This window comes from Brevibacillus sp. SKDU10, assembly GCF_001645205.1.
In the GTDB taxonomy this organism is placed as follows: Bacteria; Bacillota; Bacilli; order Brevibacillales; family Brevibacillaceae; genus Brevibacillus_B; species Brevibacillus_B halotolerans.
Map to the genome: position 1 here is coordinate 1 of NZ_LSSO01000146.1, position 57,671 is coordinate 57,671.

Here is a 57,671-nt window from a genome sequence, read left to right on the forward strand (position 1 = left end):
ACTTTAACCATATCAAGAACTGGGATATGCTCCGTGATGCAAATAACCAAATCTAATTCAGCGTCAACCGCTTCTAGGATCGCATCTGCCGCAAAGCGAGCTGGTACATAAATAACGGAAGCTGTTGCACCAGTGCTCTCAACTGCTTCTGACAAGGTGTTGAATACAGGTACGCCTTCTACCTCTGTACCACCTTTACCAGGAGTTACCCCACCTACGATTTTTGTTCCGTATTCCAACATTTGTTTTGTATGGAACAACGCTGTTGAACCCGTAATACCTTGGACGATAACCTTTGTATCTTTATTAATAAATACGCTCACTTATTTTTCCCCCTAACCATTAACCCACGAGTGATACAATCTTTTGAGCGCCGTCTGCCATTGAATCAGCAGAGGTAATGTTTAAACCAGAGTCTTTTAGGATCTGTTTGCCCAATTCAACATTTGTACCTTCTAGACGAACAACCAATGGCACTTCAAGGCTTAATTGTTTCGCCGCTTCAACTACACCAGTAGCAATAATGTCACACTTCATGATTCCGCCAAAGATATTAACGAAGATTCCTTTTACATTTTTATCAGACAAAATGATTTTAAAGGCTTCCGTTACTTTCTCAGCAGTAGCACCGCCCCCTACATCTAGGAAGTTGGCAGGATCTCCACCAAAGTGTTTGATAATATCCATCGTAGCCATTGCTAGACCTGCACCATTTACCATGCAACCGATATTACCATCTAGGGAAATATAGCTTAAATCATATTTGGATGCTTCGATCTCTTTTGGATCTTCTTCTTCTAAATCTCTATAATCCATGATGTCTTTATGGCGGTATAGTGCATTGGAGTCAAAATTCAATTTTGCATCCAATGCCATTACGTTGCCGTCACCTGTGACAACTAGTGGATTGATTTCAGCGATAGAGCAATCTTTTTCAACAAAGGCAGTATATAAAGCAGTCATGAACGCTGCAGCTTTATTGATCAGCTCTGTAGGGATATTGATGTTAAATGCTAGGCGTCTAGCTTGGAATGGTGTTAAACCAACTACCGGATCAATATATTCCTTAAAGATTTTTTCAGGCGTTGCAGCTGCTACCTCTTCGATCTCTGTGCCGCCTTCCTCGGAGCCCATCAAAACCACACGAGAAGTAGCTCTATCTAAAACTAGACCTAAATAATATTCTTTTTTAATATCGCAGCCTTCTTCAATTAAAAGGCGCTTTACTTCTTTACCCTCTGGACCTGTTTGATGAGTTACCAACGTTTTGCCCAGAATTTCGCTTGCGTAAGCTTTTACTTCATCTAGAGACTTCGCTACTTTTACGCCACCAGCTTTACCGCGTCCACCTGCGTGGATTTGAGCTTTTACTACACATACTTTTGTACCTAGTTCTTTTGCTGCTGCTACGGCCTCTTCAACTGTGAAAGCTACTTTCCCGTTTGGAACAGTAACCCCATATTGTCGCAGAACCTCTTTTCCTTGATACTCATGAATGTTCATCGATTATCCTCCTGTTACCTGGTAGGAACCATTGTAATTCAACTATCTTGTACTACTTCTTTATAATAAGGGGCTGCCCCTTCCTCTCACTTGCTTCACCGCGCTCAGGCAAAGAAGAGGCAGACCGTGTTCACACCTGGATATTAGCCTTCAAGCAATAGAGACTCTGGATCTTCCAATAGATTTTTCACTGTTACTAAGAAGCCTACTGCTTCCCGACCGTCAACAATTCTGTGATCGTAGGAAAGTGCGATATACATCATCGGTCTGTTTTCCATACGGTCTTGATCAATCGCTACTGGACGAGTCTGGATTGTATGCATCCCCAGAATACCTACCTGTGGAGCATTTAGAATTGGGGTAGACAATAGTGAACCGAATACGCCACCGTTTGTAATCGTAAACGTTCCGCCTTGCAAGTCAGACAAGGCTAGTTTGTTTTCTCTTGCTTTAACAGCTAGATCGCCAATTCCTTTTTCAATTTCAGCAAAGCTCATACGATCTGCATCGCGAACGACTGGAACTACCAAGCCTTCTGGAGCAGAAACAGCGATACCGATATCATAGAATTTTTTCACTACGATTTCATCGCCTTGAATCTCAGCGTTTAGGAGTGGGTATTTTTTCAACGCACCAATAACAGCTTTTGTAAAGAAGGACATAAAGCCAAGCTTTACATTATTTTTCTTTTCAAACGCATCTTTACGTTTGTTGCGTAGTGCCATGATCGCTGTCATATCTACTTCGTTAAAAGTAGTTAGCATCGCTGCAGTTTGTTGTACCTCTACTAAGCGTTTTGCGATCGTCTGACGGCGGCGAGACATTCTTTGACGCTCAACTGGTTTAGCAGGGTTAACCTCTTCGGCCTGCGGTGCTGCTTTTGGAGCAGGAGCTGCTTGTTTTGGTGTAACTACCTGCTGACTTGGGTCAAAAGTAGAAACATCTTGTTTGCGAACGCGACCTAACGGGTCCATTGTAGCCACTTCATTAAGATCAATGCCACGTTCTCTAGCATGCTTTCTAGCTGCTGGAGAAGCTACTACAGATTGTTTACTTTCTTCTTGAGTAACAGCCGGTTGTGCTTTTACTTCTGGCGCAGGTTGTGAAGTTGGCTTTGGTTTGCTTTCCGCTTTTGGTGTTGATGCTGCCCCAGCTTCATCAATAACTGCGATGGTTTCACCCACTTTAACGGTGTCACCCTCTTCTTTTAATACTTGCGTTAACACACCTTCATTTTCAGCGATAATTTCAACGTTTACTTTATCGGTTTCCAATTCAAGTAGGATATCCCCCATGGCTACTGCTTCACCTTGCTGTTTCAGCCATTTACCTACTGTTCCCTCTGAAATGGATTCTGCTAATTCTGGTACTTTTACCTCTGCCATCTCTATCACACCCTTACCAAGTTTCTAGTAACACTTTGTGCAAGAATACGTTGTTGTTCTTTTTTATGAGCAACCGGATCTCCTTCTGACGGACTTGAGCGTCTCATGCGTCCGTTGTAGGATACATTTACTCCTTTTGGTGCTAGTGCTTTTAAACGTGGTTCAACAAAAGTCCATGCTCCCATGTTTCTTGGTTCTTCCTGTGTCCAAACAATTTCACGCAGGTTTTTGTATTTGCCAATAATCTCGTTGATTTTTTCTGTTGGGAACGGATATAGTTCCTCAACTCGAACAATTTGCAACCAATCAAATTTTCCGACGTCCGCTACCTGATCGGACAAATCAACAGCCATTCTTCCTGTGCAGAATACTAGGCGCTCTACTGCTTCAGGTTTTTGTCCCAAACCTGGCTGCTCGATAACCGTTTTAAACTCTCCGTTGGTGAATTCATCAATAGCTGATCCCGCAGAAGGATTACGTAGCAAGCTCTTCGGTGACATAATCACCAATGGTCTTACTTCGTCTTTGCTTAACATGGCAGCCTGTCTTCTTAAGATATGGAAATACTGAGCAGAAGAAGAAAGATTAGCTACTGTCCAGTTGTTTTCCGCAGAAAGCTGTAAGAAACGTTCCAGTCTCGCACTGGAGTGTTCTGGTCCCTGACCTTCATATCCATGTGGCAGCAGCATCACAAGACCTGATTTCTGACCCCATTTAGCACGACCTGCTGAAATATATTGATCAAAAATTACTTGAGCCGTATTGGCAAAATCCCCGAACTGTGCTTCCCAAAGGACAAGCGTTTCAGGAGCAAAAACATTATAACCATATTCGAATCCGAGTACGGCGTATTCAGACAATGGACTGTTGCGCACCTCAAAAGAAGCTTTTGCTCCTGGCAATCTGTGCAATGGAGAATACGTTTCACCCGTCTTAGAATCATGTAGCACTAGGTTGCGGTGAGAGAATGTACCACGCTCAGAATCTTGACCGCTTAAACGGATAGGTGTTCCGTCTTCTAATATAGTGGAGAATGCCAGAACTTCTGCATGTGCCCAATCAATCTTCCCTTTATCTGCGAAGACCTGCTGACGACGGGATAAGATTTTTTCTAGTTTATCAAAGACATGGAAACCCTCCGGCCATTTTAATAAATCCGCGTTAATCTCTGTCAGCTTTTTCAAATCAACAGAGGTTTTAACCTTTGGATAACCAATTTTGACCGCATCTGGTAGATCTGGAATCAAGCCAGAGTCGTCATGTGCTTTGTTTACCTTCTCATAAGCTTTTGCAAATGCTTGTTTAACCGTTTCTTCGATCGCTTCAATTTGTTCTTTAGACAGCTCGTTTCTTTCGGTTAAGCGATCTTTGTAAATTTGAGTAATCGTTGGATGTTTACGAACCACGATGTAGGTCATCGGATTTGTCGCCATTGGTTCATCCATTTCGTTATGGCCAAGACGTCTATAACCTATTAGGTCAATTAGTACATCCTTGTAGAATTTACTACGATATTCGAAGGCTAATTTTGCGGCGGCAATGCATGCTTCAGGATCATCTGCATTCACATGAATAATGGGAATCCCGTACCCTTTGGCAAGGTCGCTCGCATATCTGGTGGATCTGGAATCTTCACTTTCCGTGGTGAAACCGACACGGTTGTTAGCGATGATGTGTACGGTTCCTCCTGTTTTATAGCCTTTGATACCGGAGTAGTTTAGAGTCTCTGCGACTACACCTTGCCCTGGGAAGGCAGCGTCACCGTGAACAAGAATAGACATCGCTTTGTTTTCATCCTGTCTTGGATAGCCCGCTTGAGAGCGATCATCCTGAGCTGCTCTTGTGTAGCCCTGTACGATAGAACCTGACACTTCCAAGTGACTTGGATTGTGCGCCATCGTGATGCGTGTGGTTTTATCGCCATTCTTAATCTCTTTAACTGCTCCAAAGTGATACTTAACATCACCTGTCCAGCCGACATGAGCTTCTTGGGCCTTGTCCAGCTTTTCTTTTGGTGAATGCTGGAATTGACTAAAAATATCTTCGTAAGGTTTACCCAGCACGTGAGTTAGTACGTTTAAACGACCACGATGTGCCATTGAGATGGTTACATCGCTTGTTCCCGCTTGAACGGAGTGCTCCACTAGCTCATCAATGACAGGTACTAGGACATCCAAACCTTCTACGGAGAAGCGTTTGGCTCCTACAAACTGCTTGTGTAGAAATTTTTCGAAACCTTCTACCTCATTCAATCTTTTTAAAAGATCAGTCTTTTTCTGTAAAGAGAGTTCCTTAGTTACTTCGCCAGACTCAATCATACTTTGAATCCAAGCTTTTTCTTCTGCCTCATCCACATGTTGAAATTCAAAGGCAAGATTGCTAGTGTACGTTTCTTTCAAATACTGAATCGCTTCCCAGCCATTAGCGAAACGTTCCGGCTGATGCTTGCAAATGAATTCAGCTGGAATATCTCGAAGATCAGCCTCGGTCAAACCATATTGATCCAGATTTAACAAATCCGCTTGTGGAGCTTGAGCTTCCAAAGGATAAAGGTTAGCACCTAAGTGTCCAAACCCACGGATGGTATCTGCCAACTGAAGAGCAGCAACGAATTTCTTCATTTTTGCAAATGGTAACGTTCTTGGTGCGGAGCTTTCAGGTGTCATTTCCTGACCATGAAGACCATTTTCTGGAAGGACCGGCGATCCCCAATTATCAAATAATTTTCGTAAGTCTGCAGGTACTTCTTCCGGATTTTCCATATAGATCTCATACTGCTCAAACACATAACCAAGATTCGGTCCATAAAATTCTGCCCAAGGGCTAGCTGGCAGTTTGTTATTCATACTCATTTGTAACCCTCCTACAGTCTTGTTGTGATCATGACCTGCACGAAATTGAGGTTTGTTGATCTCCTTTTATTTCAATTAAACTCCCATTTGGATGAAAATACCTAATCGAAGCGGTTTCAAATAGAAGGAGATCAATCCCATTAAACAATTTAAACCTTTTGCGTCCTAAAGTAAACCCATCCACTGCCAATAAGTCATACTAAATGCAATTATGAGAATAAAGCCCGCTATTGTAAGAGGTACACCCGACTTCACAAAGTCGCTGGTCGTAAAGGAACCTGTACCGTAAGCAAGCATATTTTGCGGTGCACTTACTGGTAAAAGGAAACCAAAACTAATGACAAATTGCTGGATTAAGACCATACCAGGCTTGTTAAACGTAGGCTCCATTGCGGTTACCAATGCAATAACAATTGGAATAAACGCAGATGCCAAGCTTGTTGCACTAGCAAATCCTAAGTGAATTAAAATGTTAAATAATGTTAATATGATAATAACAGTAATTACTGGCATAGCAGTTAAACCCATTGATTCAAACAATCCTTTGGAAATCCACTGAGCTCCCTCTGTTTTTAATAAGAGGTTCCCTAGAGACATTCCGACCGCAAATACAATTAGCGTTCCCCATCCTACTTTTTGCTCTACCTGCTTCCAAGTATACACCCCAATGCCAGGGCATAAAAGGATGGCAACTGCCGCAAGTGTAATTGTAGTGGAATCCAATGCATGCAAGACTCCCTCTGTAGACCAAAGGAACAATAGAAGCAAGGAAACTATCATTAAACGCCACTCTTTTGGAGTTAGCTTTCCTAGCTCAGCCAATTGTTTTTTGATTAACTCTCGGCCGTTTGGTATTTCACTAAGCTCTGGTTTGATTAATTTTGTCATCACAAAGTATAGAATGACAGACATGATAACAGCCCATGGAGCTGCATAAATGAACCATTCTCCCCAGGAAATATGGTAATTGAAAGCGGTTTCCATGAATCCCAAGGCAACCATATTCTGCGCAGCAGCCGTTTTAATCCCAATGTTCCATATTGAAATGGATTGGACTGTTGTAATCATCAGCAAGGCAGAAAGACGGCTATTCTTTTCTAGACCAAAAGCAGCTACCATTCCCATTAGGATTGGAATAATAGCACCTGCTCTAGCTGTTGCACTAGGCACAAACAAAGCAAGTACAATGCTTACAAGAATGGTTCCGAGTACGATATTGTTTGATTTGGACCCTACTTTTGATAGTACCAATAGAGCAATACGCTTATGCAATCCAGTAATCTCCATCGCTACAGCAAGGAACAACGCACCGGCCACTAACGCAACTGCTGAATTACTAAAACCTCCCAGCGCCAAAGAAAGCGCTTTCTTTGTTGTGTACACGACATTTGGGTCTTCAACTGTTGGCGAAAATCCGATTAAAACAGCAATAAGCCCAACGATTAAAGCCGCACTAACCGGATATGTAACCGCTTCCGTAACCCATAAGATAACGGCGAATGCAAGGATAGCTAATGTTCTTTGACCAGCAAGTGGTAAGCTTTCTGGTGTTGGGAGTAACAGAATAATAACCAGTACAGCTAGTGCGATGCTTAACGAGATGATATTCTTTCGACTAAAGCTCACTATAATACCCCCCTTGTCTAGTTATAGTGTAACCAAGTTGTTACACTATAAATTATAACGAATAAAAGAATAGACAGGATGGTTTTATAATTTACTTTATTGTTTTATTATTTACCAAATTTAATTATATATGAATTATACGGTATTTCCATACCTGGAAACAAATAAAAGGCCGTCGATTTCACTCGACAACCTAATTATCAACTCAAATTTATTTTTGTAATGTTATTAATGTGCATTTCACACATATTTGTTTATTTTTGAGTTGCCCAATCTGCTGGATAAGTTACATACATAAAGCGAGCAAACTCAGGCACAGAGAATTGGATTTTGGTTCCTTTTGGAATTAAAATGATTTCTCCGGCTTTTGCACTAACTTTGCGGCCATCAATGATGATTTCCAAGTAGCCTTCTATTACATAATCAATTTCATCATAATTAAGGGTCCAATCAAAGGTTGTCTCTTTCATTTCCATAATTCCACAACCTAAGCGCGGGCTTTCTTCTAATGAAAATAGATCCTTGCAATATACGATATCTTCTTTGTTGCCAGTATCCAAACGATCTTTTTCTGCTACACGTACAACTTGTAAAGGTATAGAGGTAACACCACTACTATCCCGGTGTTTTGGGAATTCTTCAGGAGCTGATGCTGTGCTAGCTCCTACTTTTTCAGTAATGATTTTACGGACAATTTCTTCAATGGCTTTAATATCCAAATTTTCCATTTTACGCAACCTCCGTTTTCTTATCTTTATCTTTTTTTCCCTCAATCATCTTTTTCGAAATGAAGATCGCTACAAAAATTGCTGTAATACCACCGACTAGTTTACCTACAATCATCGGGAAGATCATATCTTTTGCAACACCTGCTGTGAATCCTAAATGGTCACCAAGAACGAATCCTGCTGATACAGCGAAGGCAACGTTAATAATTTTACCTCTATCATCCATATCTTTCATCATTCCAAACATCGGAATGTTATTAGCAAGAGTAGCAACCATACCTGCTGCAGCAACTTCGTTCATTCCAAGTACTTTACCCAATTTAAGCAATGGCTTCTTAAACACCTTTGTAATAACAAATACCATACAGAACGCTCCTGCTAAGACAATGGAAATGTCTCCAACAATCTTAATACCTTCTGAGATAGGAGCTAGTCCTGGAATAATAGTCAGACCCACTAGTTGTTCAATGATGCCAGCTGCTAATGCAAGCGTTGCCACAATAACGATGAATTGGCCAAAGATCGTAAAGCCTTTGATCATTCCATTCGGGAATTTCACTAATCCTAGTACAATAAGAGCCGCAAAAATGATAATTGGCACTAGATTGGTTAAAATCATGCCAATTGAATAACCAGCAACTAGTCCACCAGCAATACAACCAATCGGAATTGTAATAATTCCTGATAGAACACCTGTTGCTAAGAACTTGTGATCTTCTTTACGAATAATACCTAGAGCAACTGGAATCGTAAATACGATTGTTGGTCCTAACATAGCACCTAAAATAACCCCTGCAAACATTCCTGCTTCGGGATCTTTCGCTAGTTCCTGCGCTAATGCAAAGCCACCCATATCATTTGCTAAAATCGTAGTAGCAAACATTGCTGGGTCTGCTCCTAGTGCATCAAATAAAGGTACAACAATAGGACTAAGCACTTTGGCTAATACAGGAGACAAAGAGATAATACCTACCATGGCTAGCGTTAAGGAACCCATTGCCATAATACCCTCTTCGAATTGTTGACTTAAGCCAAATTTATTCCCAATACACTTATCAATCGCACCCAGAACCATAAAAATGACCATTAAGTAAATAATGATTTCATTTATTCCCATACATGACTTCCTCCGCTCTTACCGAAACTGTTTTTTGATCTCTTCACTTGGTGATGGCATAACGGTATAATGAACGATTCGCTTCTGATCGATGGATGAAACAGCTATTTCCATCGCTTGTTCAACATCGCTTACACTTCCAGTAATGACAGCAAGCAGCTTGCCTCCGATACCCATACCTAGGTTGATTCTTTTCAAGAAGGTATGGGCACCTTTTAAGGCAAGGTTTATCGCGTAAATACCAGATGAGACGTTGGATGTTTCGAAAATTCCAATGGCATTTATAGGCTCAGTTGAGTAGCTTTTTTTCAAACCATTAACGATGTCGTTATGAACACCATTTAGAATAAATTCACTCACAAGAAAATCCTTTGAGACCTTTTTGGCAATCTCCATGGACTCTTGTACATTTGCTGTATCACCACTAACAATGATCAGAAATTTACCCGGGCAAATGGAACGCATATGATGGATATCCACAGTGGATTTTTTTAGCATGAAGTCAGCCGTCTCATATCCCTTACTTATACTTCTTAATTCCAGAATGCCAATAGAACTACTCATCGTTCATCTCCAGAGAATCTACAATACCCACGATAACTGCATCAATAGGTACGTTTTGATCTTTCATGGAGCTTCTTGCTGCGCTGCCTTTCGTTACGAGAACGGTGTCGCCTATACCCGCACCGGCATGATCCGCCGCAACAAAGCATTCCTTTGAAGTATTTTCATCATATGAATGTGGTTTAACTACTAGAAACGTTAAACCATTTAGCTTTTCATCTTTTCGCGTAGCCCAAAGACTGCCGACAACTTCTCCAACAATCATACGTTCACCCCGTTATTTTCTCCGTACTTGTATCTGCTGCATTTTGATATAATCTTTTGCAAGTGGTGTAATAATGCTGTTTTTGTTCACGATGATTTGATTCACGCGGCGCAGATGAAATTTCTTCAAATCAGATTCTGTAATCAGCTTCTTGGAAATAACTTCCTGAATCACTTCTTCTCGTTCAATCTCGCTCTCTTGCTTAGCACTTACAACCTCTGGATTATGTTCTTTGTCATCCATTTTGAGTAAGTCAGATACTTGAACCATTTGAATGCCAAAACTTTTGATTTTCTCTTCAAACGCCTCGTATTGCTTAAACAACACCGGGTTTGCCGTCTGTTTATATTTTTTATAAACCATGGAATTTTCTAAAGCGACTACTTTTTTACCTTTTAAAAGCATGGTTAAAATAAAACGTTCACGACTTCCCGCACTGATGCCATTTGCCAAATTTCCCAGTAGCTGTATGCAAATAGTCGGGATGATAACGAGATCGCAATCCCTCGTCTGCTCATCGTAATATTGAAAATCGTAGTGTGATCCGATTTGTGCTTCAATTTCAGGGTGTGCTTGGTTGTCCATAATGATTGCTTTTTGCCGCTTGATTGGCTGTTCCTGCAAAGGCTTCATACCTTGAAGCTTTTTATATACCTCTTTTGTAACCGCTTCAACTAAAGCTTCTATGTTCATTTTTTCACACTCCTAGGTACTTTTCTTCAGAATTTTCCCCATAGTACCTTTCGTAAATCCACACGCATTCGCTTCATCATAGTCAATATGCATGAATGTTGCATAAGAAGGACTTACACGAATCATTACATCATCGAAAATCAATGGTCGATTGCTGAATACCTTAACTTGAACCGTTTCGCCATTGACAACATTATGTTTTTTCGCATCCTCAGGAGTCATATGAATATGGCGTTTTGCTACGATTAACCCTCTTTGCAATTGAACCATATTTGTAGCTGAGGCGATTACAATTCCTGGGGTTCCTTCTAGCTGTCCGCTCTCTTTGATAATCCCTTTTACACCTAGTGCAACAGCATCTGTTAAAGCAATCTCTACTTGCGTCTCTTTACGTTCAGGTCCAAGTACAACTACATTATGCAAAGCACCTTTAGGACCAATTAGCGTAACACGTTCCTTGCAAGCATATTGTCCAGGCTGAGACAAATCTCTCATCTTTGTCAGCTCATAGCCTGGGCCAAACAAAGTGTCAATGTCAGCTCTGCTCAAGTGAACATGTTTCCCAGATGCTTCAATAGGAACACACATTTCTTCATTAACACGTTTTACTACTTCATCTACAATGCTTTCAATCAGATCGTTTTTCATAGTTCTCTCCTCAAGCTTTGTATTTATCTAGACGAACGCGGAACATCAATATCCAAAATAAGGAGGAAAGGCGATTCAACGCTTGAATGATGTCTTCACGTTCCACACTTCCATGCTCTTGTTTAAATGCTTGATAAGCCAACAATTCCGTTTCTCTAGTGAAAGTACGCAATGAATTTAAGGCAATGACCATCTCACCCATTTCATAGCTCGGTTTAAAATGATCTAATCCGAAGTATTTCTTGGGATGATGCGATTGCTCTCTTATTTCATCAGATGTCATATCTAGCAATTGGATATTCGTTAGCCTCTCACCAAGAACTTCACAGCGCACAATATTTCGTACAAATAGAAGCACTTCTTCCAAGTCAACTGCCAGCTTTGGCAAACCTGCTTTTACTCCAGTGATTTGAGCTTCGAGAATTTTAGCTTCTAATGAATCTAGTTTTCCACGAAAAATGATGCGAGGATGGTCTTTATAGACAAGGAGATTTCCATATAAATGAGTCATATGCTCTGGCTTACTTTCAAGATATCCACCATAGATCGTTTCATAACGAATAGATGGCTTATTTGAAATTTCTGTTGGTGGCACAGGAGCATTCTGTTGTTGGGTTGCATTCTCATCATAGTAGCGAAGCTCTATCTGATGATCTGTTAAAAAACTTTTAGCAGAAGGCGTGAGAATGACGCCTTTTTTCACTTCATAAATCTTGCTATCTTTAGCTTCTTGATTTTTAAAGTGTTTTCGCAAATCGCTTTCTGTGATAAGAGCCATATGTTCACATCCCTCGTCGGAAAAACTTCTTACAATGACTAGCCAAGAAGCTTACCTGACCCCAATATGGTAGATAGGGAGATGGATGCAAAAAGTTCTGCATCCATCCGACTATAATTATTCAGCTGTTTTAGGCAAGATTGCATCTACTTCAGTATGTGGTCTTGGAATTACATGTACAGATAGTAATTCACCAACGCGTTCTGCTGCTGCTGCTCCAGCGTCTGTAGCCGCTTTAACTGCACCTACGTCTCCACGTACCATAACTGTTACTAGACCTGCACCGATTTGTTCTTTACCAATCAATGTAACGTTTGCTGCTTTTACCATTGCATCTGCTGCTTCAATAGCTCCAACTAGTCCTTTAGTTTCTACCATTCCCAATGCGTTTGCGTTTGCCATAATAAAATTCCTCCTAGAATCTTTATAGATTTATGATTTTTAGAAAAGTACATATGATGTGCAACATGTTTATAAGTAAACTTGAACTAGTCAAGTTTATAGCGTAACAAGGTCTTACATTTCAGCTAAGATGCGTTTCACAATTAAGCTGATCAATTCTTCTTTATTAGTAGCTTCAAGAGTAGGTTCTTTTACTTCAGTTGCTCTTGTTCCTACAATATCTTCTAATTCCTTCAAGCCATAACCTACACGACGAATGTTAAGTAGGTTTAATGGACCAACGTTATCGGAAGTTGAGCTTCCTCCAACCGCTCCACAACCCAATGTTAATGCTGGGAATAGAGCTGTGCTTGCACCGATACCGCCTAGAGTACCTGGTGTATTAACAAGGATGCGGGATACAGGCTGTTTCAAAGCGAATTCACGAACGATAGCTTCATTGTTTGTATGAACCATCATTGTGTGTCCAGCACCTTCGTTATTTAAGATCTCAACGCAACGCTCTAATGCTGTTCTCCAGTTGTCTTCTGTGTAGAAAGCAAGGATTGGAGCCAATTTTTCACGAGAGTATGGAACTTTGCTTCCAACTTCTGTTTCTTCAGCGATTAGAACTCGAGTTGATTCTGGCACTTGTAGGTCAGCTAATTTCGCGATGTGCTGAACGCTTTTTCCTACGATTTGAGGATTCATTGTGCCATTTGCACGCATGATGAATTTTCCAAGTTTTTGGCTCTCTTCTTTGGACAAGAAGTAAGCTCCTTGTTTTTTGAACTCTGCTACAATTGTCTCTTTGTTATCTCTTTCTACAACAACGGATTGTTCAGAAGCGCAAATCGTTCCGTTATCAAACGTTTTAGAATCCATGATACGTTTTACTGCTAAAGGAATGTTAGCACTTCTTTCAATGAATGCTGGTCCATTACCAGGTCCAACACCGATTGCTGGTGTACCAGAAGAGTAAGCTGCTTTTACCATAGCTGTACCACCAGTGGCAAGGATCATAGCTGTATCATTGTGTTTCATCAATTGATCTGTTCCTTGGATAGTTGGTACAGTCATGCAGCTAATCGCGCCATCTGGGCAACCTGCTTTTTTAGCAGCTTCACTAATGATTTTTACTGTTTCCAAGATACAACGCAGTGCATTTGGATGTGGGGAAAATACGATACTATTTCCCGCTTTAAGAGCGATCATTGCTTTATAGATAACGGTAGAAGTAGGATTTGTTGATGGAATAAGACCAGCTACAACACCTACAGGCACACCGATCTCCATTGTTTTCTTTTCTTTATCTTCATTCAAGATACCTACAGTTTTTAGGTCTTTAATCTCTTCATAAACATGCTTGGAAGCAAATGCGTTTTTAACAACTTTATCTTGCCAACGACCAAAGCCTGTTTCTTCGTTTGCCATTTTAGCTAACTTCTCACGATTCTCATAAGCAGCATCCGCAATTGCTTTTACAATGGAATCAATTTGTGCTTGTGTCATGGAAGCTAGTTTTGCTTGAGCTTCTTTTGCTTTTTTGATTAAAGTACGTACCTCTTGAATGGACATTAGGTCTTTATCTAGAACTTCCATTTTCTACTCCTTCTCTCCCTCATGTTGTTGGATCGCTTTGATTAGCTGATCCTTTTTGGCATACTTTACTTGCACTTTTGAAATGCTTGTTAATTTTAACTTGTAAGCTATTTTTCTTAACTCCGCTAGTTTCATATCTTCTAGTCGTTTATCTTTCTTTTTGCTAGAAGAAACAAGGGAGGCAGCTTCTTCTAGTGGTTGCTCTTGAATTACCGCATGATGTAGATCTTGTTCTTCCTCTTGGGCATGATCCTTTGGTTTAACAGAGACTTCTTCAAGGCGATCAACAACAGGTGCTGTCTCTGGCATTTTTTCTTCAGGAATCACTTTAAGAGGAGTACTTTTGATGTCTTTTTCAGGTAATTCCTTAGGCGTAACCTTTGGTGCTTGTTTTGGTGTTTGTATTGGCAAATCAACAGTTACGATTTTTGCTGTTTCTTCATGTGGCCTTGCGATGACAAGACTATTAAAGAGACAGTTTAGTTGTCTGGCAGCAGCACTTCCCGCATCAACAGCAGCTTGTACCGCTCCGACATCGCCTTTGACTTTAACTGTGATCAAACCATCTTTTTTTAATCTTTCAAGACCAATCAATGTTACGTTTGCGGCTTTGAGAGCAGCGTCAGCAGCTTCCATTGCTCCCAAGAGCCCTTTTGTCTCTACAAGTCCTAATGCTTGATTTTTCATGGATTATTCCTTAGTAACTGGTAGGGTTGTCAGCCACAAATTGAACGGCTGCTGCAAATGCATCACATGCTGCTCTGCATGCAGATTGACTACCCGTTAGTAAGGCACCACCAAAGTTGGTTTCAGATGGAGGTCCAAAGAAAGCTCCAATGCTCACATCGGCTGCTTTGAGCGCTGCATCAAGTGCGTACATTGCTTCGAGAGGAGGTGCAATCAAATAGGCAATCGCTTCGCCCTCATTTATATTAGCTACTTGAGACAAATAGCTACCTGTACGGGAAACACAATGTGCGAAATACGTAATGGAGTTATCGTCATTAGCACCTACGAAATGTGCTGAGTCTTCGATATAGCTGATAGCAGCGCTAAGTCCACTTTTCACTTCCGCTGGGCTTGGACCTGCAATGATTCCAATTACCTCACCAGCTAGTTTGGTTGATGCATTAGCTGATCCTGCATACATACTTTTTGCATAAACAACATCTACCTCGGCTGCTTTGGTTGCTTCGTCTAATGCTGTATATGTCACATCATCAATATCAACTGTGATGATTCCCAAGCTTTTGTGATGCGGTTTTAATTCTAGCTTCTCAGCCATATCAGGACTCACGTTGGAGATCAACTTGGTTCCTAATACTTTTGCATAGATAGGCTCGTTTCTCATCAGACTTCCTCCCTTTCCTACAATTTCAAATCAATACCAGAAGCTTTTTTCTCAATCATGGTTTTGATTAGCTCTGCAATATGAGCCCCAGCTTCTACGGCTGGTGTACCACCTTGGTGAATATTAGAGATAACTGTTCTTTTTGCTTCTGGCATACCAACTGTTGGCTTATAAGCAACATAAGCACTCATTGATTCTGCTGTAACTAGACCAGGTCTCTCCCCTACTAGCAGACATACAACATCTGCTCCGGTAATATCACCGATGACATCCATGGACGGTACACGGCAATGTTTTACGAATAAAATATTGCCCAATTCGATTCCATACATTTTTAAACCTTGAGTAATGGATGGTAAAATGTCTCGAAGATTAGCTTCAATTGCAGCAGAGCTTAATCCATCCCCTACAACCAATTGAACCTTCGCAAATTGTGTTGTGTTCTGTTTTACATATTGAATGGTTTCTGGAGATAGCTGACGGCCTAAATCTGGTCGAGTGATATATTCGTCTTTGTCTTTGCAAAGCGTTTCAATCGATACCAAATTCATTTCTTTTACAAATTCTTCAGGAACATAGGAGAAAACTGCATCCTGTGCCGCTGCATGGTCCGCACGAAAACGTAAGGAGGTAGATGTTTTGTAACGCGGGCCTGCTCTCCAAATCCCTAAACGAGCAGGAGTTCTTTCTTTCATTTTCAGATACCCTTCTCTATCCTCAGGGTCTGGAATTAAAAGCTGCCCTTTAATGTCAATCTCTGTGATGTCGTCTAGGCATTCATCACTGATCATAGATTCCTCTTGATGTTGTTGAGCACTTGCTGCAATTGCTTGAGTAACCATTTCCTGTGATACTACATCCTGTGTAGCTGCTGCCTCTTTCGGGCTGTCCATCATTTGAGATAGAATGCTTTCAATCATGGATTTTAGTTCTTTTTCGTTCACTGTTGTTTCCTCCTTTCTCTACTTTAAGAACACAGAAGCGTCTCCGGCTTTTTTCGTAAGTTTTCCATTTTCAATGAAGCCCATTTTTTCCATCCATTGTTCGAATTCTTTAATTGGAGTCAAGCCTAACAGCTCACGCAATGTAGCTGTATCGTGGTATCCAGTCGTTTGATAGTTCAACATTACGTCGTCACCATGAGGGATACCCATGAAGAAGTTACATCCAGCAGCCGACAATAATACTGCTAGGTTTTCAATATCATTTTGGTCCGCTTTCATATGGTTGGTGTAACAAGCATCGCATCCCATTGGAATACCTGTTAATTTACCCATGAAGTGATCCTCAAGACCTGCACGAATAACCTGTTTTGAGTTGTAGAGATATTCAGGTCCGATGAAGCCAACAACTGTATTTACAAGGAATGGACTAAACTTCTTAGCAAAACCATAGCAACGCGCTTCCATTGTTACTTGGTCCACTCCATGATGAGCTTCAGAAGACAATTCGGAACCTTGTCCAGTTTCAAAATACATTACGTTTGGACCAGTAGCTGTACCTTCATGCAAAGCTAAGTGTTGTGCTTCTGCAATTGTTGCAGCATTAAAACCAAATGCTTCGTTTCCTTTTTCAGAACCTGCGATTGATTGGAAAATCAAATCTGTAGGAGCACCCTGACGAATAGCATCCATTTGTGTCGTTACGTGAGCTAATACGCAAGTTTGGGTAGGAATTTCCCATTTTTGCTTGAACTCTTCAAATCTTTTTAAGACACGAGCAACGCTTTCAGTGGAGTCATCTACCGGGTTCAAACCAAGTACCGCATCACCAATACCGTAGGTTAAGCCTTCCATTAAGGATGCTGTAATACCGTCTGGATCATCAGTTGGATGGTTAGGCTGTAGACGAGCAGATAGCGTTCCTGCGCGACCAATTGTTGTATTCGCATGAGCAGTAATGCGGATCTTTTTTGCTCCGTAAATCAAGTCAAGGTTGGACATGATTTTTGCTACTGCTGCGATCATCTCAGAAGTCAAACCTCTGGAAATGCGTTTGATGTCAGACTCTTTTGTGTTCTCATTTAGAATCCACTCGCGCAATTCTTCAACTGTCCAGTTTTTAATTTCAGCGTAAATTTTTTCGTTCACTTGATCCTGAATGATGCGTGTTACTTCATCCTTTTCATAAGGAACAACTGGGTTGTTACGCAAATCGGCTAATGTCAGTTGGGCTAGAACAACCTTAGCAGCAACGCGTTCTTCAGCAGAAGTAGCAGCAACACCGGCTAATGTATCCCCAGATTTTACTTCATTCGCTTTTGCTAGAACTTCGATGATGGATGAAAATTGATACATCCGACCAAATAATTTCGTCTTTAAGATCACAAAAGCTCCTCCTCTCATTTGTACATCTCTTAGTTGAATACGAGTGTTTTGATCACTACAGGTAATACCTTTCCATCGGCAATTGGTTTCCCAATGTCAATGTAATCGCCATTGTCTACCTGAATACTATCGATGCACACAACATCTTTTTTGTAGTCGAGTAGGGCATACAGGGTTTGTCCTAGTACCTTCGCCATGTCATGGTGAACAATCACTATGAATGGATACTCTCTTTCAAGTAGCTCTGCCATCCCCTTTTGTATTCCTTTAGCGTATATCTGAATTTCGGGGAAGCTAGGATTCTTTTTCCCTTCAATGGCAATCGCTACTTTTTGTAGATCATTATCTACTTTGAACCACTCTAATTTTTCACGAATGGCCTGTGCTAGCTTCTCTTCGTCTCCCGATTCGTCCGCGATCGAAACTTTTAGAATCGGTACGTTTTTAATCGGAAACGATTCATCTGTATAAGTGATCGTACTACCACTTATTTCAGTCGTATGAGAACCAGCACCAACAACTGTTGCGCGAATTGTCTCTACAGAATGAAAGACTTTCATCTGTGTCATCAGTGGAGAAGCAGCAATCGCTCTTCCTAGCAGGATGCCGATATCTCCGTAATGGAACACATCCTTCTCTTCATGCTGGTAGATATAATCGGCTACGCCACCTGAAAAGGAAATGCATGAAATCGGTTTGTCTAGTTTTAAACCTCTATGAGTGAGAATCGTTTCATAGAAATCACTTTTTTCTTTTAGACCCACACTTTCTTCTAGTAGCCAAACCATTTCTTGGATGATTGGTTGCAACTTCTCTGGTGTAGCGGTTTGTCCTAGCTGTATGTCGTATCCTCTTCTTTGAATCAACATATTGATTTTAGGTGCGATATAGATGATTTCATGAGTCACGGGATTTACCTTGATCAATCGTCCACCAATATCTAAACAACCCGTATCCTGTGATTCTCCGTGGCTAAATACCGCTAAATTACTAGTACCGCCACCAATGTCAATGTTAACAATTGAAGTAGAATGCTCCTTCGAATACGTATGTGCCCCTGCTCCTTTAGCAGCAATAAGGCTTTCAAGATCAGGACCAGCTGTTGCAACAACGAAATCACCAGCAAAGCCGCTTAAGGTAAGTAATACCTCGTTTGCATTCTCTTTTCGTGCCGTCTCGCCGGTTATAATCACGGCGCCAGTTTGAATCTCTTCTTTTTTAATGCCAGCTTTTTCATACTGCTCCTGTACAAACAGCTTAATTTGTTGAACATCAATTCTGTTTGCAGAGAGCAACGGTGTGAAGCAAATATCACTTCGGTATATCACTTCTTTATTGGTGATGACGATACGTGGAACAGAAAACGTTGAGGCCAAGTTTTGAATATATAGCTTAGAAAACACTATTTGGGTTGTTGATGTTCCCATATCGATACCTACGCTTAGCAATTCCTCTTTCATTTTGTCACCCCCTTATAGCTAGTAGAAAAAAGAAAAGAGGCTTAAAGTTACATACATCCCCATCTACCAGGAATATATAACCTTAAGCCTCTTTGCTTATTTCATACTACGTCTTTGTAGTATCATTATTAAATTTTGAAAGAAAAAGTAACAGATGTTCCATTTTCGCTAGAAGCAATTTTCATGCTCCCTTTTAGTTTATCTTTAACATAGCTTGTTACAATAGATAAACCTAGGCTTTCTTGTGAACATTTATCAACCTTGAAACCTTTTCCATTATCCACCACTTCAAGGGTAGCATACTTCCCTTCGACACAAAGGGAAACCCTTACAATTCCCTCCTCACAATCGGAGAAGGCATGCTCGTAGCAATTCTGTAGTAGCTCATTGATAATAAGAGCTATAGCAACTGTACGATTACTATCTATACAAATTTTTTGATTGGCTTCAATGCGTATATCAATCTTCTTACAATTAACAAAGCAACGTTGAATATTCGCTGCGATTAGCTCAATAACCTCAAGCAAATCTACGTTAGCTTCTATTTGTGTAGAAAGCAGTTCATGCGTGGCAGCGATAGCTAATACTCTGCTAACGCTCTCATTCAGACATTTCTTTGCTTCTTCACTCTCACATTGTCTAGATTGAATACGCAGTAAGGAAGCTACGGTTTGCAAATTATTTTTAACACGATGGTGAATCTCACGAATAGCCACGGATTTTGAGATAATTTCAGCTTCTTTATCTTTAATTTCCGTTACGTCATGCAAAATAACGACTAAACGTAAATCACGCTCATCAATCAACAATCTTTTTACCTGAAAGAAATACTTAGCAACATGTACATCTTTCTGGAATTGAGTCAGTTGGGTTTCATCAAATTCTCTCATTACCTCGACAAACAAGGTTTGATCTAGCGAGAGATTATCGTAATGTAAACCCTGTATATCTTCTAAATACCCCAGATTTTTATATTGTCTATCCGCTTTGCTATTCTTGAGTTTTAAAAAACCATCTTTATCAAAGATTAAAATAGCGTCATCTAGCTGATTGATAACGGATTCATTAAAACGGATCATAGCTGTTACGGTAGATGCTATATCTTCGTACTGGGAATCATTTTTCGTTACTTTAAAGTTCGCATTGACGTCTTCGCTTACATCTTTTTCATAGATAAGCACGGCGATGACTTTTCCATCTAAATGAATGGGATATACCGTTTGTCGAACCAATTGGTTCTCTTGGGTTTTTGCAACAAGACCCACTGACATAACCCCAGTCTCTAGCGTCCGGAGTACACCAGGCTCATTTTCTCTTAAAGCAACCTCCCCAACCACTGGACATTGATATAGAGACTGTGCAATCCCATGAGTTTGATGGTAGACAACGATCGCTTCGTTCGTCACTTTCGAAAGGACATCGATAAAAAGATCCCTTCCCTCTTGCAAATCAAATAATTCGTTAGAATGAGCTACTTCAATGATTTTCTGAATTTCAGCATCAGATAAATGAGTATGTTTTTTACACAATTGTGTAATTGTCTCTTTAATCATAGGAAATCACGATTGTGGTAGCGATTTCAATCATAGGACATCGTTTATCCATACTCAATTTACGAATGGTCTGATATGCTTCTTCTTCAGAAAACCCATTTTCTTTCATCAAAATACCTTTTGCCTTCTCAATTGCAATTCGTTCTTCTAGCTTTTGAGAGACTTTTGTATAGTTTTTTTCGAGCTTGCGAAATTCTTTTCCCTTGGCGATGGTTACTTCCACCATCGGAATGAAAGACTTTTCATCAAGGGGTTTTACTAGATAACCCAAAGCACCAATACTAGAAGCCTTTTCGACACTTTCTTTATCACTAAAGGCTGTCAGCAAAACGACGCCACCAGCTAATTGCTCTGAAAGGATTCTTTTTCCCGCTTTTAATCCATCTAGGATAGGCATCTGAATGTCCATAATCACTAGATCAGGCAAATGCTTTTTACATAACTCAATGGCTTCAAAACCGTCTGAAGCTTCCCCTACCACATTGTAGTTCGCTTCTTTTAAAATCTCACGAATATCCATTCTTGTAATAGGCTCATCATCGACTACTACAATTTTTCCATTCATGGGTACCACACCTCATTGTCTAAGCAAAATAAATACTTCCCAAATCTTATTCATCAGCACTTAGATAGCTTTGCAGCTCTTCTATACCGATGTTTTCAGTAGAAGAAATCTCGAAAATTGTCGATGCTCCAGCCGCTAGCAAATATTCTCGGGCTTTTTTCACATCCTCCGCATTTTTGGCAATGTCTACTTTTGTAATGATACCAATAACAGGCTTTGCAAATACAGAGCCAAAAGAAGGTGGAAAATAACAATCTTCATTTGTGCAATCTTGCACAAGGCCAATGACATCCGCATCGACACTTGTCACAAGCAACATTCTATATAAACCTCTATTTTCTATACATTCCCCAGGTGTATCAATGGCTTGATCGAAGGTTTCTATGGCTTGTGTTTTCTTATAGGCGATCACATGTCCGTGAAGTCGCTGGCATAAAGTGGTCTTCCCACATCCTGTATTACCGGTCAGAATAATTTTTTTCATAACTACGTTCTCGTTATCTTCGTAGCTGAAAATCCTAAAATATCCTGCAAGCCAAGCAACACTTCATTTAGCGCGGATTCCACAGAGGATACATCACCTGTAATTACCACTGATCCACTAAAACGATCTACAAAGCCGATTAGCACTCCAGCAGCTTTCGTTGCTATGTCAGCAGCGATAATCGAGGCTTCACTTGGGGTAATGGTCAAAATACCAATTGCATCCTTCGTATCACTACCTAATCCTAGCTTTTTATAAATATCTGCATTCGGATTAGCTATGATATGAGCTAGTGTGACTTGTTTACCTGGTACATACTCCTGTATGACACGTTGTTTCTCATTGTTTTGGCTCATAAATCTCATCCCATCTGCTTTAAAAAACATTAAAAACACATAAAGGCCCCTTAAAAAATACGCATGGCAATTTTTAAGGAGCCTCTTCGCTCTCAACTGAAATTCGTAACACGTCGTTGTGTTAATTTCACTATATTTGAACTTGTAAACGATGTCAATACTTCATTAGACTAATTTCGACAAAATATTCGCTACTGAAACATTTTGTTCAAAATTCCAATAACATCTTCTTCCGTTGGTACACGTGGATTTGTTTTGGTACATCCATCCTTAAGCGCGCCTTCTGCGATCGCATTTCGCATTTCTTCTAGCTGCTTATATTCTATGCCGCAATCCCGCAAATTCGTTGGCATTTTCAATTGTTTTTGCAATTGCTTGATTGCATTAATTAAACTGCGCACTCCACTTCTTGTATTGCTTGCTGGAAGACCCAAGGTTTTAGCAATAGCTGCGTATCTTTTAGCGGTCGCCTGATTTTCTCTCCCACCATATCCTGTTCCACAATTCGCATTGAATTCGATGACATGTGGAAGCAGCAAGGAATTCATGCGACCATGAGGAATGTGGAACTTAGCTCCAGCTACATGGGCAATTCCGTGATTTAGACCCAGTGATGTAACATTAAAGGCCATCCCTGCAAGGCATGAAGCATTGTGCATTTTTTCACGTGCCTCTAAATCATTACCATCCTTGTATGCTCTTACTAAATATTCAAAGACAAGCTTCATCGCCTTTTCCGCAAGAGCATCAGAAATATCATTTGCTTTGGTAGACACAAACGCCTCGATGGCATGCGTCAAAACATCCATTCCCGTATCGGCTGTAATAAAATCAGGAACACTTTTTACCAGCTCTGGGTCTAAAATAGCTTCTTCTGGCGTCATATCATTCGACACTAGAGGATACTTAATATTTTTTTGCTGATCACTAATAACAGAAAATGCGGTTACCTCTGATCCTGTTCCACTTGTTGTCGGAATCGCAATGAAAGGAAGGTCTTTTTGGTTCGACACTTGTTTCGCAAAATATTTCATTGCTTTCGCTGCATCGATAGCTGAGCCTCCTCCTAGTGCAACAATCGTATCCGTTTCAAACTCACTGAGGGCTTTCATTCCACTTACAACAACCTCGATTGGCGGGTCTGGAACGATATCACTAAAAACCATGTGCTTATTACTTTCGTCAATTTGGTCAATGACATGCTGAATCATTCCCGATTGAACCATAAAAGGGTCTGTGACAATAAAAATTCGTTTTTCTTTCAGATCCTGCAGACGATTTAAAGCGCCTTGTCCCATGTAAATATCTGTTTTAAAACTAACCTTATCCATGCTGACACCTCCATTTGGAATAAAAAAAGAGGCTTTTTAGAAGGGAGCATACCCTTTAAAAGCCTCTTTGCTATCTACATAAGTAACACGTCTTTGTGTAACCTGTATTCTGTTTTCTACCAATACTGTACTACTATATTTACCATATAGTCAACTATGTATTGATTGTTATTTTTAAAAACACTATACACGTCTTTGTGTATAAAAACCTTTTACGTCAAAGGTTTGATATGATTCGGCAAGCACTACTTTGTGCCTGTTCAGATTGTCAAGACTTAGCAAAATGTTGATTTATCAATTTGTTCAACAAAGGAAGTAAAAGAGGTGCGAGTACGAAATAAAAAACAAAATTCCCAATTGCATGCATCGTATCATAGGAGACTCCTGCTAGATAATAAGCAAGAAAATAAGATGAACCGTAAAGCGGTATCTGACAAAGAGAGTTAATAAACCCGTAAAGCATTCCTGTAAATCCGGCGTATATGGCCATCACGAACAAGGAAAGCTTTGGAAACACAGGACGTATAAATATGCCGGTTACCACGACAATTACACAGTACGCAACGATCTGCGGGATAATCCAAATCCCGATTCCCAGAACCATATTTGACAAAATCATCACAATTATCGCAAGCAACAAACCATATCGAAGTCCCATGAGAATTGTCATAAGAATGACAAATGTTGTCACGGGCTGTACGTTAGGTATGGACGACAGTGCAATCCGGCCAGCAACAGACAAGGCAGCTAAGATAGCTAGCAGCGTTATGCCTCTTACACTGGATAGGGGTGCTTTGTGTATTTGGTAGTTAGGAGGCATGTAAATCCCACTTAATGACATCGCCATCTTTGACTTTAAGATCCTTGGCTCCTGTAACCGCTGGTGCTCCGTTCACTTCGTATAGCCAATACTTTTTCTCTGCTGGATTTTGCTTCACATTCTCAATTGACGTGATAAATCCATTATCGTCTTCCACTTTAAAATTGGTTTTCATCAACTCATACAAGGTTTGATCCCCTTTGAATTGAATTGTTTTTTCAGCAATTTTGGTTTTGCCCTGATCGCTTGAAACTTCCACAACGATCTTGTTTTCAACCTTTTCTTCTGCTGCTGTGTTTTGTGCTGCATCATTATTTGAACAACCCACTACACTTACCATCGCAAGTGCAATAAGTAAGGCGATTTGACAAACTCTTCTTACCATATTCGCTCCTTTCTCCATTAAAAAAGTCTAGTGAGGCGGGAACATCACTAGACATGGACTAACCACTTTCGCCTCGAAATGGTTAGCCTTTCAGTAGTTTTTAGGCAAAAGACCTGACTTAAGACCGGAAAACAGTCTATCACAGTGGCGGGACCGCGTTGGATTTGCACCAAACTTCCATTGCCTAAAACTATTATTATTTACGTTAATGAGGTGTGACCCATTTGAAAATATTATAGCATAAGAAATGGACTTGACAATCATACTGTTGTGACAAAATATAGTTGTATTCTTCCATATTTTAAGACAGTTGACGTAAAATTCCCCGAGCAATATGAACGCCGCATGCTCCTGCTTGCGCAAGCCCTCGCGTTAACCCTGCTCCATCACCGCCTGCATATAAACCAATAATTTCTGTTTCAAAATGGGGATTCAAATATGGACGTGCTGAATAGAATTTCGCTTCTACTCCATAAAACATCGTGTGTTCACTTGCAATGCCCGGCGTAACATGATCGAGTGCCTCCACCATTTCAATTAAGCTTTTCATTGTATTATATGGTAATACTAAGCCGAGATCACCTGGTACGGCTTCTTTTAACGTTGGCTCAATAAATCCCTCTTTCAGTCGTTTTTCTGTAGATCGCCGACCACGTTTTATATCGCCAAAGCGCTGTACAATCACGGAGCCGTTAGAAAGATCATTCGCTCGCCTTGACACCTCTTTAGCGTATTCGTTTGGCTTATCAAATGGTTCTGTAAAGACATGAGACACAAGCAGAGCAAAGTTCGTGTTAGGGGACCCCAGCTTCTCATCCTTGTATGCATGCCCGTTAGCCGCCATCACGCCGCTGTGATTTTCTACAACTACATGACCGCTTGGGTTGGAACAAAAGCTTCGCACAATTTGATCCGTAGAAGATTTGAACAAGAACTTCCCTTCATATAGATGCTTATTGATTTCTTCCATGACTACATTGGTCGTTTCTACACGAACCCCCACATCTACTTGATTGTTACTCAATCGCAGACCCTGTTTTTTCAAAATCTCGCCGAACCATTGCGAGCCGTCTCGGCCAGGAGCAATAACGATTTTGTTCGCTCGGTACTCCTGACCCTTTTTACAGGTAATTCCGCGAATTTCTTTACCATTTTCCGTTTTCTCAACAATGATATCTTCCACTTCCTGCTTAAACATCATTGTGATTTTTGGTTCTAGCTCTTCGCAGATACTTTTCAAAATCTCTAAGTTTTGTTCCGTACCTAAATGGCGGACATTTGCACGCAGTAGTTTCAGTCCAACGGCTTGCCCCTTACGTTCTATATCACGGACTGCCTCCGTAGTTGGATCGGTTATATTGGAGGTTGCTCCGTGTTTTAAATTAATATCATCAACATATTTAATCAGTTCAAGCACTTCAGAAGGTGCTAAATAATCGGTCATCCAGCCACCGAATTCTGTCGTGATGTTAAATTTTCCATCTGAATAAGCTCCTGCTCCACCAAATCCGTTGGTAATTGAGCAGGCTGGCAAGCAACCACTAAAATCCTTTCGACCTGCTGGAGGCGGACATTTACTGATTTTTTTCTCAAGGATGGGACAGCGACGCGAGTAAATATTATGTCCTTTCTCAATCAACAGGATCTGTAAATCAGGTTTTTTATGGATTAATTCATATGCCGTAAAAATTCCTGCTGGACCAGCTCCGACAATGATAACATCATAATTCATAGATGTTGCCCCCTTGAAAATGTTAGGAAATTACAAGCCTTATTGATTATAACATTGCTTCTTAAATAATCAAGAAATAATCCGAACATTTTTATATAATATTTATTTTTTGTTCGTATTATTGATTTGTAATTGTTGTTGAGAAAAAATATAATTAAACGATATTTCCTTCTTAATCCTTTCATTTCTAGATTGATATATAAGACAGAAAATTAGTACAATGATTAAAAAGACGAAAAAGGAGAGAACCTACTCGTGCATGCTGAACCAATTCTTACTTTAAACAAGGTAAGCTGGAAACGCGGTGATACACCTATTCTTAAAGAAATAAGCTGGAACATTCATTCTCAAGAGCATTGGTGTCTACTCGGTCTAAATGGATCAGGTAAATCAACCATCCTACAGCTTCTAAACGGTTATATTTGGCCTACTTCTGGAGAAATTGAGGTTCTTGGGAAAAAATTCGGTACCTATGACTTGCGACAGTTACGCAAAGAAATCGGCCTTGTCAGTAGTTCTCTGCAACAACAGCTTCGAGGCGGCGATACCGCGCTAGATATTGTATTATCTGGTAAACACGCTTCTTTAAGCCTTTACGAGCCAAAGATTCAAGAAGAGATAGAGCAGGCAAAAGCTCTATTAGAACAATTTGGTTGCACTCATTTAGAGCATCGTCCCTATCAGGTTTTGTCACAAGGGGAACGTCAGCGTATTTTATTAGCCCGTGCCCTAATGGCATCCCCACGATTGTTGATTTTAGATGAGCCTACAACGGGTCTTGATTTTATAGCTCGTGAACAATTATTACTGTACGTTGAAACAATGGCGAAACAGCCTAATTCTCCCACCATTATCTACGTCACCCATCATATAGAAGAAATTTTGCCTTGCTTTACTCATACGCTCTTACTCAAGGATGGCAGCATTTTTGATTCTGGTCAGACACAAGACATGCTTGTTCCAGAGCTTTTATCCCGTTTCTTTGGGATCGAGATTCAGCTTGAACACGTTATGGGCCGACATTGGTTGTTTTGTAAAGAACCTGTCGGCTAGCGTCCTTGATGAGTTGTATCTATTCAAATAGAAAATTTTATAGAAAAAAAGAAAAAGATATCCATATAAGTAAGCAGATTTATAATAGAATTACAAAAACAAAGGATTGATTTTATGATGTGTAGGAATTAAAACAAAACGTAAACAAAGAGACTGAATGTAAGAAGATCCTCAAGCAGCTATATCGAAAATATTATATAGCTGAGAATTCGGAGTGGGTCGATGAGATTTTACATCTGATTCTTTAAGCATATTCCATATAGGGCAGCTATTTGCTGCTCTTTTTTGCATTGGGAGAAAGAGAATTCTTTTTACTTGGCTTGTTTTTTCTAAAAAATTTTTTTGATTGCTGGTTAAATGATCCTCCTCCATCAAAGAATAACTATTGATGTGGAAAAAAGCATTGAACCACAGGGTGAAGCTTGTTACAATGAGTCCTTGTAACAACTTCATACACTCTTCGCGGTTCGAGATCTCCCGCGTTATCAAAACTAGGAGGATACATGTTTAATTTATGGTTTGGGATCGGCTTTGTGCTGGTCAATTTTGTCTTATTCTTATTATGCTATCGTTTTTTTGGCAAAGTAGGCTTGTATGCTTGGATTGGATTTGCTACCGTGCTGGCCAACATTCAAGTAGTGAAAATCGTTGAGCTGTTTGGTTTTGCCATGACGCTTGGAAATACGATGTATGCAACCATCTATCTATGCAGTGACCTGCTCAATGAAAAATATGGGCAAGAGCAAGCGAAAAAAGCTGTCTGGTTTGGCTTCTTCACGCTAATTACCACAACCATTATCATGAAGATGGCCCTTACATTTGTACCTCATCCTGATGAGCTGGCGAAGCAGGATGCCTTAGCCATGATTTTTGGCTTTATGCCTAGATTGGTAGTTGCTAGTTTAACGTCATATTTTATTAGTCAGTTTTTAGATGTCCGTATTTATACTTTCTTAAAGAAGGTATGTCCGAAACCAAATCAATTATGGATTCGAAATAACGGAAGCACTTTAATTAGCCAATTAGTTGATACCGTACTCTTCTGCACCATTGCTTTTTTAGGGGTACTGCCTATGGATACTTGGTTTGACATTTTACTCACAACCTATCTGATTAAATTCGTGGTTTCGGCTGCTTCTACACCGATTTTATATATTGCACGTAACTTTACGTTTACCAAAGAAAGCTAAGTATTCATTACTAGCTATCCTCTGAAAATCAAAAGTCCGTTTGTACATGAAAATTCGTGTGGCAAGCGGACTTTTGATTTAACCAATGAAATGTTATAATTTTCTGATAAGAGGAGGCAGTATTAGTATGCTTGGCTTTTATAACCGTTTATCTTCAGAAGTATATGATTTGGATAAACCAATTGGACATTCATTTGGTGATGTAGAATTTTATAAACAACGATTACTCCTATATAAAGGAAAAATCCTTGAACCTGCTGTAGGTACAGGTCGGATACTTATTCCACTCTTGGAAAGTGGTTTACAGGTAGAAGGATATGACAGCTCCCCAGAAATGCTTCGAATCTGCCAGAATAACTGCCAAAAAAAGGGGGTTTCTCCAGCCCTGATTGAAGCAACGATGGAAACTTATTTATCACCTACCCTGTATCAGGCCATTATCATACCTGCTGGAACATTTTTACTGATTCATGAGAGAGAAGCATCCATCAAAGCCTTACAAAATTTTTATCACAGTCTGGAAAACGGCGGAAAATTAATCATTGATCTATTTTTACAAAAAGAGTTCAGCTTTGGTACAACCTCAACAAGAACATGGACATGTGATAACGCTGATGTGATCACATATCAAGATACTTTAGTTGAAGTAGATTATATTAATCAATATAGTATTTCTTACGGCAGATATGAAAAATGGCGTAATGGAACTCTAGTTGAAACTGAGTTAGAACGTTTTCCCCTACGTTGGTACGGCGTAGAGGAATTTAGAATGATTCTTGAAAAAATTGGATTTCAGCAGATTATCATTTCCGCTGATTATCAGTTCCAGGCATATCCAACCAACACAACAAAAATCATTACCTTTGAAGCGATTGCTAACAAGACGGGAAAAGCTGACAAGAATGACAAAACTGGTGAGTGAAGCTAGGCTGAATAAACACAAGCATTACGTGCAGGATTTATTCGCGGCCCTATGAACGGAAGGGTGGTTCTAAGGTTTATTAAAGTAGATAAATATTCGTTGTGTTCCTATTTCATTGCTTTGGGTATAGTCGTTTATTTTGATCGTTTACTACGAAACTCGTTCGATAGCATTTATATTCTCTTGCTTATCGAATTAGCTCTGTTATATGTATTATTTCAATTAGCGGATGCATTCATCGCCCCGTTGATTCAAAAAATTTGTACTAGATATCATATTCATGTGCTAGTGATTTATATCGTTTATTTTCTGTTTTTCACATTTGCTATCAGCTATGACATGTAACATTTCGTTATTAGGAAAGCGACCGTTCGAATCCTCCATATCGGACGGTTCTTTGCCTTTACCGTTTCGGCCAGAGGATATGAATCGACCTCATATTTTTCACAATTGATACTATCCTTTTTGTGTAATCCGTATCCTGAATGATCGTTGTATATCCAAGCAACCAAACTATGATAATAACTAAAAAACCCCACTTCTTCATCCACAGCTTCCCCTTTCATCCTATAGGATAGGGACCACTGTTTAAAAAATAAGCAGGGTAAATCTAAAATAATTCTTAATTAATTCGGTTAGTCTTTAAAATCTTGGGTCTTTTGATGAAAATTCTGCGGTAAACGCACTTTAAAACATGTTTGGATCACATTACTTTCCACAGAAATAACACCATGATGCTGCTCTACAAGATTCTTCGCAATGAATAACCCCAGACCTGTGCTTCCTCCCTGATGAGTTCGTGCCTGGTCACCTGTATAGAACATTTCAAAAATGTGCGGCAGCTCTTCTGGAGGAATGCAATTTCCATAATTGACTATCTCTACTACCACATCCTCGACATCCAGATAACAACTAATATCTACAAACTGACCATCATTTCCATAACGAATGGCATTGGTCAAGAGATTTTCAAACACCCGCGCCAGCAGTTCCCCATCTCCCAAAATATTTAGCTGAGGCGTTACGTTCAGTCTTGCTACCAGTTGGTTTTTCTCAAAGGCAGGGTATAGTTCTTCTTTTAATTGCACGAGCAGTTCACTTAAATCGATTGGCTTCTTCTCAATGGGAAGCATTCCATAATTCATTCTCGTGATTTCAAATAATTCATCGATCAGCTTTTCTAAACGTTGAGACTTGGTAAAAGCAACGGCCATATAATGCCTGACTTGTTCTGGGGTCAAATGATCATCTTGTAGAATGAAATCTAAATACCCTATAACAGAAGTCAGCGGGGTGCGCAAATCATGGGCTAAATTCAATACTAGCTGGTCCTTGCTATTTTCTGCGAAATCTCCTCTTTCGACCGCTTTTTGCAACTTCTCACTCGCCAAATTAATATCTTTTGCAATATCGCCAAACTCATCATTCGAGGGAATATGAACCCTATTTGTGAAATTACCATTGGCAAGATGATGAATGCCATTGGAGATCTGTTGAAAGTAAGTGGCATAAGGCTTGGTCAGAAGAAAGAAAAACAAAATAGCAAGAGGGATAAAAATAAGCAGAAAAAAGTTGATATCCCCTATATCTCTGATGAAATAGCGAATCGTAGTTAGTGGGTTTTCGAACTTGACCTGAAAACGATAGTAAAGCTGAAGAGCTTTATAGAGTATGTAGGTAATCGTACCAGACAAGAGCATACTTAGACCTAATAACAGAATCATTTTAGAACGAAAGCTTCGTATCACTTTATCCATTGAACGAATATCCTACTCCCCAGACGGTTTTTATAAGTTTGTTTCGGTTTTTATCTTCTCCAAGTTTTTTCCGTAAGGTACGAATATGGACCATGACGGTATTCCCTCCCTCAAAGTATGCCTCGCCCCATACCTGTTGAAAAATATTTTCGGCACTATACACCTTCTTGGGATGACGAGCTAGCAAATACAAAATATCAAATTCCTTTGGCGTTAGCTCAATGGTTTTGCCGTAAAGGCTGACGGTTCGTTCCTCCGGATAAATGACTAAGCCCCCCGCCTCCACAACAGGTTTGTTCGCCGCTGCCAGTTGATTTAACTGCATGGAGCGCCTAAGCTGAGCATTTATTCGAGCAACCAGTTCCATAGGGTTAAATGGTTTGGTCATATAATCATCTGCACCCATTACTAATCCTGAGATTTTATCTAAGTCGGAATTTTTTGCACTTAAGAAAATAATCGGCATTGGATATTGTTCTCGAATAATTCTGGTTACTTCATACCCATTCAGCTTTGGCATCATAATATCCAAAATCGCCAGATCTATAGAATGGTTCTGAACCGCATGAATTGCTTCTTGCCCATCAGACACTTTAATGTAATGGTATCCCTCTTTTTTTACATGTAACGCTATCAGCTCTGCAATCTCCGCTTCATCATCAGCTATCAAAATAGTGATACGCTTCATTGTATCCACCCTCTACATAAAGTTAAAAACACTGTCATTATAGCAGGTTTCCCCTCATCAATGCTGCCTAGCTTATAGGAGCAAAAAGAGACTGAATGGGATATACCCAATCAGTCTATCATTCATTATTTTATACGACTAACGAAGCCGAATCAAAGGGATCATTCGGAAAAAATTTCGCGCCGAAATCAAATATAACCTATAACCACTCAGCCAATGCAGCTTTTAAAGCCTGCACATCTTCTATTCTTGTCAAACCAGTCGCTTTATCCACGATAGACGTATAGATATGGGGAATCACTTCTCTAGCACCATTTTCGATACAAACGCGCACCGTTTCTGCCATATTTTGAATCGTAATTCCGCCTGTAGGCTCAAAAATCGTAATACCTGCTTCCACAGCAGCCTTTACCATGGCAGTTAGCTCGTCTAATCGGTTATTCAATGGATAAAATTTGACAGAAGGGATACCCATGTCCGCGATTAATGCCGCCGCCGCTTCACATGAGATGGCTTCCTCATGCCTCTGACTCTTTGGCCCTGTGGTTACATACACCTTCCCTACGGTTCCGCTTGGGGTAATCACCGCATTGACAATGGTATTTGCCCCACCTTCAGCCTCCAATAGTCCAATCGTGTAGCCGGCTGCTGGAAATACTTGATTCACGTGCGGTGGGATCGTTTGCTTGGCTACCTCAGCTACTTTTTTCCACTGAGTGGGGTCAGCCGCTCCTAAGCCTACTGACACTGGAATCCTTGCTTTTTGATACTCCCTTACCTTTTCAACTGCCAATTCCACACTTGAAAATGACTTGACCATAAGACCAATTAATACCTGTCCATTCAATATTTCCATGATATCCTTTGCATTCTCAGGGTCTCTGGCTAATAAATTGACGCGTACTTTTACATGGCTACTCATCATTTTCCTCCTCTTATGCTTGCTAGTATCTCACGTAAACGCTGAGCAATCAGATTTTCTTGTTGGGGAAGCAAGGGTCTCGGGTCAATATAGATGATTCCTACATTGGCATAATGATCCCTTGTATAAATAGAGGGATTCCCTTCTTTCAATTTTTGCGCTAGCTCGATAGCCGTCATACCAGCTATGGCTGGATCAATCGTTAGTTGTGCCCGGTAAATTTCGCGTCCAGCCTCATCCTGAACAATGCGTCCTGTGATTCCTGACAAATCCTTTATTTGCTCCAAGAATGATTGCATGCGCCCCTTTTGCTCCTCACCCGTATCACGCTTATTGGCGTAGCGCTCCAGTGCCACTGTTAAACCAATCAACGCTTCCTTCCCGACCTTCATTGCACGACCTATACCTTTGTACTGAGCATGGCACGCTTCAATTAAGTGCTGTTTGCCACAAATAAGACCCGAGGTTGGTCCCTCGATGGCTTTACCACCACTATAAATAACCAAGTCTGCTCCCATTTGAACATACTTGCGCAAATCTTCTTCAGCCGCTGCATCCACAACCACAGGGAGCTGATGACGATGCCCGATCTTTAGCATGGTCTGAAGAGATTGCATCCCCTTCTGTACGGCATGGTGGGATTTGATATAAAAGAGCCCAACCGTTTTCTCGCTAATCGCACCCTCTATATGCTCGGCCTCCACAAAATTGGCATGACCTACCTCAATTGCTTGTGCTCCTCCCAAAGCCATCATTTGTGGGACAGCTCCACCAAAATGTACAGAATGCCCCTTCTGTATAATCACTTCATTCGGAACACCTTGTAAAAATGGAATTTTCTCCAGTTTCGAAAGATTGCTTCCTGCAATAATGGCCGCAGTAGCAATTGCTATTCCTGCCGAGGCTCCAAGTGTTGGACAGCCTCCTTCTGCACCGGTTGCTTTTGCGATACGTTTCCCAACCCAAGTTAACAGCTCCTGCATATCCACATAATCCATCGAAGCTTCTGAAATAGCACGAGCCACTTCGGTATGAACAGCACTTGCACCTAGCGCCGTCATCTTTCCACTCGCATTAATGACGGCTTGAAGACCTAGCTGTTGATAGATTGACATGTTTTTCTCAGCCTTTCTGTTTCTAGCGTATGTGTAAAAAGATACAGTAACCTAAGTGCACGCAAGACAGATTTCAAAAAGCACCTCTTTTATGCTGGAATCGGAAAAATTCCTCCCATAATCATAGCTCCAATGATTGCCCCTCCTGCAATGGACTTTTTAAACGCATAGAACAGAGCCGCACCAACTGTCGCACCAATGCCCACTGGTATCGAGGCCATAATCGCTGTGATAACAATTAAGGGTCCTAAATACCGACCAGCAGCATTTCCCGCCCCCATCATGACATCTGCCCCAAAGGTTGAGGTAGAACCAGCTACCGTATAGCGCCGAATGAAAATAATAATGATCCCAATCAATAAACCTAGACCGGCACCTACTAGCAACGCGAGCGGAAACGATTCTATAGGAGCCACGATTCCGGCTCCTAGCAACAGGGCAGGTACTCCAATCCCGATTCCCGTTTGTAGAGCACCGCCGATATCCAAAATCCCTACTAGGGGGCCTTCTAAGACACGGGCAAACAAGAAGCTAGCGCCAAATGCCGCTGCAGCACCATAGCTTCCGCCTTTGATCCCTGCCTCTAACATCGCTACAATAGCAATATCATTAAATGCCCCTACATGATGCACATAATACATATGTGTACCAGCAAAAATCCCCGAGCATAAGCAAGCGACAAAGATAGGAAAAGCCCATTCAGACATCCAAAAGCCTTGTTTTTCTAACGATTGGTCCATATCATTTCACCTCTGATCCAAATAATTTGTGTAAATCAATGAGCCATTGGGGAATATCCACCTGAATACTATGCAGAAACGCTACATCGAAACCACGGAAGAAACCACTTAATGTGTATAAAAGCACTACTGCAAACACCAAGGTTTTCGTAATACGGTTCCAGCCGCTATCGTCCACACCTTTACCGATGAGAATACCAAGAACAATACCAGGGACAGCATTCCCCATGATTAAGTGAGCCAATCCACCTAGTACCGTCCCCCATAAACCAGTACGCTTACCAGCATCCATCGCAGCCATCCAGAAAACGATTGGCATGATTGGGTTAATCAGCCAGTTTGCAGCCGGGACCAATACCTTGGTTGCTACTAACTGCATGGAAGATGGTATGGACGAGGCGGTAGAATTTAATAAAGTCACCACGACAACCCCTACAAGCGCTCCTACAAATGCCATTTTTTTCGGATCATGTAACGTTTCAGAAACATTCCGATTTTTCCATAACAGACCAGCCGCTGCCCAGTTTGGGATAATCCGATGATCAACGTCCTGAGTCAACGCACCTGCACCTACAACAGACGCCCATGCATTAAATAAAAATCCCAAACCGAATGAAAAGTGAGATATTGGATCTCCTTCACATGCATTTAATTCACCAAAGGTACGAAAAGCACCCATCCCTTGCACATTGGGAGCGTGAAACATACGAGCTGCACCTGCTCCAACTCCAAACCCAACGAGTGCACCAATAATGATTGATTTCACAATAATGACCAAGGTGATCCCCATCCGCTACTCCCTCTTTTCTGTGCTTACGTGTTAGGATTCTTCGCTAGATTTATTTGCCTGCTAGAAGTTGATTGTATTTCTTCCGTAAACGGTATTTTGGAAAGCTCAATTACACGTAAACGGACCAAAATACGCACTTCAATCGTGTATTTCGTTCTAGTACGCGGAAACAAAATCCCTAGAAAGCGCTCTTTATAGGAAAATTGCGTTGCCTTCAAAACCTCAACATCCATCGGTTCAATTCGTAAAATGAGATCAGGAATTTCGCGAGCCATCTTGCTTTTAATTTGACTAAACACAAATTGAAAGGCAGCTTCTTTAGAATCACCGCTTCCGCTTAACGTCAACGTGTAATCAAGCTCTTTATACATTCCCTGCTTCCTCCTATCCTTTCATTTTTTTAAACTCTTCTGTCATCCGTCTCCCCAATTCCTCCGTATCCATAAACCCAAAGCCAATCACTTTTTTCCCTTCACGCAAGGCCGTAATGCCAGCATCTATGGAGCGTAAGCCAAATTCAATCTCATAGCCATATTTCGTTTTAGCTGTAACAGCGCCAGCTCCACCGCTTCCACAAAAAGATAGTCCAAAATCGGCATGCTCCTTATGCATGTAATCTCCGACCTTCATATCTGCTCCGACTCCCGGAATAAGGATAGGTAACCCTCCAGCCGCTTTAATCCCTTTCGCAATATTCTGTCCTTTCCCCAGACGATCTCCAATAACCACCTTAATTTCACCCATTACAATTCCCTCCTAATTCGTCTCTTCTAATAAAGCCTTTGCTGTTTCTAAATGAACTTGCAGCAAAAAGATTTCAATTGGTTCGACCGAAAAACCATATTGCACCCCATAAGCACCCAAAACCTTTTGCGAGATTTGCTGTAACCTTACATCTCCTTCTTCCATTAAAGATAAATCCATTGCAGCTAGTCTCTCCTTATTTTGCACTCGTCTCATAAAGGCCAGCAGGTGAACTCCCATCGCAATCCAGCGTTCCTTGTTAATCGTCAGCGGAATCTGGCTCGTCAACTCCTGTATGTCTTCAAGCAGCTTGGTTAGCTCAGACGCTTCTGTATCTTGGATGGGAGATAATTTAGCTACTTCCTCCACGATGCTTATCTTCATACGCATTTCAATACCTTTCCTGATTTAATAGTGAGCTCTGGCTGCAAATAACTTGATGTGGTGAGGGTAGCTTGCTTTGAATCAGTTAGTTCCAAAGGCCCTTTTTTCATTCTCAACAGGCTAATATCAGCTCGTGTCCCTTCTGTTAAGGTGCCGATTTCATGCTCTTTTCGTAAAATCCTAGCTGGATTACATGTGCTCATCTCTACCACTTCATCGAGAGAAACACCTAACGCTAGTAATTTGTTCATTGTCATTGCTAAGCTGTGTACAGGCCCATCTATGTTCTGCCGATAAATGTCTGTACTAATGGTGTATGGCTTAATCCCGCATTCCAGCGCACGTCTCATCGTGGCAAAGCTAAAGCTAGAGGTACCATGACCGACATCAAAGATTACACCGCGCTTCAATGCCCGTTCTGCTTCAGGAAGCAAGCTACCCTCCTCTGTAAAAATACCGCCTTTTTTCCCATGAAACGCATGTGTAACAACATCCCCAGCTTCTAGTAATTCCAATACTTCATGTAGAGCTGGAGGTGCATTTCCTATGTGAACCATCACTGGTACCTCTAGTTCTCTTGCCACCTGTTTAGCTACATACAGGGGCTTACTTCCGTTTTCTTGTACCACAGAAGCGCTCATTCTTGCTTTAATACCACGGATACGCGAATCACTTTTCATTAGATGAGCTGTTTCTACTGGTGCCAATTGAGATAAATCAGCTAACTCTGAAAGCCCTCCACAGAGCCCTAATCGTGAAATATTGATCCAAGCAAGTACTTCCGTCTCACTGCTCGTAACAGCTTTTTCCAGAAAAATAGGATAGCTTTCCACGCCGGCACTCCCAGCATCCACCACTGTTGTCACACCCTGCTGTACACCAATCCGATCAGTTTGAATGCCCAGCGGTGTATAATCTGTGAATATATGCACATGCAAGTCTATTAATCCAGGCGTCACTATCAATTCTTTCGCATCAATCACCATTTTAGAGGTTGGAAGAGGCATACGATCATCTGCTTCCCAAACCCTTTGAATTATGTCCTCTCGAATCCCAATATGAAAGCGACCGTTTCGGCTGTTAGCTGGATCTATCACAAGACCATTACAAAGAAGTACATCGTAGTCCATTTTTATTTTAGCCCCTCTCTTCAGTGAAATATCGCATGATGGCAGTAAGCTCGCTGGTTGGCACTGTAAGACGCTCCTGCTCAAAAAATTGGATTAACTCCTGACGATAGGCCTTCATGTGACGAGATTCTTGTAATCCGCTTGTCTCATAGTTTAGATAAGAACTGCCATGCGACAGGCGATTCACCATTAGCAGAACGTGTAGAAGCAAGCCTTGCTGCCTCTTTTCAGGTAACAGATCAGCAAATCGACTCGTTAATTTCATTCCAATCTCAAAACCTTGCAGGATAATGTCCTGTGTCATATGTTCCATTTCCTGAGCCATGGCAGATGAAATATTCTTCACAAGCAGACTAGAATTTGTTCGCTCTCTGCTTGGGAACGGATCATTACAGGAATCTACTGCACTTGATAGTTGCTTAGCTGTATGTGACTTCTCTTTTATTGCCTGCCATTCTCCTGCTTGGGAGGCTTCCTCCAGTTGCTTTGCTTTTACCACGTTTAAAACAGATTGTAGCTTTTCTCGATCCTGTTTTGTGGGCAGAGCATTTATTTGCACAACAGGTACTTTCGCCTGTAGAGGGATTACACTAACGATAAGGTCAACAGAGCGGCTTTGTAGAAAGCTATCAACCTCCAAGCTAGAGCATAGGCCTACCACTTGTAATGTTTTGATTTCTTTTTCTAAATGGGTCTGTAGAAATCTTGCTACTCCTCGTCCCGTTCCACAAACAATTAAGGTCCGCACTTGCCTATGACCTGCCAATCTTTCTTGAGCAGCCTGAAAATGAAGGACAATGTAAGCGATATCAGAATTAGAAAGTAGAATCTGATACTTTGCAAACTTTTCTAAGCAAATTTGCTTCAATACTGTAAACAAAGAAGGATATGTCCGGATGATATCATCAGTCAGTGGATTCGGATCCAAAACACCATTTCTGTATTTCACAATTCGATCTGACAGATGCGCAAATAAATGCTCCATTAAGCCTGGATCTTCTCGAAATCTAATCCCATATTTGTCGGTTACTGCTTGAATAAGTTCATCAGTCAGTGCATAAATCTCTGCTTGCTCGTAGGAATCGACCGTATACTCATAGGCATGCGGGTCCACGATCATCCCGATGGTCGGCATACAAATAAAGGCTATTTCCTTCTCAGTGATCGGAAGCGACAGTTGTTCAGACAAGACTTGCAGTTCATTTTGGAAATAGGCAAAAATAGAAAACTGATGAATAGCTGAAATCTCTAACGTATCTAGCTGGTTGCTATATCCGCTACGCAAGCGTTGCACGACTATCCCCATCCGTATCAATAGGCTTATAAGAACTCGGTCTGACAAATGAATCCGTAGTTCTTTCCCTATACGAAGAACGACACGGTTTAATGCTTCTTTTAATCGGTATGCCTCCTCTTCTCTTATTTTCAATCTCTGAAAAATTGGCATGATGAGCGCCATGCTATCCTGTTCTTGTGAAATGCTCTGTACTAGCTGAAACATTTGAGCACCGTCAAGTAAATCCAGCATTAATTGCTCTAGTGCTAGCCTACGCTGAAGTTCAGTACCAACAATTCGTAAGCCAACACGTAGCTTTCGTTCAAGATGTAATTGCCAATAGCTACAGAAGCGCTCTACCTTTTCAAGGTCTGATATGATCGTATTGCGACTTACCAATAAGCTCTCAGTAAAATCCTTGATCCGCAAATATCGGACTTCACATAATAGCTCCAAGGCGATATAGCGAGCTCTTTCGTTTTGATGTAAAAAAATTTCATTTGCCCTGTGATTTTGTAACCAGTCTATTATTTGATTTTTGATCTGTCCCTCACATTCCAGCCAGATTCCCTTATTGGGTTGAGATAGCAAAGGAATATGTCGTTCTTTCAGCCAAGCGCGGATATGCTCTAAATCATATTTGACGGTTCGTTCACTAACTTGAAAGACTTGCGCTACTTCTTTTATTCGGAGTGGTTCTGGTGCTAGCACCAATGTTTTAATAATTTCACGCGATCGCGAAGACAGCATGCCTTCCTCTCCTTCCCGTCTCACCAATGTTGTAAGCGCATCCATCACTTGTTGATTTCATTATAAGTCTGTCTCCTCTTTTCTTAAAGTTCGATTCCTTTCCCTATCAGATGGTGCAAAATTCGATACTTCATAGACGAAACGATAAACGATTTGAACTTGCTGTATTTATAAAAATATCAATAAATAGCAAAATACATTACAAAAAATTATTATTCATTAACAAAATATTTTTTTGCAATTTCAGATTAAAAAAAGTATTGAAAAAAATCCACAAACAGGAAATAATAGGAATATAGTTGATATAAATATTAAAAAGGAGGCTGAAAAATGAAAAGATTTTTCTCATGGCTATCTACGCTTCTCGTTTTGGTAGCAATGCTTGTACCCAACACATCCTTTGCCGAGAACAGGAGCAACTCCTCAACCTCAGATTCAAAGACGGCTGCTTCTCCGTATAACAAACGGATTGTAGCGTATTATCCAGAATGGGGGATTTATGCAGGACACAACAATTATACGCCTGCGAAAATTCCCTGGAGTAAAATTACCCATCTCAACTATGCATTCGCAGACATTAACATGACAACGGGAACCATCGATTATTTTGACAAATATGCAGCGACAGAGGCCTTAATGGATGGAGCAACATGGGGTTCTCCTGATGCAGGTACTCTAGGTTCTATTCGCAAGCATAAGAAGCAATATCCACATGTTAAAACGATGATTTCCATCGGTGGCTGGTCTAGGTCTGCCGGATTCCATGACGTTGCCAAAACGCCAGAGGCAAGAGCCAAATTTTCCAAAAGTGTGGTCGATTTTATTCGTCAATGGCAATTCGATGGAGCAGATATCGACTGGGAATACCCCGGCTTTAAACGCGACCCTGATAAAGTAGACAATCCTAATGATCTTGGTACACCAAAAGCAGATGATACCGAAAAAGAAACCTTTACTCTCCTTTTAAAAGATCTTAGGGAAGCGCTTACTAAAGCTGGACAAGAAGATGGAAAATACTACGAGCTGACAGCAGCAGTAGGTTGCGGATTAGACAAAATCGCCAAGACCGAGCCTGATAAATATGCCCAATACCTCGATTTCATCAATGTCATGACCTATGACATCCACGGCGCGTGGGAAAATAAAACAGGTCATCACTCCCCTCTTTTCCCAAATCCGAAAGAACCCTATGAAGAATTCGTCAAAGTGAATTACAATACGGCTCAAGCAATGAAAAACTTCGAAAAATTTGGTATCTCAAAGGACAAGCTAATTGTCGGCTCTCCTTTCTACTCCCGTGGATGGGGACAGGTGAAAAATGATGGTCCAATTCCTGAACTGCCTGGTTTGTTTGCTTCCACTGTTCCTGAAAGTGTAAAGGGAATTTGGGATGGTGGTCGAAACGCAGGCAACAATCCTTACTACCATATCAAAGAGGTGCTAGAAAAAGATCCTGCCTTTAAAAAGTATTACGACCCTGTTGCCAAAGCTCCTTATCTTTACAGCGAAAGCAAACAACAAATGTTTACTTATGAGGATCCAACTTCCCTACAAGAAAAGGTGAATTTTGTTAACCAAAATGGATATGGCGGAATCATTGTCTGGGAAGTGACAGGGGATCCAAAAGAGGAATTAATTCGTGTCATCGCAAATGGCTTCAAATCTGGCACCACCCCTACAGAATATGGAGCTATTTCCTTAGAGGTTGCCAAGCAGTCCTACTCCTTCACACCTGAAATTACCTTTAATGGCGCTACCTATAACGTTGCTTTTGGGCAGAAAAAGCTAGTGGAGCAAGTGCCAACAGGTACTTACGCGATCACGGCAAAACCATATGAGGATACCACCTACAAATACTCTCCAATCGTTAAACCAGCTACCGTTCATATTGCCAAAGGGCAGACACATCCCGTCACAATCGAATACAAACAGGAGCCTAAAGGCCCTACCGATCCTGATCCAAGCAAAGTTCAAGCTAAGGTGGATTTTCAGATAACCTCACAGTGGGATAATGGGTACAATTTTAACCTAGTAATAACCAACACAGGGAAAACACCTATTATAAATTGGACCTTACAATTTGACTATACAGGTCAGCTCACTTCTGTTTGGGATGCCACACTCACACCAGGTCAAAACAACTACACGGTTAAGCCTCCAAGCTGGGCAACGGAAATTGCCCCCGGGAAATCCTATACAATCGGCGGCGCTGGTTCCGGGAAAGCCTCTGTTCCTACCAACTACAAAATAAATGGTTCACCAATTACAGGAACCTCATAGTATCTTCTTAAAAACTTATGAAAGAACCTCAGTAGTAAACAGCATGATTGAAATACGATTTACATTCGGTTTACTACTAACACTGATTAATATTTGTCCACAATAAAAAGAAGAGCCTGCGCTGTTCGTTTGCAGGCTCTTCTTTTTGCCGATCAAAAAACCTCCCGTCCACTTTAAAGGCAATTGGGAGGTATCGTTGACGATAACTGATTAAGAAATTATATGTAAGACCTCGTAAATGACATTGAAAAAATCCATTCATGATGATAGAATGGAAGATGCCTCTGTAATTCACTTTTAACAATCACAATTATCTACTTAGATTTTATCATGTGAAGATTCAATTGTCAATCCCCTTCTGCACATTTAATTCAAGTAAAAGGAGTGACTTATCTCGTTATGACAGATCAAAATTGGAAACAAGAGCAAATACGTGTTAATCAAGTCATTCATGAAATTGATCGCCGGTTAAAGCAATACGAGGCTGATGTACATGTGCTTCAATCTGATGTGGTTGAAATGCGCAAAACCTTTTGGGACGATGTGACCGTGAATTTAGACGATCCTCATGAGGCCGCCGAAACCTATGCTAGCGTCAAGCAGCAAGCAGAAATATTATCCGAGCGGGAACGTACACATGTGCATACCCAAAACCAATTGCGTACCTTAAAACGCTTACGCGAATCTCCTTACTTTGGTCGAATTGACTTTGTTGATTATGCTTTGCAGAAAAAAGAGGCAGAGCGCATCTATATTGGTCTCGCATCTCTTCTTACCCAAACAGACGATGATCTATTAATCTATGACTGGCGTGCCCCTATTGCCAGCCTCTACTACGATTATCCACCTGGAGAAGCCCAATATGATACACCAGACGGCATTGTGGTTGGATCACTTGAATTAAAGCGACAATTTATCATTAAAAATGGTACGATCGAGGGGTTATTTGATACGGGTGTCACTATTGGAGATGAGCTGTTACAAGAGGTACTTGGCAAACAAGGAACCAATCAGATGAAGACTATCGTTTCCACCATTCAGCGTGAACAAAATCAGATCATCCGTAATGAAAAAAGCCAAATATTAGTCGTACAAGGAGCGGCTGGGAGCGGAAAGACCTCCGCTGCTCTCCAACGTATCGCATACTTACTCTACCGCTATCGAGATCGTCTATGTGCAGATCAAATCGTTTTATTTTCACCAAATCAGATGTTTAATAGCTACATTTCTACCGTGCTGCCAGAGCTTGGCGAAGAGAATATGCAGCAAACAACCTTTCAGGATTATTTGAGCAAGCATATTGGAAAAGCTTTTACAATAGAAGACCCCTTTTCTCAATTAGAATATGTTCAGACAGCTTCCAAGGAGTCAGATTATCAAGCAAGAGTAGAGGCCATTCGCTTCAAGGCTACCTCTGATTTTATACAGCTCATTGAATGCTACGTCCACCAATTAGGCAAGCAGGGTCTTATGTTTCATGACATATCATTTCAAGGCAACGTGTTAATCACCCAAAAGCAAATTGCAGATAAATTCTATTCCTTTGATCCTTCAATATCCATCCCCTTGCGAATCAAACAGCTAGCTGACTGGTTACTTGCGCAATTAAAACTAGCAGCGCGCAAAGAGCAAACGAAGTCTTGGGTAGAGGAGAAGCTTGAGCTATTAGATAAGGATGATTTTCAACAGGCCTATGACATCTTAGTAAAACAAAATCGCTTACGAGGAAATTCATTTGACGATCATGAGCAAGAGAAAAAAATACTAGGGCGCATGATTGTAAACAAACACTTTAAGCCATTGCGGGCTCGAATCAAACGACTTGGGTTCCTTGATCTTCCTTCCATCTATCAACAGTTGTTTACAACTGCTCTCGATACAGAAAGTGATACGATTACTCTTCCCAATCAATGGGAAAAAATTTGTTCCTTGACTCTAGAAAAGCTTAGTCATCGTGAGCTTTATTACGAAGACGCTACTCCTTATCTCTATCTGCAAGGCTTACTCAAAGGCTTCGGTATAAATACACGGGTTTTACATGTTTTCCTAGATGAAGCACAAGATTACTCACCTTTTCAGCTAGCCTTCTTTAAAAAAATGTTTCCCTTTAGTAAAATGACCTTACTTGGAGACTACAATCAAATGATCTTAGCCCATACAGCTTCCACTCACGAATGGACAGCATTTACGTCCACATTTTCTACTGCCAATAGCGAAATCATTCAACTGACCCGTAGCTACCGTTCCACTCGACAAATCGTTTTGTTTACACGTGAACTTGTTGAAGGTGGCCAAGATATTATTCCTTTCAATCGGGACGGCAGAAAACCTACCCTGACAATGGCAGGAAACATTACCACGCTTACCTGTGGTATCATAAAACGCCTTCAAGAATTACAGCAAGCAGGGTATCGCACCATTGCCGTCATTTGTAAAACAATGAAAGAAAGCAAGGAAGCATTTGAGCTACTGCGAGCAGAGTTATCTGTACGGCTAGTGGAGCAAGACACAGCTAGCTTTGAGCCTGGCGTGCTTGTCGTTCCTGCCTCTCTTTCCAAAGGCGTTGAGTTTGATGCCGTCCTTATCTTCAACGCCTCGGCAGATCAATATGGAAAAGAAAGCGATCGAAAGCTACTGTATACAGCATGTACCCGGGCTATGCATGAATTGCATCTCTACTGCCTCCAGAACATTAGTCCATTTATTTCGTCAGTTTCTTCTGAGACGTATGAACTGCTCCAAGAGTAGTATTCCTTTTTTCAGTCTACACAAAAATCCCATTCCTCTAAATATGAGCTTCCATCATTTTTAGAGGAACGGGATAAATTTTACCCTTTATCGAAAAGCTATAAGTATCTTAAATAGTAGGTCTGTGAAACATAATTTGATAGATTAATTGACGCTCACTATCATTTATCTGAAGCATGGTATGTTGTTCATCATTCCTCTGATCATTCTCCCAATCCTTACAGCATTCCGGCTTTTCTTGGTTATTCTGTTGCACCTGTGCCGCCAACTGCTTTAAGCTAATCCCAACTCCAACCGCAGGAATGGCGATAAACTGACAGGAATTAAAATGCAAACGAACCATGGTATCATTTTCAATCAATTCCCATTTAGCCAAATGACGATGAATCGGAGGTGCCACCTCTTTTTCTGCATCCTCGGCAACATCAATGATCTGAATCTCCATAGCGCAATTCACAAAATCAGGCAGTATTTTTTGCAAAAACGAACCAGCCTGCTTTTCTGCGTTCATCGTCACTTCTCCTTTCCAATCATCCCTCAACTATCGGCGTTTATCAAGTAAATAGATTAAGAAGGCCACCGGTACACAAATGATAGCCAGGCCGCTAAATACCAACACCTCCAAATAACGCTGGGCATAAAACATATCGACGCACAGTTGCACAAACGTAATACTCACCAACAAAAGCAAGCTCATGCAAACAACTCTCCATTGGCTAGATTTCATATGGCTTCACTCCTGTCGCATAAATGGCTCCACCTTCAATTTTGAGCTTAATTTCGGGTAAAGCACGTTTAGGTGGGCCAGCGATCGGATCTCCTGTCATAACGCTAAATTTACCATGATGGCACGGACATAATAATTCTTGTTGCTCCTTATTCCAAAACACAGGGCATTTCAAATGAGGACAGGAATTCTGATAAGCTCTATATTCGTCCTTCCCTATACGTACCAGCAATGCTGGATCATGCTTGCTCGGATAAGCAAAATTGACTGCTTCGCCGATCCCGATCTGAGCTACATCCGCTATCTTTAGCAGGTTATCTTCCTGCTTAGGCGCAAGCCCAAGCAGCTCACGGGCAGCCAGTGTTCCCCAGGGTAATGAGGCTACGGCAAATACTCCTACAGCTCCTGCCATCGTTTTCATGAATCCCCGGCGATCCAACTTGCGTTCATTATCTCGATGAATATTATGTGTATAGTTATCATCCTGCTTTGGGACTATCATTTTTCGTTTATTTTCCATATCGTATGACACCCTCCCTTAGAATAGCTTCTGTTTTCCTTGTAAGATGCCAGGCAGACTGATCTTGACATTCGTTTCCCCTTCTAAGGCCCCAAGCATGCTGGCGGTCCATTTACCGTTGGCCAGCTTTACCTGAGAATCCTTCTGGGCTAGCTCTTCTTCTGTTAGCCATTGCAATGTATTGGTAGGACAAACAGAAGCACACATAGGAGGAATCCCGTCCTTTGATCGATCGTAGCAAAGATCGCATTTGTACATCAGGTTCTGTTCTTCATCAAATTTGGGGATACCATACGGACAAGCAATCGTACAGTTTTGACAGCCTATGCATTTTTCTACTAAAGCTGATAAAACCGCTCCATTATCGGCTATCTGAATCGCTTGAGCAGGACAACTTCTGGCACAAGCCGGATTAACACAGTGCAGGCACATTAGTGGAATCGTCTGACGACTGACAAACGGGTCGGTCTCCAACACATAGTTGCGATTGCGCATATCATGGCCACCACACTGCGTACAGGCCGCTAGACAGCTCCGGCACCCGATGCAATTTTCCATTTCAATATATAAAGTGTGCTTAGCCATGGCATTTCCCTCCCTTGTCTAGCTTGACGATCTCCGCTGCACATGCCTTAAATTCTGGCATCCGACTATAAGGATCAAGCGCTGGATTCGTAAGCAGGTTAATAGATTCGTCCTTTCCCCAATGGTAGGGTACAAAAACAGTATCAGGTCGAATCGCTTCAATAATTTTCACCTTGTACTTCGCTTGACCGCGGCGGGTTTTTAATACAACAACCTCATCATGCTTGATGCCATATGCCTCTGCTGTTTCAGGATGAACCTCTAGCAATGGATCGGGATACATTTCTTTCAAAAAAGGAATCCGGCGTGTCTGATTACCAGACAGATAATGAAAGACTACACGTCCTGTAGTTAAGCGTAAAGGATATTCCTTGCATGGCTCTTCTGCTGGCGGGCGATAAGGCAGAGCACAAATCTTCGCCTTGCCATCAGGATGATAAAATTGTTTGTCTAAAAACAAATGCGGCTGTCCTTGATCCTCATCTGATGTACAAGGCCAGAAAACGCCATTATTTTGTTCAATTTTTTCATACGTAATGCCCGAATAATCTGCAACAGCGCCCCGAGACAGCTCCGTTAACTCAGTAAATATATCGCGCGGAGATTGTAAATGCCAAAAATATTCTCCCCGTCCCATACGTTTGGCAATTTCAATTTGAATCCACCAATCAGGCTTAGATTCCGCATACCAGTCTTGAGCTTGTTTGTGACGAATCACACGTCCTTCAAGATTAGTGGTCGTGCCTTCATCCTCTGCCCATGTTGTAGTTGGTAAAATCACATCTGCATATTCAGCTGATTCCGATAAATAAAAATCCACACAAACCATAAAATCAAGTTGCTTAAGTGCTGACCGTACATGATGCTGGTTAGGCGCACTTACCGCGGGATTAGAACATAACAAATAGAGAGAACGGATGGTTTTATCCAGCATCAGTTGGAACATTTCGTAGGCAGATACCCCTTTTTTCGGCATCTCACAAACAGGTACCCCCCAACGCTCTGCTACTAGCTTTACATCCTCGGGATTATCCATTTTACGATAGCCCGGTAATTGGTCCGCTTTCTGTCCGTGTTCACGTCCACCTTGTCCGTTACCTTGGCCAGTTAATGTTGCTACCCCTGATTTGGGGCGTCCAATTTTTCCTGTTACTAACGCCATATTTGTATACGCTGATACATTATCTGTTCCTTTCGATTGCTGTTCCACACCCCGACAGAACATAACGATCGCATTTGGAGCCTTCCCATAAATCTCGGCAGCACGAATGATTTTCTGTATGTCACATCCTGTAATCTCACTCACATATTCTGGCGTAAAGTCCTTTACCAATTCCTTTGTTTCCTCAAAGCCATTTGTGTGGTTTTTCACAAATTCTTCATCGACATACCCTTTTTCAATCAGCAGATGAACAATTCCATTTGCTAAGGCTAAATCGGTCCCTGGACGAATATCTAAATGAATATCAGCTCGTCGTGCCAACGGTGTTTCACGTGGATCGACGACAATTAGGTATCCCCCTCGATTCTGAACCTCCCAAATACGAAACATGCTCGTGGGATGGCACTCCGCGGCATTTGATCCCGTGATAAACAAACAATCCGTCTGATGAATATCTGTCCATGGAATCGTGGAGCCTCGATCAATTCCCAGGCTACGATTTAAGCCTGCAGCCGCTGATGACATGCAAAAGCGACCATTGTAGTCAATATAGCGTGTTTGTAAAGCAATCCGAGCAAATTTCCCGGTTAAATAACATTTTTCATTGGTCATGGAAACCCCAGAGTAAACGGACAAAGTATCCTTTCCATACTTTTCTTGCAGTTCCTGATACTTTCGGACAATAAGGTCTAAGGCTTCGTCCCAGCTAGCTTCTCGAAAGCCTTCTGATGTTCCTTTTAACGCTGCATTATCACGAATTAACGGACGTTTGATCCGATCAGGATGATTCACCTGCTGATAAGCTGTTGTTCCTTTCGGACACAGCTTGCCTAGATTAATGGGAAAATCGTAGCGAGGTTCTACCCCGATGATCTTGTTAGAGGCAATGTCCACTCGCAATTTCATGCCACATTGCATGCCGCAATAGCTACAGTGAGTATCAACAAGCCTTTCACCTGGATGAATTTTGTTGGGAATCTGTTTTTGAAATTTATCCGTTGGCATGCTGGTTGCCCTCCTCCTTCAAAGTGTGATGTGTTGGTTTGCCTGTAAACCGGAACATCCGATATTTGCGGCGACATGGCAGGCAAAGCTCTGCTAAGTGAAAGCCCTCCTGCATTTCAAATGCCATTTGATTTTTTTGCAGCACCTCGATAACGTCGTTCGATTGCTCTACGGAGACGAATTCTGCCCCGCATAGCTTACAGGTTTTCATCGATTGTTCACTGTAATGAAGTCGATAATTGCGTGCAAACACACTCATTGGACGGAATGGCACATGCGCAAGCTTACCAAATGGCAGATAAATTAACGTAATAATTACAAAGAACTGATGAATCATTTTTAATACGGGATGACCAAAGCCCGCCAAAAAGACATTAGACGCGGTTAAGAATAGACCTGTGACACTAATAGCCATTAATAAATATAGCGGTAAAAAATCATAAACAAAGCTTTGTTCCGCACGAGCTTGCATATCCTTATACCGACGATACAAGGCCATTGAAACACCAGCAATCACCATAAAGGCGCTAATGTTTAAAGCATTAAAAAAACAATAAGCTAAGATTCCATCTGCCTGAATCGTCATCAAATCAATTCCCATAAATACAACCGTGTACATTCCGTTTATCGGCATCGTAAAATACATCCAGCCAAAAACAAGCGGGAAGGTTACGAAAGCGGCAAGCATACAGCCCCATCCTATCAGGATATGCTGAGTCCAACGATACCAATGGCGATTCCAAATGAAGCGATACGTTACCAGTTGTTCGGTAGCTGTTTTAGGGCTATTTTTACGAAAAAGTAATTTTATCCCCTTTTTAATGATAAGCTTAGTAGGTGGACGTTCTGCCCACGCGCCAAATCGATATAAAAATCCGCCAATAAACACGATTGTGCCAACCATATACCCATATAAGGCTAAATCCATATGTGTAAATGATCTTGAGCCTACATATGATAAGAAAAACAGCACCAAGATAATGCAAAAGGCTCTCTTGGCGAATTTGGATGCAAAAGCACGATCCATGATCTACTACCCCCCTGTAATTTTTAGTTTTTTTGCCCTATTTTTTCTTTTATTGGTGATGATCGATTGTCATTGTACTTAATTCATTTCTTGCTCATTGTGATGAGCATCACTTATTCCTGCACAAATTTTTAACATTATGAAATAGTGCCTTTCATTTCTAGTTATTCATCGCTATAATAAAACGCAAGAAAACGTCAATTTGCATGGAGGTCTCGTTGTGGGCAATCAAGGATTTACATTCATTCAACAAGTCTCCCCTGACTTTACCCAGCGTCTAAAAGAGATTTCTATTTCTAAAAAATTTGCTGCTGGCTCCGTGCTTTTTATGGATGGAGACAAGGCTGATCATTTATACCTGATTGAATCCGGACAATTGAAACTGACCAAGACGACGACGGACGGAAAAGAATTAACTTTGCAAGTCTTCAGCGATGGAGAACTAGTAGGGGTGCCCGGATTGTTCGAAGAGAACTTAAGCTACAACACTACCGCCAGCATGTTGCAAGCTGGTGAAGTCAACATTATCCCCCGCCAATCCTTAGAACGCCTTCTCTTGAAAAATGGGATATTCTGTGCTGAGTTTTTGCGGTGGATGGGTATCATGAATCGCCGTATCCAATCCAAATTCCGTGATTTGTTGTTAAATGGCAAAATCGGAGCACTATACTCCACGCTTATCCGGCTGAGTAACAGCTACGGAGAACCACATGAAAAAGGGATTTACATTACGCTTGCTCTTACTAATCGAGATTTAGCTCAATTCATTGGGCTGACCAGAGAAAGCGTAAACCGCATGCTGTCTGATTTAAAGAAACAAGATGTCATCGAGCAAAATTCCCAAGGAAATATTTTAATTAAGGACCTTACCTTTTTAAAAGATGCCATCTGCTGTGATGATTGTCCCAATGAAATATGTCAGATTTAAAAGAGAGTCTTGGTCACTGGCAACCAAGACTCTTTTGTTGAATCAAACCGGGTTATACTCTAGCACTTTATCTCGGCATTTTTACGTGCATAGAAGTGCCACAGCAGAATCAAAGCTACTGCATAAAACACCAAGAACCCATATAAAGCAATATCTGGGGCACCCGTAGCCTTAATCGACATACTAAATGATTTGGGAATAAAGAATTGCCCGTATGCCGCAATAGCCGATGTAAAGCCGATGACTGGCGCCGCTTCCTTTGGCGGAAAGATCGCAGGCATCATACGTGTAACGGAACCATTGCATATCCCCGTCGTAAAGAAAATCACGATGAAACAGGCGAAAAATGCCCAGAACTCTTTAGCATTCATGAAGTAGATAACACCAGCCGTAGCAGCGATCAGCAAAATCACATTGTAGAGAGTTACCCTTGCCCCGCCAAGCTTATCTGCCAGCATACCTCCAACCGGCCGAACTAATGCTCCTAATAAAGGACCAATAAAGGCATATTGCAACGGATTTACATCAGGAAACTGGTGCTGCGTTAGCAATGGAAATGCTGTTGCAAAGCCGATAAAGGACCCGAAGCTCATCGTGTAGAGAAACGAACAAATCCACATATGCTTGCGTTTAAAAATAACCAATTGATCTTTAATCGATTGCTTCATCGGAAGATTATTCATTCCAAACATAGCTGCAATTGTAGTCAGTAAAATCGGAATTACCCAAATAAATCCAGCATTTTGTAACCATAATTGCGTTGTATCACTTGATTGTGGCCCGCCAGCAATATTTCCAAATACGCTAATCCCAATTACGATTGGTACTAGAAATTGTGCTACACTTACACCAAGATTCCCAAGTCCCGCGTTTAATCCCAAAGCAGAGCCTTTCTTCGCTTGTGGAAAAAAGAAACTAATATTTGCCATGGAAGAAGCGAAATTACCACCACCAAAGCCGCACAAAATGGCGAGCAATGCCATTGTCTCATAGGAGGTAGACGGATCTTGTACAGCAAATCCAATCCAAATGGCTGGAATTAACAACGAAGCTGTACTGCATACGGTCCAATTACGCCCCCCAAAGATTGGAACGACAAAGGCATATAAAATACGCAGTGTAGCACCTGAGAGACCTGGAAGAGCAGCTAAGCTAAATAGCTCATCTGCTGTAAATTGAAACCCGACTTTATTCAGATTCACAGCAACAACCGACCAAATGGACCAAATACTAAAAGCAAGTAAAAGGGCTGGAATAGATATCCAAAGGTTGCGGTTGGCCACTTTTTTGCCTGTAGATTCCCAAAATTCCGGATTCTCAGGCTCCCATTTCATTACTCCTTTTGTTGACATAGGTTACCTCCTCTAGTAAGTTCAAACGCTCAACCTATGTTTTTAAACGAAATTGAACTTTTTTATATATACAACCTTTTTTACATCAAAATCATACCCAACTCTTATACAGCGCTTTGTGATTTTAATCACATGGATTTGCTTTTTCACATTTTGTACAAAAATATATTAATATAGAAAAAATTAAAAATGACAAGCAAAAAAAGCAAGCCATGTCAACCTAACATTTCTTGCTTCTTTTCCAATGTTCTATTTATGGTCATTTTGTTGTGTTAAAAGTGGCCCAATTGATTTTGTCCATAGCCTTCTTCCCATTTTGGCGGAATATACATGCATGAAGGATCGCTTGCCAAATAATCCTTTGTCATGGCATAAGCACGGGCGCGTGATCCGCCACATACCTGATTGAAGCTACAGACGCCGCATTTACCCGAATAGCCATCCGGGTAGCGTAACGATTGAAAGACTGCATGATTGCGATATAAATCAGCCAAAGGTGTTTGGCGTACATTTCCGCAATTAATTGGTAAAAATCCGCTTGGCTGAACATCCCCTACATGAGAAATAAACACAAAGCCTTTGCCGTCCGTAACTCCTCCAGCTGAACGTCCTAAGTGATCCATTCTTTTAACTTTCTCAGATTGGGTATTCATGCCCTTTTGTGTTGCAAAGTACAGTGCTCGCCGGTAGGCAGGGGCTGCTGTTGTTTTGATGCTGTAGCTAGCAGTCTGACTCTTCTCGATCAGCCAGCGATAAATGCGCTCCTGCTCCATTGGGGATACCGCATCACTTGCCTGCCCTCTTCCCGTAGGAATTAAAAAGAAAACACTCCATAGAACTGCGCCCCATTCTTCCACCATCTGGGACATTTCTTCTAGTAAATGCGCATTATAAACAGAAATCGTTGTATTTAATTGAACAGGTAACCCATGTTTTTTCAAAATAGCCAACGATTTTACGGTAATATCATACGAGCCTGGTGTTCCGCGGAAATAATCATGCACCTCTGCGGTAGGACCATCTAGGCTAAAAGCCCAGCGTGATAGCCCAGCCTCTTTTGCTTGTACGATCGCTTTTTCTGTTACACGTGGCGTAGCGCTAGGAGACATAGAGACACGTAATCCAATTTTTACTGCGTAATCGATTAATTCATATAAATCTTCCCGCATTAATGGATCGCCGCCAGTAAAAACAAGAAGAGGATTATCCATTTCTTTGATCTGATCTAACAATTCCTTCCCTTCTTCAGTACTCAGCTCGTCTGGATGACGATTGGGCTGCGCTACGGCGCGACAATGCAAACAACGCAGTGCACATGCACGCGTCACTTCCCAAATCACGATAAAAGGATTCTGGTCGTAATTCATCTAGTTCACTCCATTGGCATGATGGTATCTATTTATAATGTTTGGAGATTGTCTGATACAGGCTATCCTTTTCAGCTAATGTCAGCAGTTGATTGGCCATCGGGTACAATACCCTATCCTCCTTGATTGTATGCTCTTCAAATAGCTCATCAAATTGCTTCAGTAAACAAACCATCGTCGATGTTTTTTGTTCCTGTCGCACACACTGATTCAATTCTACCCCAATTCGATCTGAGATCTCTAATAACCGATCATGTTCTGATTTAATGAGCAGTAATGGCTCCTCTAATGTTGCCAGTCGATTCGTCAACGTAAAAAATAAAATATCGTCCTCCACCATAATGTGCCGACGGAAATCTGTTTGAAGGAATTGAAGGAAACGATGTAAATCTTCATGCAATGCTTCGTTCCATTTTGTGCCATAACGAATCAGGGACAGAATGTGCTTTAGTTTTCCATCCAGCTCGCTGTGGTCATTGTATAAATAGGAAAGCAAAATGTGTTCATGTTTCTTTTTCATAGCGAAATCGCTCTCGTATTCCAGCATACCAATCCCTCCTTGCTCTTTTTGATTGTAACTAAGTTGGCTATTCCAAGAAGTGATATTCCTCACAAAATCTTTTCCAGCTATTTGCTAGAATTAGGCCGTGAAAGTTTGTACAAAGGCTTAAGGGAGGATATGATGATAGGACTTTCCAGTTTACTTGAAACAACTACGACCTTCGGAGATAAATTGCGATATTCAGAGGCTTCTCGAAACCAAAAAACAGGAACCCATCATGGGCATGGACCCGTTGTTGCTTGGAATATTACAAAAACTTGCAATCTTCATTGCTTACATTGCTACTCCAGCTCCGAAAATAAAAAATATGATGGAGAGCTAAGCACAGAGGAAGCCCACGATGTCATTAATCAGCTAGCAGATATGAAGGTACCCGTTATTCTGTTTTCGGGCGGTGAACCTCTCATTCGACCAGATATTTTTGAGCTAGCCGAGCATGCTATTTCTCGGGGGATTCGAATTACATTCTCAACCAATGGCACGCTTATTGATGAGAAAAAGGCCAAGCGCTTAAAGGACTTAGGTATTAGCTATGTTGGCATAAGCTTGGATGGAATGCAAAAGACGCATGATTTTTTCCGTCAAAAAGAAGGCGCCTTTGATTTAGCCATTCGTGGAATCCGAAACTGTATGGCTGTGGGTCAAAAGGTTGGCCTTCGTTTTACTATGAACAAACACAACATTGAAGCGTTGCCAGATATTTTTGACCTGATTGAAAAAGAGAATATTCCGCGTGTCTGTTTCTATCATCTTGTCTATGCAGGCCGTGGAGGAGTCGAGGATGATATTACTCATCAGCAAACACGTGAGGCTTTAGACTTTATCATCGAAAAAATTCATTATTTCCAAAAATCAGGACTACCTCGCGAAATTTTAACAGTTGACAACCATGCAGATGCAATCTATCTCTACCTAAAAGTAATGGAAACCGATCCTGAGCTAGCAGAACGCATTTGGGAAAAGCTGCAACGTAATGGCGGTAATCGTTCTGGTATCGCTTTCTGCAATATTGATCATCGTGGAATTGTACATCCTGATCAATTTAGTCAAAACATCCCACTTGGAAATCTGCGGGAACAGTCCTTCGCAGAGATATGGCAGGGAGATCATCCTATTCTTCTTGGGTTGCGTGACCGAAAAAGCAAAATTCATGGGCGCTGTGCGACCTGTCAATACTTCTCCGTCTGTAACGGAAACTTCCGGCCTCGCGCACAGGGGTTCTATGGAGATTTCTGGGCATCTGATCCACAATGTTATTTAACAGAGGATGAAATTCACTTGGCCGCATCCGTATAAGGAAAGAAAAAGAGCTTTGCCGTATGCAAAGCTCTTTTCTTTTTCTACTCCTGCTCATTCAATCTCTTTTTGGAATTACTCCCCAATGAAGCTTTTTTGGTAGCTACCTGCCGTGTATCGCCTTCACTACGCAACGGTATTTCTCGTAGAAAAAACGTAAGAAGTAAAGCAAATACAAGCAACCAGGTGGAAGTAAGAAAAACTCCTGCTAATGCATACTGCAAGGCATCTCGTAAATTGGCAATTACATGATTAAACAGCTCGTGCAGCACTGGTGGAAGACTCTTTTCTATTTGATCCAGCCGCTGTAGGTCCAGTAAAATTTGTGGGTTATGCAATGCGCTGATTTTCTGGACAAGTTCTGGCGGAATGTTAGGCAGATGACTAATACCTAATTGTGCCGTCGACTCACTCATTTTTAAGCCGATGCGTACGGAAAGAATGGTTCCCATAATAGCTACGCCAATTGTCCCGCCTAAGGAACGAAATAACTGTGACGCGGCTGTAGCAACTCCTAAATCCTTACTCTTCACTGCATTTTGGACAGTGATCGTAAATAAGGGCATAGCTACTCCCAGCCCTAATCCAAATACAATTAGATTGAACACAATTGAGCTATTCGTAGTTCCTTGATCCATTCGGGCCAGTAAATACATCCCTGCAAGCATGAGCACTAAGCCACCCAAGGCAAATTTCTTATACGTACCTGTCTTCGTCATCAATTGACCGCATACTGCACTCCCCACAACCAAGCTAAGCGTCATAGGCATTGTTAGATAGCTAGAATGAGTAGCCGAATATCCAAGTACCCCCTGAATAAAAAATGGCATGTACATAATTGATGCATACATCCCAGCTCCAACAATAAAGCCAATTACATTTGAGATCGTGAAAATATCATTACGAAATAAATGTAATGGAATAACAGGATTTATCGCTTGCTTTTCAATATAAATAAATAAAAATAATGAAATCACAGTAAAGGCAAACAAACCGAGAATCGTCAGGGACGTCCATTCATATTTTGTGCCCGCCCATGAAAATGCTAGCAGAAAAGGCACCATCGTTGTCGTAATAAGTAGCGAACCCCAGTAATCAACGGTTTGCTTCTCTTTATGAACTGCACGTGGAAACAGCCAATAAATCATTCCAATTGCAATGATTCCAAACGGTAAAAACACCCAAAACACCCAATGCCAATCTGCATTATCAACAATATATCCACCTAGCACAGGTCCAAACACACTAGCTAATCCAAACACCGATGACATTAAGCCTTGCCATCTCCCTCGCTCCCTTGGAGCAAATAGGTCAGCTATGGAGGTAAAAGCCGTGGACATGATTACCCCTGCACCAGCACCCTGAATACCTCGATACAAAATCAGTTCAAAAATATTGTGAGATGTTCCACATAAAAAGGCACCTAAAACAAATACTCCTAATCCGATCAAAATGAAAGGCTTGCGGCCATACATGTCAGAAAGCTTTCCTACTAATATGGTTGCGATGCTTGAGGTGAGCATATAGATCGTAAACACCCAACTGTAATAATCCATGCCACCCAATTTAGCAATAATTTTAGGGAGCGCTGTCCCCACAATTGTTTGATTAATGGAAGCAAACAATAACGCCGACATAATAGCTAGCATAACTGTCACTTTTCGCCTGTAGTCCAATTCCTGCATACATTTCATTCCTTTCTCATTCGCCTCCTTATTGTGCCCTTGTCAAAAAACATGCATCACATCATTCCCTCCAGATACATCCAAGAAAAATAGCACCTAAATTGGCTTCCTCTTGAATATGAGTAGAAGAGATAAACAACAAGGAGGTGGCCTCATGATCATTTATGTTGTCCGACCCGGTGACAGTTTATATCAAATCGCCAATCGTTATAAAACCTCTGTAGAACAAATCGCCAACGATAATGATCTTACGCCCCAACAAACCCTGGTAGTAGGTCAATCGCTAGTAATCGTTACTCCTAAGCAGTACACGGTCCAGCCCGGGGATACTCTTTATGAGATTGCATTAAGATTCAATGTCTCTGTTCAACAATTAGAAGCAGCAAACAATCTTTCTGCTTCAAGGCCAATTTATCCTGGCATGGTTTTAACCATTCCCCAAGCACCTCAGCCCACGATT

The 57,671-nt window shown here is 41.2% G+C and carries 56 protein-coding genes, 1 pseudogene and 1 riboswitch (1 of these 58 running past the window's edge); of the genes and pseudogenes, 8 read left to right on the top strand and 49 right to left on the bottom strand.

Going from position 1 to position 57,671, the window contains the following annotated elements:
* The 27 genes and pseudogenes from AYJ08_RS09890 to AYJ08_RS10020 form a co-directional block, all read right to left on the bottom strand.
* Window positions 1-323 (bottom strand): annotated as a pseudogene (locus AYJ08_RS09890) (succinate--CoA ligase subunit alpha); the annotation flags it as partial.
* A 19-nt stretch (window positions 324-342) separates the two neighbouring features.
* Window positions 343-1,503 carry an ADP-forming succinate--CoA ligase subunit beta gene (sucC, locus tag AYJ08_RS09895; RefSeq protein WP_003336192.1) on the bottom strand — a complete coding sequence of 387 codons (1,161 nt, stop codon included), beginning with the start codon at window positions 1,501-1,503 and terminating at the stop codon, window positions 343-345.
* Between the two features lie 143 nt (window positions 1,504-1,646).
* Window positions 1,647-2,888: a 2-oxoglutarate dehydrogenase complex dihydrolipoyllysine-residue succinyltransferase gene (gene odhB, locus AYJ08_RS09900; RefSeq protein WP_031415371.1), complete on the bottom strand. Its 1,242-nt coding sequence runs from the start codon at window positions 2,886-2,888 to the stop codon at window positions 1,647-1,649.
* 5 nt (window positions 2,889-2,893) lie between these two features.
* Window positions 2,894-5,740 (bottom strand): 2-oxoglutarate dehydrogenase E1 component, encoded by a 2,847-nt coding sequence (locus AYJ08_RS09905; RefSeq protein ID WP_064017587.1) that lies wholly within the window; start codon window positions 5,738-5,740, stop codon window positions 2,894-2,896.
* Between the two features lie 165 nt (window positions 5,741-5,905).
* Window positions 5,906-7,366: a DASS family sodium-coupled anion symporter gene (locus tag AYJ08_RS09910; protein WP_031415374.1), complete on the bottom strand. Its 1,461-nt coding sequence runs from the start codon at window positions 7,364-7,366 to the stop codon at window positions 5,906-5,908.
* 254 nt (window positions 7,367-7,620) lie between these two features.
* Window positions 7,621-8,094, bottom strand: a complete 474-nt coding sequence (locus AYJ08_RS09915; RefSeq protein WP_064017588.1) for a cupin domain-containing protein — start codon at window positions 8,092-8,094, stop codon at window positions 7,621-7,623.
* A 1-nt stretch (window position 8,095) separates the two neighbouring features.
* A complete protein-coding gene (gene eutH, locus AYJ08_RS09920) occupies window positions 8,096-9,211 on the bottom strand; it encodes an ethanolamine utilization protein EutH (RefSeq protein ID WP_064017589.1) in 1,116 nt (371 codons plus the stop codon).
* Between the two features lie 18 nt (window positions 9,212-9,229).
* Entirely contained in the window at window positions 9,230-9,775 is a 546-nt protein-coding gene (locus AYJ08_RS09925; protein ID WP_064017590.1) for a BMC domain-containing protein, read from the bottom strand.
* The gene (locus AYJ08_RS09930; protein ID WP_003336184.1) at window positions 9,768-10,040 is read right to left on the bottom strand and encodes a EutN/CcmL family microcompartment protein; all 273 of its coding nucleotides are present in this window, start codon (window positions 10,038-10,040) and stop codon (window positions 9,768-9,770) included. The genes AYJ08_RS09925 and AYJ08_RS09930 overlap by 8 nt, the downstream gene beginning before the upstream one ends.
* 12 nt (window positions 10,041-10,052) lie before the next feature.
* Complete coding sequence (locus tag AYJ08_RS09935) at window positions 10,053-10,733, bottom strand: hypothetical protein (RefSeq protein WP_064017591.1); 681 nt, start codon at window positions 10,731-10,733, stop codon at window positions 10,053-10,055.
* A 12-nt stretch (window positions 10,734-10,745) separates the two neighbouring features.
* On the bottom strand, window positions 10,746-11,381 hold the full coding sequence (eutD, locus tag AYJ08_RS09940; RefSeq protein ID WP_031415383.1) for an ethanolamine utilization phosphate acetyltransferase EutD: 636 nt from the start codon (window positions 11,379-11,381) through the stop codon (window positions 10,746-10,748).
* 10 nt (window positions 11,382-11,391) lie between these two features.
* Complete coding sequence (locus AYJ08_RS09945) at window positions 11,392-12,159, bottom strand: cobalamin adenosyltransferase (RefSeq protein WP_064017592.1); 768 nt, start codon at window positions 12,157-12,159, stop codon at window positions 11,392-11,394.
* 117 nt (window positions 12,160-12,276) lie between these two features.
* The gene (gene pduA, locus AYJ08_RS09950) at window positions 12,277-12,561 is read right to left on the bottom strand and encodes a propanediol utilization microcompartment protein PduA (RefSeq protein WP_003336180.1); all 285 of its coding nucleotides are present in this window, start codon (window positions 12,559-12,561) and stop codon (window positions 12,277-12,279) included.
* Window positions 12,562-12,675: 114 nt separating this feature from the next.
* Window positions 12,676-14,142 (bottom strand): acetaldehyde dehydrogenase (acetylating), encoded by a 1,467-nt coding sequence (locus tag AYJ08_RS09955; protein WP_064017593.1) that lies wholly within the window; start codon window positions 14,140-14,142, stop codon window positions 12,676-12,678.
* A gap of 3 nt (window positions 14,143-14,145) precedes the next feature.
* Window positions 14,146-14,829, bottom strand: coding sequence for a BMC domain-containing protein (locus AYJ08_RS24810; protein ID WP_064017594.1), 684 nt, complete (start codon window positions 14,827-14,829; stop codon window positions 14,146-14,148).
* 10 nt (window positions 14,830-14,839) lie between these two features.
* Window positions 14,840-15,493 carry an ethanolamine utilization microcompartment protein EutL gene (gene eutL / locus AYJ08_RS09965; protein ID WP_031415387.1) on the bottom strand — a complete coding sequence of 218 codons (654 nt, stop codon included), beginning with the start codon at window positions 15,491-15,493 and terminating at the stop codon, window positions 14,840-14,842.
* 17 nt (window positions 15,494-15,510) lie between these two features.
* On the bottom strand, window positions 15,511-16,284 hold the full coding sequence (gene eutC / locus AYJ08_RS09970; RefSeq protein ID WP_369799677.1) for an ethanolamine ammonia-lyase subunit EutC: 774 nt from the start codon (window positions 16,282-16,284) through the stop codon (window positions 15,511-15,513).
* A 171-nt stretch (window positions 16,285-16,455) separates the two neighbouring features.
* Window positions 16,456-17,820, bottom strand: a complete 1,365-nt coding sequence (locus tag AYJ08_RS09975) for an ethanolamine ammonia-lyase subunit EutB (protein WP_003336173.1) — start codon at window positions 17,818-17,820, stop codon at window positions 16,456-16,458.
* 29 nt (window positions 17,821-17,849) lie between these two features.
* Window positions 17,850-19,280, bottom strand: coding sequence for an ethanolamine ammonia-lyase reactivating factor EutA (gene eutA, locus AYJ08_RS09980; protein ID WP_064017596.1), 1,431 nt, complete (start codon window positions 19,278-19,280; stop codon window positions 17,850-17,852).
* A 128-nt stretch (window positions 19,281-19,408) separates the two neighbouring features.
* The gene (locus tag AYJ08_RS09985; RefSeq protein ID WP_231929081.1) at window positions 19,409-20,830 is read right to left on the bottom strand and encodes a sensor histidine kinase; all 1,422 of its coding nucleotides are present in this window, start codon (window positions 20,828-20,830) and stop codon (window positions 19,409-19,411) included.
* Window positions 20,826-21,398 carry an ANTAR domain-containing response regulator gene (locus tag AYJ08_RS09990; protein WP_031415392.1) on the bottom strand — a complete coding sequence of 191 codons (573 nt, stop codon included), beginning with the start codon at window positions 21,396-21,398 and terminating at the stop codon, window positions 20,826-20,828. The genes AYJ08_RS09985 and AYJ08_RS09990 overlap by 5 nt, the downstream gene beginning before the upstream one ends.
* 46 nt (window positions 21,399-21,444) lie before the next feature.
* Window positions 21,445-21,882 (bottom strand): EutP/PduV family microcompartment system protein, encoded by a 438-nt coding sequence (locus tag AYJ08_RS09995; RefSeq protein WP_064017598.1) that lies wholly within the window; start codon window positions 21,880-21,882, stop codon window positions 21,445-21,447.
* 2 nt (window positions 21,883-21,884) lie between these two features.
* Window positions 21,885-22,238 (bottom strand): BMC domain-containing protein, encoded by a 354-nt coding sequence (locus AYJ08_RS10000; protein WP_031415394.1) that lies wholly within the window; start codon window positions 22,236-22,238, stop codon window positions 21,885-21,887.
* A 191-nt stretch (window positions 22,239-22,429) separates the two neighbouring features.
* Entirely contained in the window at window positions 22,430-23,569 is a 1,140-nt protein-coding gene (locus AYJ08_RS10005; protein ID WP_064017599.1) for a 1-propanol dehydrogenase PduQ, read from the bottom strand.
* Between the two features lie 268 nt (window positions 23,570-23,837).
* Window positions 23,838-24,389, bottom strand: coding sequence for a hypothetical protein (locus AYJ08_RS10010; protein WP_064017600.1), 552 nt, complete (start codon window positions 24,387-24,389; stop codon window positions 23,838-23,840).
* Window positions 24,379-24,774, bottom strand: a complete 396-nt coding sequence (locus AYJ08_RS10015) for a DUF4430 domain-containing protein (RefSeq protein ID WP_064017601.1) — start codon at window positions 24,772-24,774, stop codon at window positions 24,379-24,381. The genes AYJ08_RS10010 and AYJ08_RS10015 overlap by 11 nt, the downstream gene beginning before the upstream one ends.
* Before the next feature lie 52 nt (window positions 24,775-24,826).
* A riboswitch (adenosylcobalamin (AdoCbl) riboswitch) is annotated at window positions 24,827-24,979 on the bottom strand.
* Window positions 24,980-25,075: 96 nt separating this feature from the next.
* Window positions 25,076-26,506, bottom strand: a complete 1,431-nt coding sequence (locus AYJ08_RS10020) for an NAD(P)/FAD-dependent oxidoreductase (protein WP_064017602.1) — start codon at window positions 26,504-26,506, stop codon at window positions 25,076-25,078.
* Between the two features lie 255 nt (window positions 26,507-26,761).
* Between AYJ08_RS10020 and AYJ08_RS10025 the strand changes: the two genes are divergently transcribed.
* Entirely contained in the window at window positions 26,762-27,559 is a 798-nt protein-coding gene (locus AYJ08_RS10025) for an ABC transporter ATP-binding protein (protein ID WP_082890916.1), read from the top strand.
* Window positions 27,560-27,730: 171 nt separating this feature from the next.
* Here AYJ08_RS10025 and AYJ08_RS10030 read toward each other — a convergent pair whose 3' ends face one another.
* Window positions 27,731-28,006: a hypothetical protein gene (locus tag AYJ08_RS10030; protein WP_157452847.1), complete on the bottom strand. Its 276-nt coding sequence runs from the start codon at window positions 28,004-28,006 to the stop codon at window positions 27,731-27,733.
* 56 nt (window positions 28,007-28,062) lie between these two features.
* Between AYJ08_RS10030 and AYJ08_RS10035 the strand changes: the two genes are divergently transcribed.
* Together AYJ08_RS10035 and AYJ08_RS10040 are read left to right on the top strand one after the other, a co-directional pair.
* Complete coding sequence (locus AYJ08_RS10035; protein ID WP_064017604.1) at window positions 28,063-28,749, top strand: queuosine precursor transporter; 687 nt, start codon at window positions 28,063-28,065, stop codon at window positions 28,747-28,749.
* A gap of 127 nt (window positions 28,750-28,876) precedes the next feature.
* Entirely contained in the window at window positions 28,877-29,671 is a 795-nt protein-coding gene (locus tag AYJ08_RS10040) for a class I SAM-dependent methyltransferase (RefSeq protein ID WP_064017605.1), read from the top strand.
* Between the two features lie 635 nt (window positions 29,672-30,306).
* Here AYJ08_RS10040 and AYJ08_RS10045 read toward each other — a convergent pair.
* The 11 genes from AYJ08_RS10045 to AYJ08_RS10095 all read right to left on the bottom strand — a co-directional run bounded on the left by AYJ08_RS10045 (window position 30,307) and on the right by AYJ08_RS10095 (window position 39,967).
* Complete coding sequence (locus tag AYJ08_RS10045; protein ID WP_064017606.1) at window positions 30,307-31,428, bottom strand: sensor histidine kinase; 1,122 nt, start codon at window positions 31,426-31,428, stop codon at window positions 30,307-30,309.
* A complete protein-coding gene (locus AYJ08_RS10050; protein ID WP_064017607.1) occupies window positions 31,421-32,116 on the bottom strand; it encodes a response regulator transcription factor in 696 nt (231 codons plus the stop codon). Before AYJ08_RS10050 ends, AYJ08_RS10045 begins: the two co-directional genes overlap by 8 nt.
* Before the next feature lie 199 nt (window positions 32,117-32,315).
* Entirely contained in the window at window positions 32,316-33,038 is a 723-nt protein-coding gene (locus AYJ08_RS10055) for a KDGP aldolase (RefSeq protein ID WP_064017608.1), read from the bottom strand.
* Window positions 33,038-34,153, bottom strand: a complete 1,116-nt coding sequence (locus AYJ08_RS10060) for a DgaE family pyridoxal phosphate-dependent ammonia lyase (protein WP_064017609.1) — start codon at window positions 34,151-34,153, stop codon at window positions 33,038-33,040. Before AYJ08_RS10060 ends, AYJ08_RS10055 begins: the two co-directional genes overlap by 1 nt.
* Window positions 34,154-34,242: 89 nt before the next feature.
* Window positions 34,243-34,893: a DUF4310 family protein gene (locus tag AYJ08_RS10065; RefSeq protein WP_064017610.1), complete on the bottom strand. Its 651-nt coding sequence runs from the start codon at window positions 34,891-34,893 to the stop codon at window positions 34,243-34,245.
* A 1-nt stretch (window position 34,894) separates the two neighbouring features.
* Complete coding sequence (locus tag AYJ08_RS10070; RefSeq protein WP_031415411.1) at window positions 34,895-35,683, bottom strand: DUF4311 domain-containing protein; 789 nt, start codon at window positions 35,681-35,683, stop codon at window positions 34,895-34,897.
* Window positions 35,684-35,706: 23 nt separating this feature from the next.
* Complete coding sequence (locus tag AYJ08_RS10075) at window positions 35,707-36,054, bottom strand: DUF4312 family protein (RefSeq protein WP_064017611.1); 348 nt, start codon at window positions 36,052-36,054, stop codon at window positions 35,707-35,709.
* A 13-nt stretch (window positions 36,055-36,067) separates the two neighbouring features.
* Window positions 36,068-36,427 carry an SFCGS family glycine-rich protein gene (locus tag AYJ08_RS10080; RefSeq protein WP_003336150.1) on the bottom strand — a complete coding sequence of 120 codons (360 nt, stop codon included), beginning with the start codon at window positions 36,425-36,427 and terminating at the stop codon, window positions 36,068-36,070.
* Between the two features lie 12 nt (window positions 36,428-36,439).
* Complete coding sequence (locus tag AYJ08_RS10085; RefSeq protein ID WP_064017612.1) at window positions 36,440-36,817, bottom strand: PRD domain-containing protein; 378 nt, start codon at window positions 36,815-36,817, stop codon at window positions 36,440-36,442.
* On the bottom strand, window positions 36,808-37,941 hold the full coding sequence (locus AYJ08_RS10090) for an amidohydrolase/deacetylase family metallohydrolase (protein ID WP_064017613.1): 1,134 nt from the start codon (window positions 37,939-37,941) through the stop codon (window positions 36,808-36,810). Before AYJ08_RS10090 ends, AYJ08_RS10085 begins: the two co-directional genes overlap by 10 nt.
* 7 nt (window positions 37,942-37,948) lie before the next feature.
* Window positions 37,949-39,967 carry a BglG family transcription antiterminator gene (locus tag AYJ08_RS10095; protein WP_064017653.1) on the bottom strand — a complete coding sequence of 673 codons (2,019 nt, stop codon included), beginning with the start codon at window positions 39,965-39,967 and terminating at the stop codon, window positions 37,949-37,951.
* Between the two features lie 330 nt (window positions 39,968-40,297).
* Between AYJ08_RS10095 and AYJ08_RS10100 the strand changes: the two genes are divergently transcribed.
* Both AYJ08_RS10100 and helD read left to right on the top strand, forming a co-directional pair.
* Window positions 40,298-42,247: a glycosyl hydrolase family 18 protein gene (locus AYJ08_RS10100; RefSeq protein WP_064017614.1), complete on the top strand. Its 1,950-nt coding sequence runs from the start codon at window positions 40,298-40,300 to the stop codon at window positions 42,245-42,247.
* A 399-nt stretch (window positions 42,248-42,646) separates the two neighbouring features.
* Window positions 42,647-44,995, top strand: coding sequence for an RNA polymerase recycling motor HelD (gene helD, locus AYJ08_RS10105; protein WP_064017615.1), 2,349 nt, complete (start codon window positions 42,647-42,649; stop codon window positions 44,993-44,995).
* Between the two features lie 109 nt (window positions 44,996-45,104).
* On the opposite strand, the gene AYJ08_RS10110 is transcribed toward helD, so the two are convergent.
* Genes AYJ08_RS10110 through AYJ08_RS10135 form a run of 6 tightly spaced genes read right to left on the bottom strand, consistent with a single transcriptional unit; the run spans window position 45,105 to window position 50,021 of the window.
* The gene (locus tag AYJ08_RS10110; protein ID WP_064017616.1) at window positions 45,105-45,506 is read right to left on the bottom strand and encodes a hypothetical protein; all 402 of its coding nucleotides are present in this window, start codon (window positions 45,504-45,506) and stop codon (window positions 45,105-45,107) included.
* Window positions 45,507-45,536: 30 nt separating this feature from the next.
* Entirely contained in the window at window positions 45,537-45,722 is a 186-nt protein-coding gene (locus AYJ08_RS10115) for a hypothetical protein (RefSeq protein WP_064017617.1), read from the bottom strand.
* On the bottom strand, window positions 45,712-46,242 hold the full coding sequence (locus AYJ08_RS10120) for a QcrA and Rieske domain-containing protein (protein ID WP_031415424.1): 531 nt from the start codon (window positions 46,240-46,242) through the stop codon (window positions 45,712-45,714). The genes AYJ08_RS10115 and AYJ08_RS10120 overlap by 11 nt, the downstream gene beginning before the upstream one ends.
* Before the next feature lie 18 nt (window positions 46,243-46,260).
* Complete coding sequence (locus AYJ08_RS10125; protein WP_003336142.1) at window positions 46,261-46,827, bottom strand: 4Fe-4S dicluster domain-containing protein; 567 nt, start codon at window positions 46,825-46,827, stop codon at window positions 46,261-46,263.
* The gene (locus tag AYJ08_RS10130; protein WP_064017618.1) at window positions 46,820-48,994 is read right to left on the bottom strand and encodes a molybdopterin oxidoreductase family protein; all 2,175 of its coding nucleotides are present in this window, start codon (window positions 48,992-48,994) and stop codon (window positions 46,820-46,822) included. The genes AYJ08_RS10125 and AYJ08_RS10130 overlap by 8 nt, the downstream gene beginning before the upstream one ends.
* Window positions 48,981-50,021, bottom strand: coding sequence for a hypothetical protein (locus AYJ08_RS10135; protein ID WP_064017619.1), 1,041 nt, complete (start codon window positions 50,019-50,021; stop codon window positions 48,981-48,983). The genes AYJ08_RS10130 and AYJ08_RS10135 overlap by 14 nt, the downstream gene beginning before the upstream one ends.
* Before the next feature lie 220 nt (window positions 50,022-50,241).
* Between AYJ08_RS10135 and AYJ08_RS10140 the strand changes: the two genes are divergently transcribed.
* Entirely contained in the window at window positions 50,242-50,949 is a 708-nt protein-coding gene (locus tag AYJ08_RS10140; RefSeq protein WP_064017620.1) for a Crp/Fnr family transcriptional regulator, read from the top strand.
* Between the two features lie 59 nt (window positions 50,950-51,008).
* On the opposite strand, the gene AYJ08_RS10145 is transcribed toward AYJ08_RS10140, so the two are convergent.
* The 3 genes from AYJ08_RS10145 to AYJ08_RS10155 form a co-directional block, all read right to left on the bottom strand.
* A complete protein-coding gene (locus tag AYJ08_RS10145) occupies window positions 51,009-52,301 on the bottom strand; it encodes a NarK family nitrate/nitrite MFS transporter (RefSeq protein WP_064017621.1) in 1,293 nt (430 codons plus the stop codon).
* A gap of 272 nt (window positions 52,302-52,573) precedes the next feature.
* Window positions 52,574-53,668: a TIGR04053 family radical SAM/SPASM domain-containing protein gene (locus AYJ08_RS10150; RefSeq protein WP_064017622.1), complete on the bottom strand. Its 1,095-nt coding sequence runs from the start codon at window positions 53,666-53,668 to the stop codon at window positions 52,574-52,576.
* 28 nt (window positions 53,669-53,696) lie between these two features.
* The gene (locus tag AYJ08_RS10155; protein ID WP_031415435.1) at window positions 53,697-54,215 is read right to left on the bottom strand and encodes a hemerythrin domain-containing protein; all 519 of its coding nucleotides are present in this window, start codon (window positions 54,213-54,215) and stop codon (window positions 53,697-53,699) included.
* 132 nt (window positions 54,216-54,347) lie between these two features.
* Between AYJ08_RS10155 and AYJ08_RS10160 the strand changes: the two genes are divergently transcribed.
* On the top strand, window positions 54,348-55,526 hold the full coding sequence (locus AYJ08_RS10160) for a radical SAM protein (protein ID WP_231929080.1): 1,179 nt from the start codon (window positions 54,348-54,350) through the stop codon (window positions 55,524-55,526).
* Window positions 55,527-55,570: 44 nt separating this feature from the next.
* On the opposite strand, the gene AYJ08_RS10165 is transcribed toward AYJ08_RS10160, so the two are convergent.
* Entirely contained in the window at window positions 55,571-57,211 is a 1,641-nt protein-coding gene (locus AYJ08_RS10165; RefSeq protein ID WP_064017654.1) for an MDR family MFS transporter, read from the bottom strand.
* Window positions 57,212-57,365: 154 nt separating this feature from the next.
* Between AYJ08_RS10165 and AYJ08_RS10170 the strand changes: the two genes are divergently transcribed.
* Window positions 57,366-57,671: the 5' portion of a glycoside hydrolase family 18 protein gene (locus tag AYJ08_RS10170; RefSeq protein WP_064017624.1), read on the top strand. It continues 972 nt past the right edge of the window; only the first 306 of its 1,278 coding nucleotides appear in the window; its start codon is at window positions 57,366-57,368; its stop codon lies beyond the right edge, outside the window.

Coding starts and splice junctions, on each gene's coding strand:
- eutL (WP_031415387.1), bottom strand. CDS start 15,493: ATGAGAAACGAGCCTATCTATGCAAAAGTATTAGGAACCAAGTTGATC.
- AYJ08_RS10120 (WP_031415424.1), bottom strand. CDS start 46,242: ATGGAAAATAAACGAAAAATGATAGTCCCAAAGCAGGATGATAACTAT.
- eutH (WP_064017589.1), bottom strand. CDS start 9,211: ATGGGAATAAATGAAATCATTATTTACTTAATGGTCATTTTTATGGTT.
- AYJ08_RS10060 (WP_064017609.1), bottom strand. CDS start 34,153: ATGTCAATCTATCAACAGCTAGGTCTTCAAGCCGTCATTAATGCGAGT.
- AYJ08_RS10125 (WP_003336142.1), bottom strand. CDS start 46,827: ATGGCTAAGCACACTTTATATATTGAAATGGAAAATTGCATCGGGTGC.
- sucC (WP_003336192.1), bottom strand. CDS start 1,503: ATGAACATTCATGAGTATCAAGGAAAAGAGGTTCTGCGACAATATGGG.
- AYJ08_RS10100 (WP_064017614.1), top strand. CDS start 40,298: ATGAAAAGATTTTTCTCATGGCTATCTACGCTTCTCGTTTTGGTAGCA.
- AYJ08_RS10150 (WP_064017622.1), bottom strand. CDS start 53,668: ATGAATTACGACCAGAATCCTTTTATCGTGATTTGGGAAGTGACGCGT.
- AYJ08_RS24810 (WP_064017594.1), bottom strand. CDS start 14,829: ATGAAAAATCAAGCATTAGGACTTGTAGAGACAAAAGGGCTCTTGGGA.
- AYJ08_RS10020 (WP_064017602.1), bottom strand. CDS start 26,506: ATGAATTATGATGTTATCATTGTCGGAGCTGGTCCAGCAGGAATTTTT.
- AYJ08_RS09930 (WP_003336184.1), bottom strand. CDS start 10,040: ATGATTGTTGGAGAAGTTGTCGGCAGTCTTTGGGCTACGCGAAAAGAT.
- eutC (WP_369799677.1), bottom strand. CDS start 16,284: ATGATCAGTGATGAATGCCTAGACGACATCACAGAGATTGACATTAAA.
- AYJ08_RS09990 (WP_031415392.1), bottom strand. CDS start 21,398: ATGAATGGAAAAATTGTAGTAGTCGATGATGAGCCTATTACAAGAATG.
- AYJ08_RS09905 (WP_064017587.1), bottom strand. CDS start 5,740: ATGAGTATGAATAACAAACTGCCAGCTAGCCCTTGGGCAGAATTTTAT.
- AYJ08_RS10050 (WP_064017607.1), bottom strand. CDS start 32,116: ATGAAGCGTATCACTATTTTGATAGCTGATGATGAAGCGGAGATTGCA.
- AYJ08_RS10080 (WP_003336150.1), bottom strand. CDS start 36,427: ATGGGTGAAATTAAGGTGGTTATTGGAGATCGTCTGGGGAAAGGACAG.
- AYJ08_RS10130 (WP_064017618.1), bottom strand. CDS start 48,994: ATGCCAACGGATAAATTTCAAAAACAGATTCCCAACAAAATTCATCCA.
- AYJ08_RS10005 (WP_064017599.1), bottom strand. CDS start 23,569: ATGGATAAGGTTAGTTTTAAAACAGATATTTACATGGGACAAGGCGCT.
- AYJ08_RS10075 (WP_064017611.1), bottom strand. CDS start 36,054: ATGTATAAAGAGCTTGATTACACGTTGACGTTAAGCGGAAGCGGTGAT.
- pduA (WP_003336180.1), bottom strand. CDS start 12,561: ATGGCAAACGCAAACGCATTGGGAATGGTAGAAACTAAAGGACTAGTT.
- AYJ08_RS10055 (WP_064017608.1), bottom strand. CDS start 33,038: ATGAGTAGCCATGTAAAAGTACGCGTCAATTTATTAGCCAGAGACCCT.
- AYJ08_RS10160 (WP_231929080.1), top strand. CDS start 54,348: ATGATGATAGGACTTTCCAGTTTACTTGAAACAACTACGACCTTCGGA.
- AYJ08_RS10095 (WP_064017653.1), bottom strand. CDS start 39,967: ATGCTGTCTTCGCGATCGCGTGAAATTATTAAAACATTGGTGCTAGCA.
- AYJ08_RS10000 (WP_031415394.1), bottom strand. CDS start 22,238: ATGAGCCAAAACAATGAGAAACAACGTGTCATACAGGAGTATGTACCA.
- AYJ08_RS10040 (WP_064017605.1), top strand. CDS start 28,877: ATGCTTGGCTTTTATAACCGTTTATCTTCAGAAGTATATGATTTGGAT.
- AYJ08_RS09995 (WP_064017598.1), bottom strand. CDS start 21,882: ATGAAAAAAATTATTCTGACCGGTAATACAGGATGTGGGAAGACCACT.
- AYJ08_RS10110 (WP_064017616.1), bottom strand. CDS start 45,506: ATGAACGCAGAAAAGCAGGCTGGTTCGTTTTTGCAAAAAATACTGCCT.
- AYJ08_RS10065 (WP_064017610.1), bottom strand. CDS start 34,893: ATGGACCAATCGTTAGAAAAACAAGGCTTTTGGATGTCTGAATGGGCT.
- helD (WP_064017615.1), top strand. CDS start 42,647: ATGACAGATCAAAATTGGAAACAAGAGCAAATACGTGTTAATCAAGTC.
- AYJ08_RS09955 (WP_064017593.1), bottom strand. CDS start 14,142: ATGGAAGTTCTAGATAAAGACCTAATGTCCATTCAAGAGGTACGTACT.
- AYJ08_RS10145 (WP_064017621.1), bottom strand. CDS start 52,301: ATGTCAACAAAAGGAGTAATGAAATGGGAGCCTGAGAATCCGGAATTT.
- AYJ08_RS10070 (WP_031415411.1), bottom strand. CDS start 35,683: ATGGGGATCACCTTGGTCATTATTGTGAAATCAATCATTATTGGTGCA.
- eutD (WP_031415383.1), bottom strand. CDS start 11,381: ATGAAAAACGATCTGATTGAAAGCATTGTAGATGAAGTAGTAAAACGT.
- AYJ08_RS10045 (WP_064017606.1), bottom strand. CDS start 31,428: ATGGATAAAGTGATACGAAGCTTTCGTTCTAAAATGATTCTGTTATTA.
- AYJ08_RS09925 (WP_064017590.1), bottom strand. CDS start 9,775: ATGAGTAGTTCTATTGGCATTCTGGAATTAAGAAGTATAAGTAAGGGA.
- AYJ08_RS10035 (WP_064017604.1), top strand. CDS start 28,063: ATGTTTAATTTATGGTTTGGGATCGGCTTTGTGCTGGTCAATTTTGTC.
- AYJ08_RS09945 (WP_064017592.1), bottom strand. CDS start 12,159: ATGGCTCTTATCACAGAAAGCGATTTGCGAAAACACTTTAAAAATCAA.
- AYJ08_RS10085 (WP_064017612.1), bottom strand. CDS start 36,817: ATGCGTATGAAGATAAGCATCGTGGAGGAAGTAGCTAAATTATCTCCC.
- AYJ08_RS10165 (WP_064017654.1), bottom strand. CDS start 57,211: ATGCAGGAATTGGACTACAGGCGAAAAGTGACAGTTATGCTAGCTATT.
- AYJ08_RS10010 (WP_064017600.1), bottom strand. CDS start 24,389: ATGCCTCCTAACTACCAAATACACAAAGCACCCCTATCCAGTGTAAGA.
- odhB (WP_031415371.1), bottom strand. CDS start 2,888: ATGGCAGAGGTAAAAGTACCAGAATTAGCAGAATCCATTTCAGAGGGA.
- AYJ08_RS10155 (WP_031415435.1), bottom strand. CDS start 54,215: ATGCTGGAATACGAGAGCGATTTCGCTATGAAAAAGAAACATGAACAC.
- eutA (WP_064017596.1), bottom strand. CDS start 19,280: ATGAAAGAGGAATTGCTAAGCGTAGGTATCGATATGGGAACATCAACA.
- AYJ08_RS10135 (WP_064017619.1), bottom strand. CDS start 50,021: ATGGATCGTGCTTTTGCATCCAAATTCGCCAAGAGAGCCTTTTGCATT.
- AYJ08_RS10115 (WP_064017617.1), bottom strand. CDS start 45,722: ATGAAATCTAGCCAATGGAGAGTTGTTTGCATGAGCTTGCTTTTGTTG.
- AYJ08_RS09915 (WP_064017588.1), bottom strand. CDS start 8,094: ATGGAAAATTTGGATATTAAAGCCATTGAAGAAATTGTCCGTAAAATC.
- AYJ08_RS10015 (WP_064017601.1), bottom strand. CDS start 24,774: ATGGTAAGAAGAGTTTGTCAAATCGCCTTACTTATTGCACTTGCGATG.
- AYJ08_RS09935 (WP_064017591.1), bottom strand. CDS start 10,733: ATGAACATAGAAGCTTTAGTTGAAGCGGTTACAAAAGAGGTATATAAA.
- AYJ08_RS10090 (WP_064017613.1), bottom strand. CDS start 37,941: ATGGACTACGATGTACTTCTTTGTAATGGTCTTGTGATAGATCCAGCT.